Genomic DNA, 56,423 nt, shown 5'->3' with positions numbered 1-56,423 from the left:
CGCGGGGGCCGCACATTTCCCAGAGCCAAGAATCTGCGCGAGCAGGTAGGAACGCTCTGCGCGCAGCACCTCCAGCAGCTCGGTGCGGCGTGCATCCGATGCCACCGCCGCGTGCCGCAGGGCGGCGGCAACCATCAGCTCGGGAACGCCACCGGCGAGCATGCCCAGCGGCAGGGTGAACTCGCCCAGCCCGTACTGACGCAGGGCACCGCCTACGCGCATCTGCGTGAAGGCGTCCGGCACGAGGGCGAGCACGGGAATACCCGCCGCGGCAGAGAATACCGCCGGGTGGTAGCGGCTGGTCAGCGTGAACGCCGCGCCACAGTGCACGGTGATGCTCTGGTCCGCGTGCAGAATTGGCAGCAGGGCTGCCGGGGTGGAGGGGCTGAGCTGCTCAGCGATACGCTGGTGCACCTGAATATCGCCGCTTTCGGGGTTCTGCGGGTCGCCAAAATGGCTCAGGAATACGGGCGCGTAGCCGTGCTCACGCCACATGCCATCGAGTAGACGCGCAATCTGCTGTGCCTGCTGGTCGGTGCACCCGTTGACGGTCACGCACACGTAGCGTTCGGGCAGCTCATCCAGTGCCTGACCTGCGGAAACGCCTTCCGCATAGTGCAGGGTACGCGCGGGGGAAGCTGGCAGGTAGTCGGTGGCATCGTCCACGCTCAGGCGCGCGTCAATACCCCGCTCACGGCACCAGGCGAGGGAAGAATGTTCGCGCACCGTCACCGAACGGGCGGTGCGCAGCATACGCTCCAGAACCTGCGCGTCCTCGGGGTTGAGCACCGGGCCCAGGGACTGGCCGGTCACATACACGGGCACGCCCGCATGCTCGGCGGCACGCACCGCGGCGGCGCGTTCGTAGAGCAGCCAGCCGTAGCGGGAGTTGAGGTTGCCGCCGCCGGAGACCACAACTGCGTCCATGGTGGCGATAGCGTCCGCGAATTCCACCATGCGCTCAACGGTCTGCGCCAGGGGATGTAGCACATCCGGCAGCGCCTGCACCTGCGGCAACACCGACAGCTCAGAGGGGGAGGGGCGCTCCCGGTCGGCGTGCAGCTGCGCCAGGATGCACTCAAACGCCGCGAGGGTTAGCTCGCGTTCAGCCGGCGCCCAGGGGAAGAGGAAAAACGGCAGGTACTCGTAGGGCGTGCCCGCCTCATGGTTTACCGCCGCGCCAATATAGCGCGCCGAATGGCCCACATCGCGGGTCATGAGGGTGACCGCCGCGCCGCCTTCGGAAAGCGCCTGAGCGCTCGCAATGGTCATGGCTTCGTCGCCTACGTGGTAGGTGTGCTGGCCGATATCGCCAATGACGAGCACACGCGGTGCTTCAGTAACGGGCAGTGCTGTAGAAGAATGATTGTTTTCTGTCATGGCTACGCGCCCTTCTCGCCGGTAGAACCATCCTCAGCACCGCGACGAACCAGGGAACGCTTCGCCAAGGAACGCAGCGCGCGGCCCGGGGTGCGCAGGTGCTTGAGAACCCGCAGACGCTCCTCAATAGCCTGCTGGCGGTTCTCAATAGCCTGCTGACGGGCCTCGATACGTTCCAGGCGGCTCTCAATAGAGCGCAGAATGTCCAGGGATTCGCGGGTCAGATCGTGCCCGTCAATGACGCGGCGCTCCAGGTCAGCCGCCAAATGTGCCTGGTACAGGTACGCGCCCGGTCGGGCACCCGCCTGCAGATCCTCGCGGATAGCGCGGGCACGCACCATCGAATCGAAGCGGGCGTGATCAGCCTGGCGCTTCACGCTATTCGCCTCGGAGCCCTCCGCGTCGGGGCGTAGCGACCAGTACGCCAGCGGCTCATCCACCAGCAGAATATCGGCGACTGCGGCGGCACGCATGTTGAACTCCCAGTCGCCGACCACCGGCAGGGACTCGTCATAGAAACCGACCAGCTCGTGCAAGCTGCGGCGGTAGAGAATACCGATCGGCACGGCACGGTTCGTGCGGAACAGGAACTGCAAACCCATGCCGGGCAGGCCGTCGTGGAAAATACGTTCCTCGTACACCTCGAACTTGCCTTCGGCGTTCTCGCGTTCGTACCGCTCCACAATGCGGGTGGTGCACATGAGCGCGCCGCTCTCTTCCAGTGCCGCGACGGTGCGCTCCAGGAACTCGGGTGCCCACAGGTCGTCGTCATCGTGAATCGCCACGTATTCGGAGGTGGTCGCCGCCAAACCGGCGTTGGATGCCGCCTCCATGTTGCCGCCGGCGGTGGTCAGCAACTGTACGCGGCTGGAATCCTGCGCGTTAGAACCCAGCAAACCCAGCGGGGATGCCTCAATGACGGCGCGGGTTGCCTGTTCGTCGCCTCCGTCGTTAATCACGCAGACCGTGTAGTCGGTGAAGGTCTGCTGCGCAATATTCTCCAGGGCGCGGCTCAAGAAGCGGGGGCGGCCCTTCGTGCGGACCAGAATAGCTACGGTAGGAGAAGACATAACCACAATCAGTCGAGGGTGAATGGGCCCGTGCCAGCCCAGGAACTCAACCCATTATGAAGGTGTGCACTGTTCAGACTCAACCCGCCGCCCGGCTATCCCGCGGCAGTGAGCATGCAGGGGCATGCACCGCCCCTAAAATCTAGTGGATGGACTGTAGAGCCACCATCGCCAGCACACCGAGCACAAAGCACGCCGGAATGGTTACCAGCCACACCAGAAGAATCTGCAGAACAATCCTGGATTTCAACGCGTTAAAACGCTGGTTCACTCCCGCGCCGAGCGCCGATGCAGTCGCCAGGTGCGATGAGGAGAACGGCACTTGCAGCAGGAAGTAGCCGAGCACCTGCACCACCGCGGTCGTGCCCTGAGCGACCGCGCCACGGAACGGGTCCAGGCGCACCATCTTGTAGGCGAAGGTGTAGCCGATGCGGCGGCCACCGGTCAGCGTACCGGCACCCAGGCTGAGGGCAATGATGATGGTGCCCAGTAGCATTCCGCCCCAGGTGAGGGACTGAATCAGCGCCGGATCCATGATGCGTTCGCTCAGTAGCGCCCACAGCAGCAGGTACAGGTAGCCGGTCTGCAGGCCGTGTAGCAGCGAAATCGCGGAGGCAGACACCGCCAGCACCTCGCGGGCATGCTGATTCACCAGGCGCGGGTTGTGGCCGACCACCAGCCGGTAGAACGGCACCACCATCAGCCAGGACAGCAGAAAAATGAGCGGTGGCAGGTAGAAGAGCGGCAGCAGGGTCGCCCCAAAAATATGCGGTAGGAAGGCGAGAGAACCGAAGCCTTCAGCGGCGCTGTCACTCCTCGTCTGGGTCCACCAGCTCACGCCGGCAAGGGCACCGACCAGCGCGTGAGTTGAGGAGGAAGGCAACCGCAGGAACCAGGTGAGCACACCCCAAATAGCGCAGACGAGCAGCGCCGCAACAATGCCGTTCAGGCCGGTGGTACCCTCCGGGGCACTCACCCACGAGGCGGAATACTCACCGAGTAGCAGGAATGCACCAACCACACCGAGCACGTTGAAGAGCGCGGCAAGGTACAGGGCGGAGCGCTCGCCAAGGGCGCGGGTACGCACCGGAACAGCGACGGAGTTGGAGGCGTCGTGCACACCGGTAACGTAGACCGCGGCAATGAAGGCGCAGCAGGCTAGAAGACCCAGGAGCATTAGGATTCCTGAACGATAATGCGGCCGATCTCGGCGGACACATCACGCATAGCGTTGGAGGCGGCGGTCAGCTGCGCCAGGAAGGTGGCGTAGCGGCGGTACCGTTCGGGGGTGTAGCGTTCGGCAATGTACGCGTCGTATTCTTCGGCGGTGCGTAGCGCCTGGCGGGAGATGCGCAGCATGTCCATCCAATAGTTGTCGAGGCCGCGAATATCGGCGAGTTTGGGGATGACGGCGGCGGTCAGCACCGCCTGACGCTGAATGATGTCCAGGATTGAGGTGATGTGCGTGGCGAAGCCGTCAATGCTATGCAGGGACAGCACGTGCGCGGCGCTGGTAAGCTTCTCAACGGCGTTGGTGAGCTTGCGTGCCAGCGTGTACAGGTCTTCACGCGGAATCGGCGGGGAGAACGAGCTACGCACCTCGGTGAGGGTGCGGAACAGCAGGTTCGTGGAGTCCGCCTCGTGGGTGAGCATGCGTTCGAAGAGTTCGGGGTACTCCGCGACGGGGGAGCCGACCATTTCAGAGAGCAATGCCGCCGCCTCACCGACCTGCGCTGAAATTTCAGCGAGGGAGGCGAGGGATTCGTTGGCGTGGGGGAAAAGTCGGTGCAGCATAGTTCCCAGTCTAACCAGTATTGGGTGCTGCGGGTGCGCATAGCCCGCGCGTATCTCATGAGCGCTCGAGTTTCAGACGCAACCACATCGGGCTGACGGCGGCCTTCTAGACGGGGTTTTAAACAAAAAACGGTGGGGGTCAATTTCTCGACCCCCACCGGAACGTTTAGGGATGTCGGGTTGGGAGCGCCTCTCGGCGGAAGGCCGCTCGAAGCGGCTAAAGATTTGGAGCCCGGGGCTACCTATTAGCAACCCGACATCTTGTAATTATTATCCACCCGCACCCGGCGCAGAGTCAATCGGAAACAGGCTTTTCAGGCCTTTGCGGCCCAATGTGGAACCTGTGCCAATTCGCGGCACGAACCCGCATTTTTAGGCGCTCAAACGATGCAGAAGATTAGAATGCTTCGAGGCTGGTCTGCGATTTTTCCTGCGCAGAATCAGCCTCTGAACCCCTGTTAGCCTGCTGACCAGCCTCAACGGCGCGCAGCTGGGCGGCGACCGCCTCCAAATCGTGCGCGATCTGCTCCATCTGCTGAGCCTGACGCGGCAGGCGAGCACGACGCTCCACCGCCTCACGCTTCACCTCGTGGCTGCCCGGAACCGCACCATCCTGCCCGGCAGAGCGCGCATAATCGGTGCGAATACCCAACGCCACCACGTGCGCAAACGCGGCGCAACGTTCCATCGCAATGTCCATATCGCCGGTGTACAGGCCCGCCAGAATCTCATCAATCGTGCGGACCACCTCGTCGGCACTCGGCGGGTCGGGAACACCCGCCACCACGTGCGAACGGTAATCCTCCGCCATGCCCAGCTCAAAAGCACGGCTCACCCCGCGCGGCGAACGATGCACCACGTCCCGCAGCCAGTACATGCGCCACAGCGCCCCCGGCAGGGAGTGGGCGCTCGCGTGCGACCAGAGTTCGGCGAGCATCTCAATACCGTAGTCGTCGGTGAAGCTGACGAGCCGCTCGGTCATCTGCTCGTCGGTACCGCGTCCGCGCATCAGCAGGATTCGTGCGGAGGCGTGCGCCGCCTCTTCGCGTGCGGCGGGGTCCATGCCGCCTTCATGGCGTTCAAATTTCTCGGCGGAGTAGAGGACGGGGCGGTGGTGGGTGCGGTGTCGGGTACGCCCGGAGGCGCCGGTTGATGATGCGGGTGTAGACATAGGATTTCCCAGTGTACCGTTCATTGGCTGGGGGCCGGTAGTGTATAGTATTTCTATCTGCACACTTTCAGCTTTGTGTGGATAGGAGCGCCTTTAGCTCAGTCGGTAGAGCTACGGACTTTTAATCCGCAGGTCGTGGGTTCGAGCCCCACAGGGCGCACTAGCCGACCCGTCGCCTCCCGCTTTGCGGGGGTCGGCGGGTTTTTGCGTCTTCACCCTAGTGTGCGGGGTTTTACCCCGTGTTGATTCCGTGTGGTGGGGCGTGTCCTGCCGGGTTGGTCTGGCAGTTTTTGATTTGTGTACGTTGACCCGAAAAGATGAGGAAACCCGTGAGCGTCACCATTAAGAACCCTGAAGAAATCACGATTCTTGCCACTGGCGGCACGATCGATAAGTTCTATTCGGTGGCGGGCACCATGGATATTGGTGAGCCTGCCGCTAAGGACCTGCTGGACCGCGTCATCACTGACGTGCGCTTCGATATTCGTCCGCTGATTGGCAAGGACAGCCTGGACATGACCGATGAGGATCGTGCCGAGCTGACCGAGGCGCTGAACGCTGTCACTAACGACCAGGTACTCATCACCCACGGCACCGACACCATGCCGGAGACCGCCCGCTACCTGCTGGAGCACGCCGACCTGGGCAATAAGGTCGTGGTGCTGACCGGTGCGATGCAGCCCGCCGTGATGGCTCGTTCGGATGCAGGCTTCAACCTGGGTGCCGCTATTGCCGCCCTGAATCTGCTGGAGCCGGGTGTGTACATCAGCATGAGCGGTCGTATTTTCCCTGCTGAGAGCGTGCGTAAGGACCGTTCGCGCGGCATTTTTGAGGGCTAGGATGGCTGATTCCGCTCGTATGCGGCGGGGTGAACCGGTTTCTGCCGCTGAGCTTGCGCCGGTTGAGGGCTCCTCGGATCTTGTGCCGCAGGAGCATATGTCGCAGGCGCAGCTTATGCAGCTGCAGGCTATGGATGAGCTGGAGCAGCAGGCTGATGAGTTCTGGAATGTCACCAGTGATTACCCGCTGCCGGCTAAGAACCTGTACCTGGTGCGTGTGCTGCTGCTGGTCGTACCCTCGCTGATTACTGTTTATTACTTCATTCGCGTCACGCTTTTCCCGATTGGTGCGGTGCCGCTGGTCTATCTGGTGATGCACATGTGGCTTGCCATGATTTACCGGGCGAACCGTTCGGTGAAGCTGGTGTTGCTGGCGAATACGGCATCCGGGGTCGCGGCGGCGATTATGACGGCGTTCTTTGCCTATGCGCTTGTGACGGTGCACGGCCCGCAGACGCTGCTGGACCGTGTGGGCGTGTTCTATACGGTGAGCCTGCTGACGGTCATGGCGTCGTTTGCGTTGGAGGTCCTGTTCTCGCTGTTTTATAGTTTGGCGGTTCGTAGGAGCTTGCGTTTGACGCGGCAGAAGCAAAAGGAAGAGGAACCTAATGCGGAGGCTTCGCGTGTAGCGGAGCAGAACTAACGCGCCCCGACGGGCAGGGATTTCCCTGCGCATCCGCGCCTCTGCCTGGTGATGCCTGACGGGTGTTGACGGGGCGATAAGAGGCGGTGTGACACGCTCTCAGTGATGCCCCGCCACTGCTCAGATTCCCTTAAAGTACGCGTGATACGGTAGAGACAGAAACACGACCAGCACCTGCCAGGAGGTCACCCATGGGCGCTACACACCTGAACACAGATGCCGCTTCATCCGCAGAACACCCGGATGAAGATATCAGTATGCAGACCCGCTTTCAGGCGCCTATCCGTCACGTGACTCCTGCTACGCCGGAGGTGTCCGTTCCGCTGAACGTGCCGCCGGTGGTGACTGGTTCGCATCCGGTTATTTCGGCGACTTCTACCGTCATCATTCAGGACGGTACGAACCCGCCGATTGTGGTGCGTACGCATCCGACGGGTCCTCTACCGCCGTTCCCGGGGCAGGGTCAGTTGCCCGCTTTTCTGCGCACTTACACCGCTGATGAGGTGAAGGAGCGCAAGCAGAAGCTCAAGAAGAACCTCCTAGTCCGCGCCGTTATTTTGAGTATTTTGACCCTGGTCGAAGGGCTCATTATTTCTCAGTACACGCAGCCGTTGGCGATTTGCTTTGGTTTTGTGGCGGCGCTTTACCTGGTGGTTCAGATGTGGCCGCTGATGCGCCCTCCGAATGATTCGACGGACGCCTCCGTGTATAGCGTTTGGGCTATCTGCTCCCTGATCGGGTATGTTGCCGTGGGGCTGGTGCTTTCACCGATTACGTTCCTGCTGCTGATGCTCGACTGGGCTGGAGTTTCGATGGGGCTTGACCCCCTGCTGATACTTGTTGTCTTGGGCTTGGTCTGGTTGAGCGAGGTCGGTTTATCGTTGCTGACCATTTACCGCTTCAACAACTTGCGAATTGCGATGGCGAACCGGGCAGATTCTCCGTTGCTACCTGACAGTATTTCTGCGACGGTTGACCCGTCCACTTCTGCCTAAAGTTTTGAGGCGGCGCGGTAGACGAACGCCGCGCCGCCGCCCACACTCACATCACACACTCGCTCATACGTTTTCCGCACACTATCAGCCGATATCCGAAAGATTCAGCTATGTCCGCCGTCGAGTCCTCTCCGCCATCCGCTCCGAACACCACGCATCCTACGAAGCCCGCCACCCCCACTCTCGTGTCTGTGGCGGGTTGGGTTCTGCTTGTTATTGCTGTGGGCTGGCTGGCGCTGATTGCGTACACCGGCGTCTCCTATGCGACTACCCATTTGTCGCATTTTTCGACCTGGCGCGCCCAGTCGCTGGTGGAGGCGCAGGCGTACTACCCGGTGATGTTCTTGCTGGTCAGCGCGTTCGGTAACGTGACCCTGCATGCTTTCTGCACGGTGGCGTACCTGCGTGGCTACCGTTGGGCGGCGCTGGTGCTGTCGGTGGCGTTGGCGTTGGGCGTTTTGGCTTCTTTGCTGATTATGCTGACTGTGGCGGCTCTTCTGGGCACGTTGAATGGTGCGCCGAGCCAGGATGTTGAGTTGCTGCTCAGTAGCGCTTCGCCGCTGTACACTCCGGTGTATATTGCTGGCCCGTACATGCTGGTGTGCGTGGTAGCGTTGGCGTTGGTGTGGTCGCGTCAGTCGCGTTCGTACATGCAGGCGCGCCGTGATTGGCGTTTGCGCCGTAGCGAGGACTACCTGATTTAGCCTCGTAGATTCTAGCCGCGGGTCCCGGGTCTGCGGCTCACCGATAATTTTATTCACCCAACCACAGTTAGGATGACTCGTGCACCCTACTTCCGAACCTGCGCACGAATCCTCATCGCAGACTAGCCCCGGCGCCGCCAAGCGCACATATGATGAGCGGGCGGCGTTTGAAGAGGCGAAAAGAAACCTTGGCATAGTTGGCGATAGGGAACAGGAATTTAACCGGGGACTGGCGATTCTTGGTAAAGCCTATTCCATCGGTATGACGCTCATCCTGGTGTATTTCCTCCTGGATGCGTACCAGATTCTTGTTACTGCGGGTCGTAGTGTGAACATTGGCTCTTTCCTTAGCTATGCCCTGCCGAAGGTTCTGCCTGACGCCATCTTGGTGGTGCCGTTCCTCTGGATTGTTCTGGATTGGGTCAAGGACGGGTACATTAATCCGCGCCGTCTGATGATGCTGTACCTTCTGCTGTGCTCCTTGAGCGGTGTGCTTTCTTTCGCCGGTGTTTTTGGTATGGCGCAGGTACTTTTCCCTGCATTCACTGCTTTGGATCCGGCGTCGCATCCTGCCGCCGCTTCGTCTATCGTGACGCAGGCTCTGGTCGCGGTCATTACGGCGGGTAGCGCTGTTCTGATGTTTCTGCTGACCCGCCCGGCTGTGGGCGCGGTTCCGAGCTTTGCGGTGATTCGGAAACAGATGAGGGCTATCGAGGAAAGCACCTCGGGTGCTGAGGATGAAGAAGAGCTGACTCGTGAGGATGTTCTTCGTCAGCTTGAGAAGGAAGAAGGCCCGGTCAAGGACTCTACCGAGCAGCTGTTGCGTGAGCTTTCTGCCGATTATGCGCTCTCGAATGATCCGGCGGAGAAGAACCGCCTGCTGGATGAGATACAGCAGGTTCAGCGCGCCCAGAAGGCGGGTGTAAAGCCCAATCTTGGTGGCGCCTCCGCTGGTGAGTCGGGTAAGCCCCACGAGCAAGCACACGGGGGCGAGAAGGCTACTGCTGGCTCTACCGCGCCTGCCGTGCCTAAGGTGGTGCTCCCGCCGCGCCCGAAGGCGTTACGCGGCGTCATGTGGTGCGCTACAGCGATTATTATTCTGTCCGCAATCCAACGTATCTATGTATCTATCCATAACGAGGTGCCAGACCGCGTTATGGAAAATATGCCGGGCATCATCATTTCAGGCATATTTGCTACCTTCATTTTCTCTCTCATACCCATTTTTGTCCTCCGCCGATTGTGGAAGGGCCGTAGATGGGCGTACTTCCTCACCCTCTTCGGTAGCGCTTTTGCGGTTTTTGTTGGGGCGCTAAGTTTGCAATCTTTCATCTCGGCTGATTATTTCTCCAGACTGGCGGATGAATCGTTGACTTCAAGGCCCCGAGACTACGTAGTTTCCATCGTGGTGAGTGACATTATGGGAGCTTTTCTTACGGCCTTCTACCTGCTGATAGTTGTGCTGCTCATTAGCCGTCCCACCAGGTCGTTTATGGCTACCGCGAGGTTGGCATGGATAGAAGCACGTGAACAGGTGAACGCCGGTGACGGTTGGATTGTTGCGCATCAGGATGCAGAAACGCGTACTCACCTGGAAGAAGAACAGACACGCAGGGAAGAAAAGGAAGCTAACCGACGCGCTGAAGAAGCGGTCGCTCAACAGTACAAGAGGACCCGCCGCACGGATGCACGGAGGAACTCCCGCAGCGAACAGCGCGGCTACAAGGACACTTCCGTGTACACCGAAGAAGGCTACCGCCTCAACTAGGGCAAGATGCCCCTCCTCATGGGGAAACTCTCTTCTGCACCCGCCCTGCGCTATAGCGTGCGGGGCGGGGCGCGAAGAGTAGAAAGGAACAATGATGTCAGAACGCACCCCAAAGCAACCGTTGAATGACCCGGAGTACACGGTTCCCGAGTACAGCGTGCTGTTGCCCTCCGACGAGGCTGAAAATAGCACTGCAGGAGGCGATGCCGCCTTCAATAACGTAACTTCCGGTAGCGCCGCAGATAACAGCGCAGCGGAGGGCAACGCACCCGGCGGCAGCGCCTCCGAGCACGACGCTAGCACCCCCGAGCAAACCACTACCGGCTACACCGCGACTGTCTCCGCCGAGCAGGTAATTCCGAAGCGCCCGCAGGCTATGCGCAGCGTCATGTGGTGCGCTGCCGCCATTATCGTGCTGGGACCCCTGAGTAACTTTCTGCCGATTCTAAGCCGGTCGTATATCGATTTTGAGATGGTGGTGAGTGTTCTCTTCTCTGCCTTGGTGGTTACCCTCATCATCTCCGCCATCCCGATTTTTGTTCTCTGGAAGATCTGGGATGGCCGCGAGTGGGCGCGCATTCTTACCATCATCTACTGCGCTCTCGCGGCTGCTAGCGGTGTGCTTATTCTTGCGGATAATTTCTCGGGGTTAAGCTCTAGAGCGGCTGCGGCGTCCAGCCTGGTGCGTATCGCGAGCGGCGTTTTTACTCTCGTTCTTTACATCCTGATGATTGTCCTACTGACTCGTGCTCCTATTAGGATGTACACACAAATCGTTAGCGGGGCACGTGCACTAGAACATCAGCAGATGATGTCTGAGACGAGACAGGCTGCCGGTCAGGTACCGGCGGAACTTCGAGAGCTTTTCGCTGATGATGAGGACGGCGAACGCACATCATCAGGGGAGAACACCCCTCGACCCCCGCACCGTAGCGCGGGATGGGGAACATAGAAAGGAACAATGATGTCAGAATATGGATCTCCGGGGCTAGCCCCGCACTATCAGCAGAACCAGCCGTATCAGCCGCATTCTAACGGCCGCCCCGCTGCTCTGATATGGGTAACGGTGCTTACCGTGCTAGTTATTCTGATTGGGGCAACCCAGTCTACTGTGAGTGCTTTGGAGTCGAACCACACCTCCATGAATTCAGAGGCGCTGGTGCAAGTAACGATCCCTGCACTGGTCAAAATTATCCTGATGGATGCGGTGACCCTCATTGCCCTGTTGTTCCTCTGGCTGAGGCGTAACTGGGCGCGTATCGTCAGTATTATTTTGAGTGTTCTCGGTGCGCTGGGCGGTCTTTTTTCTATTTTTGGTTCCGTCATACTCTTCAACTCTGTTGATGTGCAGGCGCTGAGCGGCGCCGAGCTGGCGCACTTCATCTTTGTCCTTGTGTTGGTGAATATTCCTGCCGTCTGCCAGGCGGTGATAGCGGTATTGCTGTTCACTCCAGGTATGCGCCGGTACACGTACGCGGCTGGCCCATACTGAGGGGTTACCGGCGTGGGTAGGGCGTGATAGAGCCTGATGCATGAGCGTAAAGTAACCTCGCGGAGGTGTAGCTGGCTTCCGGGGTGTCACCTCCACCGGGTTTGAGAGAACGTAAAAAGGTGGGGATGCCAAACGGTATCCCCACCCTTTCGCGTTAAATATCGAAATCTTCTAGCTGGTAAAACCCTTTGAGTTACCTAAAAGGTTCGAGGCTTCGTATAAAAACTCTACAAGGCTCGAAGAGCTTACCCTATACTGAAAAAGTATTATTCTCTCAGCTAACTACATCAAATAACTCTTTTAGGTACGTTTAAGACAAATCTACCTATACGAGCACAACAATCACCGACTGACGCACCACAGTGCGAGCATACGAGAGAAAGAACAATGATGTTTAACAATACTTCCGGTGCCTCCGCGGGCACGCTGGCACCGCAGGCAGCTCAACCTAACGCCGCAGCAGCGAACTTTCCGGCACCGAACTTCGCGGCACCCGCCGCAACGGCATCCAATCTTCCGGTTCCTGCAGATGCCCGCCCCGTGTATGGTGTTCCGGGTGTCCAGCGCGCTATCAATCTTCCCCCGCGCCCTATTGCTATTTGGATGGTAAGCATTTGCGTGGTCTTGCTTCTGGCTACGTACCCCTTGCAGCCTCTTGTGGGTCTAGAGTTTATGTTTGCGTATGTACTGGCAGGCGCAACCATGGGGCTTACGATGATTCTCCCTATTGTGCTTGGAGTAGTCTCTGCCTGGTACCTCAATGAGGGTTATGAGTGGGCGCGAGTGGTGATTATTATCGAGGGCGCACTGCGTATGCTTCTGGATATTTTGGTTGTAGCTGGCTCTTCCCGATTCTTCCTGAGCAATGACTATAATTCGCAAGCGTTCAGGTTTATGTTTTTTGGTCCGTTTATGACCCTTGAGGGTATGTATGTGAAGCTCGCCTTTGATTTCATCATCCGTATCTTCTTTATTGTTCTTCTCTGCCAGCCGCAGGTGGGGCGGTACATCCATATACGTGGAGACCTGCGACGTATGGGCGTGCGTTAAACATAACTAACCGGGGCGCAACCCCGCCCGCCTCTTGAGGCAGGTTTCGCATGAGCCTGCCAAGTTTGAACAATCACCTGAACAATCACCGGCTTACGCATCAGCGTAGGGCACATACAAGAAAGAAAAACGATGTTAAACAATGCCCCCAACTCGTCGACTGTTGACCCGGCACCTCAGCCTAACGCCGCAGCACCGAACTTTCCGGTTCCGGGCGCACCCGCTCCTTCATACAGCATGCCGGGCTCCTACGGAGTCGTTTACGTCCCTTCGCAGCCTGTCGCCCTGCGTGCGGCGATGGGCTGCGCAATCGCTGTGATGGTATTGGGCGCCCTATCATCCCTGTACGTGATGGCCTGGCGTGGTGTGGAATTCGCCGGTCTTTCATGGATTGGCTTTACCGCTATCGGCGGGCTCGTCATCTGGCAGCTCTGGCAAGGAGCCCGTTGGGCGCACATACTGGTCATCGTTGACTGTGCGCTATACCTTGTCCTTAACCTATTGGGCTTGCTATTACTTCCTCTTTTGCGTCAGATTGGTGTACCCGTCCTAGAAGTGATTGGGCTAGCAGGCGCATACCACTATGGAGATCCTAATGTCTTCTTTGTGCTGGCTCTAGGCAGGACCGCACTTGATGTTGTCTTGCATATTGCCATCATTATTCTTCTGGCTCAACCGCAGGTATTGCAGTACTTCAAAGCTCACGAGGACCTTCGAAGCATGTGCGTAAAGTAACCTCGCGGAGGTGTAGCTGGCTTCCGGGGCATCACCTCCACCGGGCTTGAGAGAACGCAAAAAGGTGGGGATACCAAACGGTATCCCCACCTTTTCTCATCCCCGGCTCAGGAGCCGAGAAGGACTCACGTATTACTCAGCAGATTCCTGCTTCGCCTTCGAACGGCCACGCAGGTACTCGATAATAACCGGTACCACAGAAACCGCCACAATAATCACAGCAATGTACTCAATGTTGTTGTGCACGAACGGGATACCGCCCAGCAGCACACCCGCCAGACCAATCAAACCAATCCACGCAACCGCACCAACGATATTCCACAGGTGGAACTTCTTACGGTCGTACGAAGAAATACCAGCCGCAAGAGACACAAAAGTACGAACAATCGGCACGAAACGACCCAGAACCAGAGCCAAGCTACCGCGCTTCTGGAAGAACTCCTCAGTAGTGTGCAGGTTCTTGGTGCTCAGAATCTTCGCGTCATCCTTGAAGATCTTACGGCCGTAACGGGCACCAATCTGGTAGCCAACCTCAGCGCCAGCAATGGCAACCAGCACCAGGACCGGGAATGCAACCCACAGGGACAGGCCCATCTGCTCATGCAGCATACCCAGAGCAAAAATCAGGGAGTCACCCGGAAGAACCGGGAAAAGAACACCGGACTCAATAAATACGATAATTGCCGAAACAACCAGAACCCAGGGGCCGGTATCGAGCAGGAACTGCTCAAGGTCGAGGCCCAAGAGCGCAACCGGAAGATGCGCCAAAGCGGTGGCAAGAAAAGTCATGAAAAATCCTGAACTGTGAGTGGACCGCACACACGGATCGGCGGCGGAGTAACACCAGCATAGAAAGCGTACCTATGGTGAACATTGTGCAAAACTATGCGGAGGCTGTGTATTACTGGCACAATTCTACCGGCATTTACGCCGGATGCACGGGTGAGCGAGGCGTAAATCTCCTCGCCCGCATGGCGAAACAGCCGGAGGTGACGCGGCGCTCGCGTGCCTCTCCAAGAAATGACCATCCGCAGAGCCGGAGGATACGGGGTGTGACATGATGGAAAGAGAGCACGGCGCGTCGCGGCGTAGCGATTGCCCCAACCACCCACCGTTGGAGAGAACCATGAACCCCGAACAGCCAGCGTCCAGCCCCGCCGATCTCCTGCATGCTGAAGCCCGTGAAGTGTTGCGCCGCCTCACCGGCGTCGCTGATGCCGAGTTCCACGACGGCCAGTACGAGGCGATTAGCGCCCTCGTAGCCGACCGCGCCCGCACCCTCGTCGTGCAGCGTACCGGCTGGGGTAAGTCCGCAGTCTATTTCATTTCTTCCCTGCTGTTGCGTGCCCGCGGTATGGGCCCGGCTCTTATTGTCTCCCCGTTGCTTTCCCTCATGCGTGATCAGGTCAAGGCGGCATCCCGCGCGGGAGTGCGCGCCGCCATGGTGAACTCTGCGAACGTCACCGAATGGGATGAAATCCGCACCCGCCTCGAAGCTAACGAGCTCGACGTGCTCCTGGTGGGCCCCGAACGCCTCAATAACCCGGCGTTCCGTGAGCAGTGGCTGCCGTACCTGCTGCCGCGCCTGGGGCTACTCGTTATTGATGAGGCGCACTGTATTTCTGACTGGGGCCATGACTTCCGCCCCGACTACCGCCGTATTGGTCCGCTCATTAAGTCTCTGCCGGTGGGTGTGCCGGTGTTGGCGACTACCGCAACCGCGAATGACCGTGTTAGCCGCGATATCGCCGAACAGCTCAGCACTGATACCACCGCACCCGTGCATGTGCTACGCGGTCCGCTGTCCCGCGAGTCCCTGCGCCTGGGCGTTCTGACCCTGCCTCATGAGGCGCAGCGCATCGGCTGGTTGCTCACGCACCTGAATAGCCTGCCCGGTTCGGGCATTATCTACACGTTGACTGTCTCCGCGGCAGAAGATACCGCAAACGCTCTGCGTGCCAGCGGCTACGAGGTGCTCGCCTACACCGGTAAAACTGACTCGGATGAGCGGCTGGTTGCAGAGCAAGCACTCAAGGAAAACAGGGTGAAGGCTCTTGTTGCGACGAGTGCCCTCGGTATGGGTTTTGATAAGCCTGATTTAGGTTTTGTTGTGCACCTAGGTGCGCCGTCGTCTGCGGTGAGCTACTACCAGCAGATTGGCCGCGCCGGACGAGGCGCCGTTAATGCTGATGTTCTGCTCCTGCCCGGTCGTGAAGACCGCGCTATTTGGGAGTATTTTGCGACCGCCTCCATGCCCAATGAGGAGCAGGCGCTGGCGGTGCTGGATGCCCTCGCCCAGTCCCCGGATGGGTTGAGTATTACCGCGTTGGAGGCGCGCGTTCAGTTGCGCCGCTCCACCCGGGAGCTTCTGCTGAAGGTGCTGGACGTTGAGGGTGCCGCCGTGAAGGAAGGTAACTATTGGCGTCGCACCTCTTCGCCGTGGCAGTACGATAACGCCCGTTATGCGGCGGTGGCGCAGGCGCGTGTGATGGAGCAGAACGCCATGCTCGAGTATGAACGCACTAGTCAGTGCCGGATGCTTTTCCTGGCTCAGCAGCTTGATGATGCTTCCGCGACTGCTTGCGGCCGTTGCGATGTATGTGCGGGTCCCTGGTACCCGGTTGAAGTCTCCGCTGAGGCGCAACAGGCGGCACAGAGTAGCTTCAATACGGTGGGCGTGCCCCTGCAACCGCGCCGCATGTGGCCGAGCGGGCTGGACCAGCTGATGGGTGCGGATGCGCCGCGCGGTCGTTTGTCTAAGGACGAGCAGGCTGAATCCGGTTACGCTTTGGCGCGTCTGAGCGACATGGGGTACGGTACTCGTCTGCGTGAGCTTCTGGCGACGAATGAGCTGGGCGAGCCGGTTGATTCTGAGGTTCCTGCCGAGCTGGGTCGCGCTTGCGTGAAGGTGCTTGCTGCTTGGGAGTGGGCTGAGGCGGGTCGTCCGGTGGCGGTGTTGACTCTGCCTTCGCCGGTGCGTCCTCGTTTAGCTCAGTCCCTTGGTAGGGGGCTTGCGTCGGTGGGCCGTCTGGTGGATTTGGGTCAGGTGTCTCTGGTGGGGGAGCCGCGTTTCTTTGGTGGTAATAGCGCATTCCGTTGTGCGGATGTGCTGCGCTCGTACCGGGTGCCTGCAGAGGTTCTGGACTATGTGAGTGAGCATCGGTGCCCTGTTCTGCTGGTGTCTGATGTGGTTGATTCGCGGTGGGCATTTACGGTTGTGGCGCGTGAGCTGCGGCTGGCGGGTGCTTCTGCGGTGTATCCTTTCTCTTTGGCTACTACCCACTAGTTGCGCCTATTAACGTTTATTTATTCCCCTGACGAGGTTGTATGTCATATTCGGAATATTCAAAATTGACGGTCACAGACGGTTCTTCCGCTGTGCTCAGCGATATTCCCGCTCGCCCCGAACACAGCGAGTGGATGGTCCGCGCCCTCGCCGAGGGTGCCGCTGCAGGTGAGCGTGGCGAGATTCCTATCGGTGCTGTGGTGGTGGATGAGCAGGGTGCCATTATTGGTTCGGCAGGCAATACCCGCGAGCGGGAGCATGATCCCAGTGCCCATGCGGAGGTGAACGCGATTCGTCAGGCGGCGGCGCATCGTGGTCAGTGGCGCCTGGACGGGTGCACGCTCGTGGTGACGGTTGAGCCGTGCCTGATGTGTGCCGGCACAATCCTGGCGTCGCGCGTTTCGACGGTGGTTTTTGGTGCTTGGGAGGAGAAGACGGGGGCTGCTGGCAGTCGTTACGATGTACTGCGTGACGGTAGGGTTGCTCCCGCTCCCGAGGTGTATGCGGGGGTGCGTGCTGATGAGTGTGCGCAGCTGATGGTGGACTTCTTTAAGGAACGCCGCCTCTGACCTGCCCTAGGCCTCACCCCTAAAAGATAGTTTGTATAACGTGAAAAGCCGCGCAGGGAATGCGTGGCTTTTCGCGTTATTTGTACGAAAAACCCCATTTATTTGAAAAATACTTCAAAAATTTCAAAAATGGCCCATGTTTTTCAAGAAAAGCCCACCACATCACACATAACCGGGTCTACCATATATAGGCATTGGAGCCTCCGCCTGCCCGCGCCTGACGTTCAACACCCCGCGCGGTGCCCGCGGATGACTCCCAGAAACTCACCCGAACCATCCATTCTCTGAGGGGATCTAACCGTGTTAAGCGTTGACAATATTTGGGCAAAAGGGCGCCACACTCCGCTTTTTGACCGCACCACCTTCTCAGTGGGCGAGGGTGAAGTCATTATTGTTCAGGCGGATAGCCAGTTGGAGCGTACCTCTCTGGCGTTGGCGCTGACTGGCCGCCTTCCCCTGTCCGGCGGAACGATTAGATGGAGTGAGGGTGATGATGAGCCTCGCCGTATTTCGATGAAGCGTCTGCGTGCTCTCAGTAGCGTTGTGGACTCTCCTGATGTGACCGCTCCCGAGCAGCATATGCGCGTGCACGATTATGTGTCGGAGATGCTTTCCTATAACCTGCCGATTTTTGGTCGTTCCCGCGCGAGCCGCTGGTTGGCCGAGCGCGGTCTTGAGGAGCTGGACGGTCTGTGGATGGATGAGATTAGCGGCGAGATGAATATGGAGCTGATGGCTGCTTTGGCGCAGCATAGCCCCTCTGACCTGCTGGTTTTCGATACTCCCTCCCGCCACCTGAATCACACGTACATGTGGCTTCCGTACCTGGAGGAGCTTGCCGCCGATGAGGACCACCCGCGCACGGTGGTGGCTGTTGTTCCGCATATTTCTGAGTCCTGGCATGGTGCGCGTGCGGTGGTCGGTCGTGCCCCTGAGGAAAACGTGCCGGCTCCTGTTGAGGGCGAGATTGAACCCTCCAATGAATCCCCCGAACATGGCGAAAACGCTGAGAAGGAGTAAGAATGACTGTTCTGCGTGTTGCACTCGTTGAGCTGAAGCGCCTGACCAGCGGTGTTTTGCCGGTTCTGGTGCTCATCGCGATGTCCTGCATTCCGCTGCTGTACGGCGCCCTGTACCTGTACGGCAACTGGGATGCTTACGGCCATGTGAATGGCATTGTGGGTGCCTTGGTGGTTGAGGATGAAGGCGCGACGGATTCTGAGGGTCAGCAGGTGAATACCGGTGCGGACGTGAAGAAGAACCTTCTAGACGCTGGCACGTTTGATTGGCGTCAGGTGCAGACTCGCACTGAGGCTGTTGAGGGCGTGGAGAACGGCACCTATGACTTTGCGATGGTGATTCCGAAGGACTTCTCCCGTAATTTGCAGAGTGCCGGTTCGTTCAAGCCTGATGCTGACGGTAAGACGGGCACTATTGATGCGCGTTCGGCGGGCATTGAGGTCATTACGAATGACGCGAACAACTATGTGCTGACGAATATTGTCACGAAGGCGGGCACTGCGGTGCGTGATTCGGTGGCGGAGAAGGTCGGTAATTCTACGGCGAATTCGCTGTTGGCTAGCTTCACAACGATTCATTCGAAGATGGGTGAGGCTGCTGATGGTGCGTCGAAGGTGAATAACGGCACGGTGAAGCTGGCGGATGCTATCACTCAGCTGAAGGACGGCACTGCCACGGTGAATGATGGTGCCGTGAAGCTGAAGGACGGCACCTCCTCCTTGGCTGATGGTCAGTCCCAGTTGTTGGATGGTCAGAAGCAGTTGGCGGAGGGTGCCGCGAAGCTTGCTGATGGTGTGTCGACTTTGGATTCTGGCGCGGCGAAGCTGGATTCTGGTGCGTCGAAGCTTGCCGATGGTGCTTCGAGCTTGAAGGATGGTTCGTCGACGTTGGCTTCGGCGGCTGCTTCTGCTTCTGATGGTGCGTCGAAGCTGAAGGATGGTTCGGCGACTCTGGCTGAGGGTACTGCGAGCTTGAAGAGTGGTTCGGCGGCGGTTGCGAAGGGCGCTAATGATTTGGCGTCTGGTATCCATCAGTTGCGTGAAGGTATGGATCAGGCGGGTATTCGTGAGTTGCCGGCCGAGTTGAACGCGATGTGCAAGCGCCTGCATGAGACGGATACGTCTGCCGGTAGCGGTGATTTTGGTCGTGATCTGTCGAATACCGTGGTGTCTGCGAGTGCGCAGAAGGTGCGTGCTCAGGTGACTCCGCTGGTTGAGGCGGGTACGTTGACTCAGGAGCAGGCTGATCAGCTGGTGGCTGCTGTTGATTCTGAGGAGACGAAGAATGAGGTTGCTGAGCTGAATCAGAAGGCTCTGCAGTCGCACCTGGCTACTCGTGATGCTGCCGCTGCTGATGCCCTGTCGAAGCTGAGCGCATTGAAGTCGAGCCATTGTATTTCTGATGGTTCGTCGTCGACTGCGGTGAAGATTCAGACTTTGGTGACTGGCGTGGATTCGCTGGATTCTGGTGCTTCGTCGTTGGCGAAGGGCGCTTCGTCGGTAGCTGATGGCGCCGCTCGTGTGGATGCTGGCGCGTCCTCGTTGGCGTCAGGTTCGGCGACCCTGGCTGATGGTAATTCCAAGATTGCTTCGGGTGCTTCGAGCCTTGCGAGTGGTTCTGCGACTTTGTCTGGTGGTGCTTCTGAGCTGAAGGAGGGTACTGATTCTTTGAAGAGCGGTACTGCCGAGCTGAAGGATGGCAGCGGTACTTTGGCGGAGAAGGAGCAGTCTGCGGTTGAGGGTCAGCAGAAGCTGGCTGATGGCGCGAATGAGCTGAAGGATGGCGCGTCGCAGTTGTCTGATGGTACGGCGAAGCTGTCTGATGGTTCTACTCAGCTGAATGATGGTGCTTCCGAGTTGAAGGATGGTACTTCGTCGCTGGAGAGCGGCCTGGCTTCTGGTGTTAAGCAGGTTCCGAGCCTTGCTCCGACTGATCAGGCGAAGGTTGCGGATACGATGTCGAACCCGGTGACTTTGTCGCATGATTCCTTGGCGTCGGGCCGTAACTATGGTGAGGGCATGGGTCCGTTCTTCATGTGCTTGGCGTTGTGGATTGGCGGCTTGATGCTGGTTCAGACGTTGCGCGTGATGAACAACCGTGCGTTGGCTTCGCATGCTCCGTCGATTCGTGTGATGCTCGGTAGCTGGATGCCGTTCGGCCTGGTGGGTATTGCTCAGGCGACTTTGATGTTTGCCGCAATCAAGTTTGGTTTGGGCTTTGAGATGGCTCATCCGTGGCTGGTGTGGCTGTTCCTCTGCTATGTGGCTTTGGTCTTTACCGGTTTCATTCATGGTTTGACGGTGATTTTGGGTGCGCCGGGTAAGCTTGTTGCTTTGGTCATTCTGATTCTGCAGCTGATTACTGCGGGCGGCACGATGCCGTATGAGACTTTGCCTGAGTCGATTCGTTGGATGCATGATTTCTTCCCGATGGGTTATGCGGTGGCGGGTACGCGTCGTTTGGCGTATGGCATTAATGAGTCGAGCCTGTGGGGCATCATGCTGGTTTTGACTCTGTGGGGTCTGGCTGGTCTGATGTTGGGTTACATTGGCACGCGTCGTGATCGTACGTGGTCGCTGAAGAAGCTGGCTCCGGAGATTACGGTGTAACAAACCCTGTTTAGTCGCACCGGGGGAAAACTGTCTAATAAAATAGAGATATATCTGCAAAAAGGGAGGGAGGACTGCTGATGTTGCAGCGCCCAGTCGCTGAAGCTTCAAGTCGTCGTCCCGGCCGTACAGGTAGAACTCAGTTGAAGTTGTTCAACGCTGCTATGGAAATCATGACCGAAAAGGGGCTTGAGTACGCCACCGTTGAAGAGGTGGCTGCCCGGGCGGGTGTTTCTAAGGGAACCGTGTATTACAACTTCGGTTCTAAGAAGACCATGGTGGATCAGCTGGTTCAGTACGGCACGCAGTTGCTGCTGAGCGATGCGCGTCGCGCGGCGTCGGTTCATTCTGATCCGCGTGAGGCGTTGCGGAGTGCTGTTCGCGCCGCGTTCCAGTATCTTGAGGACCGTCCGGGTTTTACTCGGATGTGGCTTTCGGAGGCGTGGAAGGGTGCGGATGGTTGGACTGAGGCGATGAGCGATAACCGTCTGAATCTTCTGGATTTTTTGGAGGAGATGACGGAGGCTGTGGCTCGCCGCTATACGGTTGATACCGCTCAGAATCCTCGTGCGATTGCGATCTCTATGTTCGGCGCGATTTACATGTTTGCTATGGATCGTGAAGTGCATCAGGCGGAGCGCAATGCTGAGGATGCAACACGTGCTGTCATGCTGGTTGTAGATGGGTATATCCGTCATTAGGCGGACCTGTTGGGGTCTGTAGACGTAGCCGGGACTTCGGTGTCGGGTGTCGAAAAGGGCACGGTGAAAGGGGCCGTGAAAGGGGCGACACCCGGCTGCCGTACGCGCACGATATGTAGGCTCATTCTTGCCCTCCTGTTGGGGGTGTGCTATAGTTTTCCACTGTTGGTGGTGTGTCCGAGCGGCCGAAGGTGCATCACTCGAAATGATGTTTGGTGTAAAAGCCAACGGGGGTTCAAATCCCTCCACCACCGCACCAACGAAAACCCGTCGAGATTCGTCTCGGCGGGTTTTTGCATGCCCGGATTGTTCTGGGGTGGTGCTGGCGGGTGTGCTGGTGGGCGTTTGCGCGGGGGTGTTTCGCCTCGTTTTATAGGTTGTGTGCCACTTCCGGGGCTTTGCCGGTGCTTGCTGATTTGGGGGTGGGTAAAATCGTATTATGCGTATTAAGATTCTTGACCACCCGCTGGTCTCTCACAAGATTAGTGTTCTGCGTGATAAGAACACCCCGTCCCCGATTTTCCGTCAGCTGGTTGATGAGCTGGTGACCCTTCTTGCCTATGAGGCGACTCGCGAGATTCGTGTGGAAGAGGTTGAGGTTGTGACTCCGGTGGCGACTACTACCGGTGTTCGTATTGCTGATCCGAAGCCGCTGGTTGTTCCGATTCTGCGTGCTGGCCTGGGCATGCTGGAGGGTATGACTCGTCTGGTTCCGACCGCTGAGGTGGGCTTCCTGGGTATGGCTCGTAATGAGGAGACCCTGGATATTGTGACTTATGCTGAGCGTCTGCCGGAGGACCTGACTGGTCGTCAGGTGTACCTGCTGGATCCGATGCTGGCTACCGGTGGCACTCTGATTGAGGCCATTAAGTTCCTGCGTGAGCGTGGTGCTGAGTCTGTGACTTGCGTGTGCCTGATTGCTGCTCCTGAGGGCATTGCTGCTCTGGAGAAGGGTATTGAGGGTATGGAGAATGTTGACCTGTTCCTGGCTGCTCGTGATGAGCGTCTGAACGAGAAGGCGTACATTATTCCGGGTCTGGGCGATGCTGGTGACCGCCTGTACGGTCTGGCTGAGTAGTTTTTCAGTGTTATTCACGTGATGTGAGTGGGGCGCCTCTGCATATGTTTAAGCATGTGCGGGGGCGCTTTGTTGTGTCTGCTGGAGGCTGTGCGCAGGTTATATGGTGTGGTGTTGGGGGATGTGTGTCTAACGGTCTGCTGTCTTGGGTGTTTATGGTGTTGTTGGGCGCTTGTGTGGGTTTATGAAACACCCTCGATAGTATGTGATGAGGAACACTATAGTGTCTTGAGGGGTTCAAAATATATTGAGCATATTCACAGCTTCACATGAAAATACAGGGTGAAACCAGTAAATAAAAGAAGCTATGAATATTTATAAGGGAAAAAATGCTGAAAGCTTCAGGTGGTCCCTGAAACCCTAAAACATGAGAGGGGGCATTGTACTCCTCTCGCCCATAAAGATGAATCCACTATGCTGAATCCGCTTGATTTATCCGTCAAATAGGAGAAATATTAAGTAAGAGGATTGAAGCTCGAACAGGTATTGGGGACTGTTTTAGCTCCGCGTCACTTCCGGCGCACCCCACACTACGTACGACAGGGATCCCGTACACAGACTTTGAGAGAAGGTTGAATCATGTCAGGCGCTGTACCTGGATATGTGCACATCTCCCAGCGCGGCCGCGCCGCTAAGCGCCAGGTCGTGCAGCCTCAGCGTCCCGTTGCGCAGGCCGCAACGTTGCGTCCGATGACTTTCTCAGCCGGTGACCCTGCCCATAAGCAGGCTCAGGAAAATGAGGCACGCGGCTTTGTGCTCTATGTTGGTTTGAACGAGGAACTTGCTGCAGCGAACGGTACCTCCCTGGTGCGTATCGTTCAGGATCTGCGCACTTACGCACACCACCTGGCTCCCGAGTCGGAGTCGTACGCCGCTGTGGCGTTGGCTCCGGTGAACGCTGAGGGTAGCGACCTTGAGGTGGTACGTAATGCGCTCGGCGACCCAACCGCAATGTACATGCACCCGGAGGCGAATGTCGCCCGCGAAGCAGAGACCACGAATAGCCACTCTTCGGGTGTGCTGATTGATTTGGCACGCCGCGAGGTGTTCCTGGATGGTGAGCCGCTCATGCTGACCTTCAAGGAATTCGAACTGCTGGCACACCTGGTGGAGAATTCTTCCCGCACCGTGGGTCGTGAGGAGCTGCTGAAGGCGCTGTGGAGCTCCGGTGACGAGCATCCGCATGAGCGTACGATTGACGTGCATATTCGTCGTCTGCGTTCGAAGCTGGGTCGCCTGTCGGGTACCGTGCGTACGGTGCGCGGTCAGGGTTACCGCTTCTTTGAGCACCCCGAGGTTGTTGTCTGGGCTGCTCCGGAATACTCGATTTAGCGTGTACAGAATTTAGCTTCTGTAGAGTGCACCCCGGTGTGCTGGCGTGATGCCGGTGCGCCGGGGTTTACTTGTGCCCGCCTGGGGGTGTTAGTGTGCGTGCTGTGGCGGCGTGCGGCACGTTCCGGCGCCCTCTAGATAGAATGGGTGTATGGCTGAAAATTCTTCCAACACTGCAGCTGGCTCGCACCGCAGCGGGGTCAAGCGTCTGATTATTATGCGCCATGCGGAGGCTGATTGGGGTCTGAATGATTTTGATCGTCCGCTGACGAAGCGCGGCCATGAGCAGGCTGCCGCTGCTGGCGCCTGGCTGGCGGCTCGCGGTTATATTCCGGAGCAGATTATGTCGTCGTCGGCTTTGCGTACTCGTCAGACGACGACTTGGGTTTCGGATGGTTTGGGGGCGAAGGCGCCTACCGCTCATCTGGATGAGGGGCTGTACGAGGTGTCTGCGTCCCGCATTATTGCGCGCATCAACAGCGTTTCGGAGAATGTTCATTCTCTGATGGTGGTGTCGCATCTGCCCGGCGTGCAGGATGCCGCGCAGCGCCTGATGAGCCCGGATTCTGACCCGAACGCGTCCATGGATGTGTACTACGGTTTCCCGCCCTCTTCCATTGCGGTGTTTGAGGTGCTGGGGGAGTGGGCTCTGCTGGATGGTGCGGATGCGCGCCTCGTGGACTTCAAGAGCTTCTAGACCAGAAGTTTCTAAACCAGGAGTTTCTAGGCTTTGTGCCTGAATGAAATGGGTAAAGCAAAAGCCCCGTACCAACCGGTACGGGGCTTTTTGTGGCGGAGACGGGGGGATTTGAACCCCCGGTCGAGTTTAACCCCGACCCTTCATTAGCAGTGAAGTCCATTCGGCCGCTCTGGCACGTCTCCACGGTGCGCTCGTGAGCGCATCCCTATAAGAATATAGGCTGTTTTGCACTTGGTCAATTCGACCTGTGAGGCGCGAGAGATATATGCGGGTGGGGTGGTGTTAGTTTCTTCGCGATCGTGATTTCTTTACCTGCGAGAAACGTGTGAATAGAGCCGTTTAATCTTTAAATACCCTGAATTTATGTGTTTGAGGTATTTAGGTGATGTAGTTTTGAGGGTAGAAGCGACATTGCGGTCCAGATAGAAAGGCTCCCTCCCGTGACGACCACCGTTCCTCAGTTGCCCCAGGTTCCTCAGAAGACTCAGCCTCCTCAGGGTGCTCCCTCCTCTGTGAATAACCCGGCTTTCAACAACCAACAGCTTATGGTGCATCCTGCGCAGTTTGCGCAGCCGGTGTATGTTCTTCCCGAACAGGAGAACACACACACGCAGGGCTGGATTATTGCGATGGCCTCGGTCATTATCGGTGTTCTTGGACTGATTAGTGTTTTTGTGCTGAATTATTTGACGGGCGGAGGCGCTTCCCTTCTTCTGGGTCTTACGGGCTGGGTTCTAGCGATTGCTTCACGCCACCGCGGTCATATGCGTGTGGCTGGTGTTGCGTTGGGGGGTTATGAATATGTTGCTTGGTGTCCTGACTGTGCCTTTCGAGATGCTGCTATTGATTCTGGTTATGATGCATGTTTAGACAATATCGTTCATAGCTACTGGTCAGAGAAAGCCCGCGAGCGCCCCGTGTGTCCGCGGGCTTTTGCGTGTCCGCCTGCTTAGCTGTACCAGTTTTTATGGTCACCTGACGCGGGTTTTTCGTCGTGGACTATGGGGTTCAGGCTTTGAGGCTCATACGCATTTTCGATACACTGCATGTGTCCAACCGATAAATAGAGGGCATCTCTGACGTTTTATCTTCCGATACAGCACATCAGAGGCACCTCATCACTCAGCAAAGCGAGAAATCATGTCTGAAAACCCCAACAACCCCCAGCCCCAGTTCAACCAGGACCCCCAGTTCAGCCAGCAGGCATCCCAGTATGGTCAGCAGGCTCCGTACGGTCAGCCGGTCCCGACCCCCGAGCAGCAGGCTCAGATGAAGAGGGCGAAGATTCTGTCGATTCTCGCTATTGTATTTGGCGCTATTGGTCTGGTCCTTCTAAGCCCGCTTTTCAGCGCACTGGGCCTGGCTTTTGGTTTGGCGTCTCTGCGTGTCCCTGAGCTGCAGTCCCGTGGTCTGGCACTGACTGGTTCCATTATCGGTGGTACTGCTCTGGTCCTGAGCATTATTGTTGTCGCGCTGGGTGCTCTCAAGAACCTGGGCTAGGACCTTATAGCGTTTTAGCCAGCATCCTCCATGGAGATTGGCTACAGAAAGCCCGCGAGCGCCCTGTGTGTCCGCGGGCTTTTGCATATCCGTTAGAGCGGCTAGCTAATGCATTGCGGTGCATTGTGGGGGCTTGGATAGCGGATGTAGTTGTACCCGTTCCATTCATGGGTTAGGGTGAATTAGGTTTAACGCACACCAGCCGTACGAAAGTGAGATGCCGTGTCTCAGAATCCTCGGGGTTCAGACCCCTACGACTACAACCCGGACTACAACCGTCTGAACGAGCAGTACAACCAGAACACTCAGTACGGGCAGAACACTCAGTACGGTCAGTATGGCCAGTACGGGCAGAGCTCCTACGATCAGTATTCTTATGACCAGTACGGTCAGAATTCGTACGGTCAAGACTCGTATGGTCAGAATCAGTATGACCCGTACGGTCAGCAGTACCAGCAGCCCGACCAGTACGGTCAGCCCATGATGGTTCCTGTGGGCTTTTTGCAGAAGACCCCCGAGCAGCTTGCCGGTGAGAAGGCAGCTCAGACTTCCACGGTGCTGGGTATTATCAGCTTGGCGTGTATAGTGACTCTCAGCTGGTGGCTGTTTGGTCTGCCTTCCCTGATTCTGGGTGTTATCGGTATTCTCAAGGCTAATGAGGCAGAGCGTTATGGTGTGGCTGCTTCAGCTGGTCGTATCTTGAACTGGATTAGCGTAGCCATTGGTGGCATGTTCCTGGTGCTTTTCGGCGGAGGTCTTCTGCTGGCGATTATGCTGGCTCTTTCTGATTCTGCCGCAAATTCTAGTCTCGTGGAGACTGTGCAGATACTGGCATTCTTCTAAACACTTTCACCCTCATTGGAGGGTACGCAAAAGCCCCGCTCCTCAATTACGAGGAACGGGGCTTTGCTGTGTATATGCCGTATATCTCGTGGATTGGTCCTGACATGCTTGTTCCCGCGCGGGGGAAGGTCTAGGGTGGGTTTAGCATCTGTGTCGGTACGTGAAAGGTTGTGGATGCGATGTCGCAGCTACCCCAAAATAATGAAGTTTTTGATGACAATCCCGAATACGCCAAGCTCCACCCGGGAAATAACAATGGGCAATCCGCCCCGGGTAACCAACCACTACCTACACGTCAGTTTTACCCGAGCTACCCGAGGAATATTGTCGGACCTGTGGGCATCCTGGAAGAAGGGCGTAAGTTGGCTCAACGGTCATTGACCTTTGGCATCATCAGCGTGGTGCTTATCCTCTTGACGTTCTTGCTGCCCTACACCCTCCTCGGATCTTTTATTCTGGGCATCCTGGGAATCTTGTCTGCACGAGACGCGGAATGTCACGGCGTACCGGCAAAGGCGGGGCATATCCTCAGCTGGATTGGTGTGATTCTGCCCATCGCCCTATCAGTCCTGGCGGCTATTGCCCTGTTAATGCTTGTTTTCACCTTGAAAGGATAGTGTCGTAACCGGCTTAGGAAGTTTGGATAGCCGAGAGTCGAATTCATGGTCTTTCGTATGTGATATGTAAAGAGCCCTGTTCCTCAATGCGAGGAGCGGGGCTTTGCTGTGTGTATGCCGTATGTTTTGTGGAATCGGCTCGACATGCTTGTTCCCTCGGCGGGGAAAGCATAGGGTGGGCTTAACACCCGGTATTGAAAGGTTATGATGCAACGATGCAGGATCCAATCCTAGGCCCGTATTCCGACCCAGCAGCTGGTCTGCGCTCGAAACCTCATCGCCACAAACAGGGTGCTGATATTGAAGAGCCCCCTATGATGCAGGGCGGTGGGAAAACAGCGACTAATCTAGGGGAGCGAGCCTCCCAACTTTCACTCACTTTTGGTGTGCTCAGCCTCATCAACATCTTGGTGTTGGGTTCGTGGTTTTTCGGTATCCCCACTGTCATCTTGAGTGTCCTTGGTCTACAGAAAGCTAAGGAAGCGGATAGTTACGGCGTAGTTTCTCTTGCGGGTCGAATCCTGAGCTGGATAGCTATCGCTGTGCTTGTCCTTGGGTACGTACTGATTGTGTGGGCGTGGTTCAATGCCGAATAGGTTTTTGCGAAGCACCAGGCTGAGGTATTCAACTAACGCGTGTAGATTCTGAAAGGTTGTGGATGCGATGTCGCAGCTACCCCAAAACAATGAAGCCTTCGATTACAACCCCGAATACGCCAAGCTCTACCAGGAAGATAACAACGAGCTGCCTAGCCCGGATACATCTGACGAGCAGCTACTGCCCGCAAATGAGTCTCTGGATGAGTTCTCAGATCAAGCGGCGGGTAAAAGAGCAGCGAACCTCTCCCTACTTTTTGGCTTCCTCAGCCCGCTGTCTTTCTTTCTAGGGTTCTGGTGTCTTGTCCAAGGTCTTGAAGAAAGTGCTCTGCAGGTAGCTATCCTTGCCCCAATCCTGAACATCCTGGGTATCTGGCAGGGGTTCGCGGCGAGGCGGCGCGGTACGCGTGCCAGCGGTGGCCTGATTCTCAACGGGCTGGGGCTATGCATTTTCATCGGTATCGCCGCCCTCATCATGCTGATTGTAAACGCCTTGTCAGGCATCAACTAACGACGCCGGCTCGATAGTGAGCCCAGATGCTCTCTCGAGTCGCTAGACACTTAACACCCGGTATTGAAAGGTTGTGGATGCGATGTCGCAGCTACCCCAAAACAACGAAGATTTTGATAACAACCCCGAGTACGCCAAGCTCTACCAGGCGAACAACAGCGTGCAACCCAGTGCTGACGATACGGACGACTGGGAGCAACATGCGAGCGAGCAACCTCCTGACGTGCAAGGGGCACAAGACGGTAAAAGGGTAGCGACCTTCTCCCTGCTTTTCGGCGCTCTCGGCCCGCTGACGTTCTTTCTAGGGTGCTGGTTGATTTTCCATGATCTTGGAGAAAGCGGTCTGCGGGTAGTGTTCGTTGCGCCGGTGCTGAATGTCCTGGGTATCTGGCTGGGGTTCGCGGCAAGGCGGCGTGGTACGCGTGCCATCGGTGGTCTGATTCTTAACGGGCTGGAGCTATGCATCTTCATCGGTATCGTAGTCCTCGTCACGTCGCTTCTAAACGCCTTGTCAGGCATACACTAACGACGCCCCCGGTAACTCGAAACGGCATATGTGAAGAGCCCCGTTCCTCAATACGAGGAACGGGGCTCTTTGCGCTCCACACGTGGAGCAGAAGCTAAAACGCGGATGGTAAGGGATTTGAACCCTTGAGACGGGGTTACCGCCTACTGGTTTTCAAGACCAGCTCCTTCGGCCGCTCGGACAACCATCCATACGCACCAGAGACCGGCATTTTATGGCAATACCGTGCCGCAGGGCACTACGAGATTATCTCATGCGATAAGCTTTCTGTAAATCGCGCACCAACGATGGTGCTTCCGGCAATGAGGAGGACTCATGAGAGCAATTATTGAGAACAGTCACGGTGGACCTGAGGCTCTGACAATCAGCGAAGTCCCCGCCCCCGTACCCCGATCCCACGAAGTTCTCATCCGTGTTCACGCCGCCGGAATCAACCGCGCCGACGCCCTGCAGCGCCGCGGATTCTACCCGCCGCCCGCCGGCGCGAGCGCCATCTACGGCCTCGAAGTAGCCGGCATTATCGAAGCGGTCGGCGAAGGCGCCTCCGTAGAGAACCGCGGCACCCCCGTCATGGCGCTCCTGCCTGGAGGCGGCTACGCCGACTACGTGACCGTACCGGTCGACCACGTGCTACCCGTACCCGAACAGCTGAGCTTCGCCGAAGCCGCCGGTATTCCCGAAGTCGCGGCAACCGTCTACTCGAACCTGGTGCTCACCTGCGGCATGAGCATGAACCCCGCCGAAAACCTCAAGGAAGACGGCGAACCCGCGGTGGTGCTCATTCACGGTGGTACCGGCGGTATCGGTGTGCACGCCATCCAGCTGGCGCTCGCCGTAGGTACCCGCGTGTTTGCAACCGTGGGCACCGAGGAAAAAGCAGAATATGTGTGCTCACTAGGTGCGGAACCCATTATTTATACCGAACATTCGTTCCGTGAAGTTCTGCTGGCTGAAACTGGCGGACGCGGCGCCGACTACATCCTCGACGTTGTGGGCGGAAAGTACCTGGACGACAATCTGCACACCCTCGCCGATGGCGGGCACCTGTGCATTATCGGTCTGATGGGCGGCGCCAAAGCAGAAGTGAACCTGGGGTATATGCTCTCCCGCCGCCTGTCGGTGCACGCCACGAGCCTGCGCACCCGTTCGGATCAGCAGAAGGCTGAGATTTTGCGCGGTGTACGTGAACACGTGCTGCCGCTGATTGAATCCGGCAGGATTGGCGTGGGTCTGGACCGTATCTTCGACATGGAGGAGGCGGCTGCCGCCCACGAATACTTCGACTCCGGTCAGCATCGCGGCAAGATTGTGCTGCGCATGGTCTAGAAATCGCTGTGCCCTCGCGGTGCCTTTTTAGGCTGGCGTCGCGGGGAATGTTGCGTGAGCGGCGTAATGAGAATCTGGGCTTGAAATAAACAGCTGACTGCTGACATCTCGTCACTAAAAGAAATTTAGGGTAACCTAAGCATAGGGAGGTTTGCGGGTCGCCGCAGAGCCCATCACCGGCAGCCTCCACCGACCAACAAACACGGCACACACACCACGCAGAGGAGGGCATATGGGACTTAAAAGCTACCTGCAATCGCGCCGCGACGACGCCGAACTCGGCAAAGGCATCTGGCGCCGATCCCACGACCGGTTTATTCGCGGCATTGACCGCTTCCACCAGGTCCTCGAACGCCTAGCGGCAACCGATTCGTCCACCTCCATGATTGAGCTCATCGTGCCGGACGCAAACGCGCTCGCCGACCTGATTCCGCGCGTGCGTGCAGTCGCTATGGAAGCGCACCGCCTCGCCCCCAGCGACGGCGATATTCCCGCCTCCCCGTTCGGCACCTACTCCGACCTGAACCGCGCCCTCTCCAAAGCGGGTAACGCCGTGGCACTCTGCGCCGAAGCGCTCGCCATGGCACGCTGCTTCGGCAACTGTGCCACCGGATGCGACCGCCAGGTGAGCGTGCACCGTCGCGTGGAAACCGTTATCCAGCACATTGAAGACGCCGAACGTCTGATTCAGCGCGCCCAGAAGGAAGCCACCGGCGAGCTAACCTTCGACGACGGTATTCCGGTGGGTCGCACCCAACTGGTGGAAGCCTAATCGTAAACTTCTGAACTGCCCGCAGTATCCGCACCGGATGCTGCGGGCAGGTTCGTTGACAATGCAACCCAACCCGCACCCTGACCCGCGTCCGCCACGTGAGCAGGGCAAAGTCGAACGGTGACTAACAGGCGAGCTAGTTTGATGTGCACCTCAACAGGCGATACGCTTAAAGAAGAGGTGTAGGACACTTCTTATGCGGTTCCGTCACAATGGAGGTGACGACACAATGCGATGGTACGCGCGGAAGAACCGCAGGCTTTTTCCTGCCCCTCTACGGCACAACCCACTGCATATACAATTCACGGAAGAAGTCACACACCATGTTTGAATTCCACCGCAATGAGCGTGCGCGTCAGCTGCGCCCCAGCCTCTCACGCTCCTGGCTCCTCGTGCGCGCCAACTCCTCCGAAGAAGTTTTTGAAGAGGCCTTCGAATCCGAGGCTGACTCCATCATCATCGACCTCGAAGACGGCTGCCCCCCCGAAGAGAAGGACGCCGCCCGCGAACAGGTCGTCCGTATGCTCAACTCCGGCGTCGTCGCATGGGTGCGAATCAACGCCATCACCACCGAACACTGGTGGAAGGACGTCAAGGCCCTCAAGAACGTGAAGGGCCTGCGAGGCGTCATGCTCGCCACCGCAGAGCACGCCACCGACATTGACCGCACCGCAGCCGAGCTGCCCCCCGGAACCCCCATCATCGCGCTGATCGAGTCCGCACTCGGCGTGCACCACTCCATCGAAATTGCGCGCGCAATCGGCACTTTCCGCCTCGCATTCGGCGCAGGCGACTACCGCCGCGACACCGGCTCCTCCGCAACCCCCATGGCGCTCGCCTACGTGCGTTCGCAGCTGGTCATCGCCTCCACCCTGGGTGGTCTGCCCGGCCCCATCGACGGCCCGACTCTCGGCGCATACGGTGCTGACCTCTCCAAGGCATGCGGCTACGCGAACGACCACGGCATGACCGGTAAGATTACCCTCGACATCCGCCAGACCGAGACTATCAACGCGGCATTCTCCCCGAGCGAGATCGAAATCGAAGAAGCACACCAGATGCTCGACGTGCCCCTCGACGGCCCCCGCGACGGCTCCTACCTGCCGCGTTACCTGCGTGCAAAGAAGGTCAAGGAACTCGCCAAGGTTTACGGCCTGTGGGGCAAGACCGACAGCGACTTCCAGCGCGCCTCCAAGTAAGGTGCTCGCCTAAGGTACACGCGCAAAAAGCCGCGCATCCGACCCCTGAACGGGGGAACCGGATGCGCGGCTTTTATCTGCCTGAAACCTCTGGCGCGCTACAACTTAGCTACTAGTTGCGGGGCGATTTGCCGCCCGTCAACGCATGAGCGCACACGTACGAAGTCACCAAAGAAATCACAATCGGCACCAGGAACGAGGTGTCATCCTCATACACGGAACGGTAGAAGAACCACACCGCCAGGGAAACCACCAGCGCCAGCACGTACACCAGAGCAAAACGCATCGTGGGGCTCATCGGACGCGAAGAACCCGCGGAGGGGCGACCACCCTGCGAACGGTTCTGCAGACGCTGAGTATTTGAGGAATGAGAAGACACGAGAATCTCCTAAAAATCGATGGTGACATCCTGCGAGATACGTGACGTCTCTCAGATGCTAAAAACCGCCGCAACACACCGGAAACCGGCACGCGTTACGGCGGATGTGGAGCCCCCAGTGGGATTCGAACCCACGACCTTTTCTTTACGAGGGAAATGCTCTACCCCTGAGCTATAGAGGCGCATATACGTTTGTTCCCAGCCGCCCGAAAGCAGCCGACGAACAGTGCATACCCCGCAATAGTACCAAAAAGGCGGGGGAGAGGCTAATTACTTTCAGCACCGTGACCGCTACCGAGAGCAGACGGCAGAGAGCCTATGGTGTGCACTGCATTCACCCCGTAAACCCGCCCGAAGATAGGGAATGTTCAGGGCAGAGGCATACAATAAACCCTATATACCCACGGCGGCTAATCGCGCCTCACCGCGCCCAACAACCACTGACACATCAACCACAGACAGCCGCCCCCATAGAGAGGAACCACCATGACTTCACCCCTCAACCGCCGCACCCTGCTACTGGGCGTAGTGCCCGCCGCCGCCCTGGGACTGAGCGCATGCGGTTCCAGCTCCTCCCAGCCCTCCGCATCGGCATCTGCGAGCGGTTCGGCAAGCACCGCCGCAACCTCGGCAAGCGCATCCGCGAGCGCCACTGTGAGCGCTTCGGCATCCGCTAACTCCTTGGCTTCGGCAAGCGCGTCGGCAACCGCCGATGACGGCTACGTCGGCTACCGCCTCAACCGCGAAGTACCCGGTGCAGGCACCGCAACCCTGTACACCGACTACCAGTGCCCCTACTGCGCCAAGGCAGAACCCAAGTTCGAAGAAGCCGCCAAGAAGCTTGACGGCATCATGAACGTGACCGTGCGCCACATGCCGCTGAACATGCACGCCAATGCCGTACCCGCCGCACTCGCCGTAGAAGCCGCAACAGCTCAGGGTAAGCACCTCGAAATGGCGAACAAGCTCTTCAACACCCAGAACGACTGGAAGAACATCAAAGAGCGCGACAAGCTGCGTACCCTCTTCAACGACTACGCCAAGGAACTGGGCCTGAACGTCGAAGAGTTCGACAAGACCTTGGTTGCCTCCGACACCGTCAAGCCCATTCAGCGCGACTACGAGCACGCCGTGAAGATTGGCGTGAAGGGCACCCCCACTTTCGTCGTGAACGACAAGGTCGTTGAGGGCCTGGATTCCTCCTCCTCGGTGGATGACCTGGTCAGCACCTTCAAGCGTGAAGCTGGCGTGAAGTAGTGGCGCACATTCAGCTCTCCGGCGGGCAGCGCGCCGAAATTCACCCCGACGGGTTCAGCGACCACGGCTACGTTCTCGAAATCGGTGGCGCCGAGCAGTCCCACGTGGACGTGCAGAACCCCGACTACGTGTTCTACGAGTACCTGCGCCGCATCGCAAACGCGGTGGATGCGCTTGCACCCGCCGGCGAACCCATCACCGCAGCACACCTGGGCGCCGGTGCGCTCACCCTCGTGCGCTATATTCAGGCGACCCGCCCCGGCTCCCGCCAGGTTGCCGTGGATATTGAACCCGAGCTCATGGGCTTCGTAACGGACCGCCTGCCGCTACCCGCCGGAACCAACTGCCAGCTGGTGGTCGGTGACGCTCGCGAGCAGCTGGCGAACCTGCCCGAACTGCTGGGCGTGCCCGGCTTCGACGCAATCATTCTCGACATCTTCACCGGCATGGACGCGCCCGCCCACCTGGCGAACCGCGACTTCTACCGCGAACTCAAGGACGCCCTGAGCGAGCGCGGCATGGTCGCCATAAACGTGGGTGACGACGCGGGTCTGCCCTTCTTCCAGCTGCAGGCAACCGCCATGCTGGAAGTCTTCGACCACGTGTGGTGCCTGTGCGAAAGTTCCATGATTAGCGGGCAGAACGAGGGCAACCTCGTGCTGGTTGGTACCGCCCGTGAGCTGGACGAGGACACCCAGGACTGGCTGTACGCCCTGGGCCCGCATCCGGCGGATGTGCTCACCACCGATGAGCTGCGCGACCTGCTGGACGAGCTGGCTGAGAGCTAAACCTGACATACAAAACCGTTGAGGCGGGTACCAACCAGGTACCCGCCTCAACGGTTTTCTATAGGGGTTTTCTATACGCCGCGCGCCGTACACCGGCAGAATTTGGATTTTTACTCAGGACATTGGCTTTACTCGGGTAGCGGCATGGGAACGGGGTCCTCGCTGTCATCCTTCTGCTTGTGGGAACCACCCTTCGTGGTGGTCAGCGTAATGCCCACACTCGCGGTCATCAGCAGGAAAATCGCCACCCAACGAATCGGGCCGGTCTCCTGATTCAGCAGCGCCCAACCGGCAATCGCCGCAATAGCGGGCTCCATGCTCATCAGTACGCTAAACACCTGCTGCGGCAGGTTACGCAGAGCCATCAGCTCCGCGCTATAGGGAATCACCGAAGCGAACATGGCGGTACCAAAAATCATGAGGAGCAGCATCGGATCCTGCGCCACGTTCCAAATCGGCTGAGGCGCCGGAACAACCGCCGCCACCGGGGCAATAAACGCAGCACCAACAAGCATCGCCACCGCCAGGCCGCTCGCACCCGGAACCAGGGCACCCACCTTCGCGCTAGAGCGAATATACAGCGCCCAGAACACGCCAGCGATCAGCGCGAACGTCAGACCCAGGTAGTCGGTATCCTTGCCGACCGCCGCCTCGTAGCCGAGCACCAGCATGCCCGCCAGGGCGCAGAGCACCCACACCGCGTCGCGGAGCCTGCGCGTCAGCATGGACGCCAACGCCAGCGGGCCCAAGAACTCCACCGCAACCGCCAAACCAATCGGGATGCGGTCAATCGCGCAATAGAAGAAGCCGTTCATCAGACCGAAAGTCATACCGAAAATGATGACGGCACGCCACTGCTCCTTCGACCAGGACAGCGCACCCGGCGGCATTTTGCCGCCGCGGCGGGTACGCCAACGCGCCGCCAACCACACGGCGCTACCCACCACCATGGAAGCAATTGCCAGACGGCTGACGCTAATAGCCAGAGCACCAAACAACGGGAAGAGCGTCACCGCGAACGCGGCACCGAACTGCAACGACGAGCAGGATATCAGCACAAACATAATGCCCAGCGCGGGGCGTTGAGATGAAGTATGCGGCATGATTCTCCTTCCTGCGCCTCACAAGGAGGCGGTGCATCTCTCACGGTGTACAGGTGACGTATCGATTCGGGCGGGAGCAAGAACCTGACCAGCGCAGTTAAAGGCAGTTAAAGAGCGCACCCCCGGGCAACACGAGATACTATCCTACTCGTCACCCGGGGGTGCTAGAAACCGTTGATACGGCTACCGTTCAGCAGATTAGAGGCCCTTCGCCTCACGGTCAGCCTTGATCTGCGTAGCCGACGGAAGTGTAATGGAGCTGGTTGCCATCTGCGCAATATCAACCGCGTGGGCATCCACCGCGCCGGGCAGGTAGCGATCGGGATCCTCCAAAGTGCCGTCTTCCTGCGCCTTCTTCTGTGCGCGAGCGTGAGAAATTGAAATGCCGATACTCGCAGCCACCAGCAGAGCAATAGCAACCCAGCGGACCAGGCCGGTAGCCTCACCAAGCATCACAATACCCACAGCCGCCGCAATCGCAGGCTCCAGGGACAGCACCACGCTATAAATATGCGCGGGCAACAGACGCAGCGAAGAAACCTCACCCAGTGCCGGCAGAGCAGAAGCCAGCAGACCCATCAGGCAACCAATAGCCAGCAGGTTCACATCCTGAGTGACCTTCAGCAGATTATTGCCGCTAATAAGGAACGGGAACGGCAGAACCAGCAGGGTAGAGACAACGTTACCCATGACCATGCCGCCCATGCCCGGGATGAGTGCGCCCACCTTCTCAGTCGCCAGAATATAGGCGGCACGAGAAACAGCGGTCAGGACCGAGAAAATCACACCCATCAGGGCGAAATCTTCAGGCTTCGCCTGGGACTCAGCCGTCAGAATCGCCATACCAGTAAAGGACAGCGCAATCCACACCAGATCCAGCTTGCGGCGCGACATAACCGTCGCCAGCACCAGTGGACCCATAAACTCAATAGCCACCGCAATCGCTAGTGGAACCTGCTCAATCGCCACATAGAAGAACGCATTCGCACCGGTCAGGGCGATACCAAGGACAATGACCGTCATCCATTGTTGACGGGTCCACGAACGAATCTGCGGACGGAAGAACGCCCACAGCAGGACAGAAGAAGTCAACAGGCGCAGAGTCACCACGCCCCAAGGGCCCAAATCGCCCATCAGCTGCTTAGCAAGAGCCGCACCGAACTGCGCCGAAATAATCGCGCCGGTCGCGTACGCAACACCCAGCCCCTGAGTCGCCAGGGGAGAACGCGCAGCATTGGGCGTATGGGTGGAAGAAGTCATAGCAATCCTTATTAGTCCAGAAGAGGTGTCAGCCGCTATCTGTCATCAGGCGCAACCCGAATCGTCGTGAAACAGGTCACGCACTATGCAAACAATGAATAGTGTGTAATCTACGACAATTTTACGCGCTTTAAAATCCGGCGCAAATAGAGACCAAAACACCCTAACAACCCCTCAAAAACCTCCACGCCCTCGGTGAAATTTCACCCCCACACCCCACCACAACCCCTCATATCCAGGAAATATTCACCCAGCCGTGATTTACTGAGAGCATGCTTGACCCGAAGAAGTCTCTATTCGATGAAGACGGCAACCCCCGTCCCGCGCTAACCACCACCCTCGACAACGTACTGCGCATGCAACGACCGCTCGCGCTGTCCATCGTCAAAAAACTCCGTGAAGCGCACCCCGACGAAACCCCCGAACAAATCCACAAGCGCCTCGACCGCACCTACCTGCGCGACATCACCGCCATCGGCGGCGTCACCGGCGCATCCGCATTCGTGCCCGGCGTCGGTACCGTCACCTCCATGAGCCTGTCCGCGCTCGCAGTCGGCGGCTACCTCGAACGCACCGCACTCTACGCCCAGGCAGTCGCAGAACTGCACGGCGTGCACGTACACGACGCCGAAACCGCCCGCTCCATGGTCATGGCAATCATGCTCGGCGAAGAAGGCTCCCAGCTCATGAACACCGTGCTGCTGCAGACCGGCAAGGCAGGCGGCGTCTCTAACAAGTGGGGCATGCTGCTCGGCAACTCCTCCAGCGGCAAGATGTTCAGCGTCGAACGCACCATCCGCAACCTGTTTATCCGCCGATTCCTCACCCGCCAGACCGGCGCGCTGCTCGGCCGTGCACTGCCCTTCGGCGTAGGCGCAGTCGTTGGCGGCGGCGCAAACCTGACCCTCGGTAAGGACGTCGTGCGCAACACCCGCCGTGCCTTTGGCGACGCACCCGCATACTTCCCCGCAGAGCTCATGATCACCCCGCGTGCACCGCGCGTACAGGGCGGCGAAGGCTCGGAAGGCCCCTCCGGCGTGGCTGGTGCCCTCCTCAAGGGCGTCAAGGACGCAGGTAAGGCGGCAGGCAAGGTCTTCACCCGCGGCAAGGGCCACGACACCGAAACCGGCCACCGCCGCATGCTCGGCCGCTAAACCAGCTGGCTAACAGAACCTGGCTAACCGAACACAGCAAAGACCCAACACACTAAAGACCCCAGCTCCCTAAACACAGGGAACCGGGGTCTTTAGTTTTTAATCCTTTGCTACAGACTAAGCGTTCTTCGCGTGATCGAGCAGCTGAGCCGCAATACCGTTATAGGTGTGCGGAGTCAGAGCCGACAGACGCTTCTCAGCCTCGGGGGAGAGACCCAGAGTAGCCACGAACTCCTTCAGACGAGCAGCGTCCACGCGGTGACCGCGAGTCAGCTCCTTCAGACGCTCGTACGGGTTCTCCATGCCGGGAACACCCGCGATAGCCTCCGCACGCATCACCATCTGGATCGCCTCAGCCAGAACCTCCCAGTTGGAATCCAGATCAGCAGAAATAACGTCGGTCGCAATATCCAGACGCTGCAGACCCTTCACCACATTGGAGATAGCCAGCACCGAGTGACCAAACGCCACACCGATATTGCGCTGCGCCGACGAGTCAGTCAGGTCACGCTGCCAACGAGAAGTCACCAGGGTCGAACCCAGCGAATCCAGCAGAGCGTTGGACAGCTCCAGGTTAGCCTCCGCATTCTCAAAGCGAATCGGATTCACCTTGTGCGGCATGGTCGACGAACCGGTCGCACCAGCCACCGGAATCTGACGGAAGAAACCAATCGAAATGTAGCTCCACACATCGGTGCAGAGGTTGTGCAGCACGCGGTTGAAATGAGCGATATCCGAGTACAGCTCAGCCTGCCAGTCGTGCGACTCAATCTGAGTGGTCAGCGGGTTCCAAGTCAGGCCCAGGTGCTCCACAAAACCACGAGAAATCTTCTGCCAATCAGTGCTCGGCACCGAGGCGTAGTGCGCGGCGTAAGTACCGGTCGCACCATTAATCTTGCCGAGGAACTCGGTCGCCTTCACGTGCTTGACCTGGCGCTTCAGGCGGTAGGCGAGCACGCCCATCTCCTTGCCCAAAGTGGAGGGGGTCGCCGGCTGACCGTGAGTGCGGCACAGCATCGGCACGTCGCGGCCGTCCTCAGCCAGCTTCAGCAGAACATCAATCAGCTCCTCCGCGGCGGGGATCCACACGTTCTCAACGGCGTCCTTGATGCCCAGCGCGTAGGAGAGGTTGTTAATGTCCTCAGAAGTGCAGCCGAAGTGAACCAACGGCACCAGGTGACCCAGGCCCAGGCCCTCCAGGCGGCGACCAATGTAGTACTCGACCGCCTTCACATCGTGAACGGTGACAGCCTCAATCTCAGCCAGCTCCGCCACAGAATCAGCGTTGAAATCGGTAACGATGGCGCGCAGGCCCTTCTTCTGCTCCTCGCTCAGCGGGGACAGACCCGGCAGCACCTCGTGCTCGCACAGGTAAATGAACCACTCAACCTCAACATGGATGCGGTCGCGGTTCAGAGCCGCCTCAGAGAGGTAGTTGGTCAGGGGCGCGGTTACGGATGCGTAGCGTCCGTCGAGGGGGCCCAGCGCAAGTTCGCCGGTGCCCAGGTCAATACGGCCAGAAGGCAAGAAGGTGTTATTGGTGTGAGACATAGCTCTATTTTTGCATGAATTCGCTGAAAAAAAGAGGCGGGAAGAGCATATGGACGTGACGGGCGGCTTGGTTAGTTACAGAAATATGACAAAACGAGGGGACGCGGAGGGGGCATTTTTTGGGTTTTGAGGACGCAAAACGTGCGAATTTTTCGAAACAAGCCTGAGTTATCCACAGGTTGGCGCACTCCACCTGCACGGTCACCGAGGCAGATTTAGCCTAAAACAAACCCAAACACAGGACAGAAACAGGCGCACAAACAACCTGTCCAACCATCGAAAGGACGCCCCATGAACACGATCGTCGACACCGCACCACCTCCCGCACCCCAGATGCCCCACATCGAACCAACCGATATCCTCCGCGCAGCAGGACACATGGGCATCGGCACCGCGGCCGGCCACGCCCTCGCCGAGCAGCTCATGGCAGTCGCCGTGCTCGCCCGCGCCAAAGGCGCAGAACTCGCCCACAGGATGCGCACCGAAGCCCAAGAAATCCGCACCGCACACCAACGCGCCAACGAACTCAACGGCGACCGCTGGGCATCCGAAGCCGGACGCGCCTACCGGCGACAACTCGAAGAACACCGCGAAAAAATCCGCAACCAAGCCGAACAAGCCGAAGGCACGGCCGCCATGATCGCCGCCGCCGGTGAAGAACTCGCCAACGACCTCACCGGCAAAGCGCAGGCTATCAAAGCCGCCGCCTCCGCCGTAGATAACCTACTCGGCAAACTCGCCGACGGTGCCGCCGACGCCCTCGAAAAACTTAACCCCGGCGAAATCATCGCCCGCTCAGGCGTGCAAAAAGCCCAGTCAACGCTCGATTCACTCATGCACGTGAACCTACCCGACGGGCTGAGCTCGCTCATCCGAACCCACTAACCTCACCCCAGGAGACACCATGATTACCGGACCCACCGTTGCGCCCATCGGTGACCTCAGCAACTCCGCAAGGCCCACCGCAGGCACTATCAGCGTTGAGCTTGAAGAAATGCCCGCCATCGCCGACGGGCTCGACACCGTCAGCCGCACCTGCGCCGACCGCACCATGCCCATTCTCGGTATCGCCGCTGAAACTCGTCTCTTCCTCGGCATTAACGGACGTGCCCAGCAGGCTGCTGGCCTCTGTACCGGCCTCGCTGCAGACCTCGGTATGAGTGCCGCAAAGTTCGGCGCCACCGCAGCCGCCGTCCGCGCCGCCCACAGCTCCTACCTGCAGACCGAAAATATCGTCGCAGGCTGGTTCGACTCCATGGGCATCGCAAAGGACGGCAAGCTACCCGACGGACGCAGCACCCGAGACCACCTGCGCGGACTCATTGCTGGAGAACCCGGCGAAGCCGACTACCTCTTGAAGCTCACCATTCCCGAGCTCGGGTACTTCTCGGCCTATTGGGTATTGCCTCATTCACCTGTAGTGGCAGCCATTATCTTCGGCTTCACTGCCTACATGGATGCCAAATGGAATCCCGAAATTGCTCGTCAGCGTATTGCTGGGCGACTCTCCGCTGTAACAAAAATACCCCAGGGAATCATTGAAAAAGTCTTGGCCGTAGGCGGAGTTGGAATCGTTGGCCCCCTCCGTGATCCGGATTCTGATAAGAAAGCGCATAACATGCGCACTGCCTCAGCCGACGATTACGGGGTCAGCGCACATTCCGGTGAGAAGGACCGTCTCACGGTGGACGCTAGCGCTGAACGTCTGCAAGCGGCTGCCAAGGCACAGGATCAGGAGTTTGAACGCTCTCAACAGGACCCGACTAAGGGCGAACGCGGTGCCGTGCTCGTCACCGTCATGTACGAAGCAGGACACGAAGGTGACCCCACCCATGCCCTGTATGTGGTGAGCATTCCGGGTACTAACTTCTCTTCCTTTGGTGGGTCTCCTATGGATGTCCCTGGGGCTCTTCGCGAAGCACTGGGTAATGATACTCTGGAGAACCCCGCCTATCAGATGGTTCTGCAGGCTCTACGTGATGCCGGAGCACCTCAGGGTGCCCGAGTGTACTTGGAAGGCTTTAGCCAGGGAGGCATGATTGCCTACAACATGGCGAATAGTACTGAAGTCGCCAAAGAAATCAACATTGTGGGTGTCTACGCTCAAGCCTCCCCGCTACGAGGTCTACCGGCTAAACGCCGCGACTTTGGAGTGGACTACGTGGAAGGAGATGGAGACTGGGTTCCTGACTCTGCGTTGAGGCCTGAGGGAGGGTGGCGGCCCGATGAACGTGATACCGCAATTACGGTCTCAAATTTCAAACATGACGGCGGGGCATATAGGGAAACCCTGCAACGTGAAGGATACGGAAACCAGACTCTGGGTGCCCTCAGCGCGGCCATGGGCAACAAAGGTTATGTGCAAGGGGAACAAAAGGTTACCTCGGGCTCCGCTATGCCAGATGGTTACAAGCCTGAAGAACGTCTGAACGAGTATGGATTGCGTGGGGCTAGGTATGGTAAACAGGCTCTTGAAGCTGGGGTGCAGCTTGATCCTCGAGTTTTATATGAGGGTATAGACCAACTAACAGATGGAGAACTGCACCGAGTAGATAGTGCAGTGCGTGGCAACGTCGAAAATACTCGGCAGAAAATCGAAGCCACCGTCTCAGACATCCAGCAGGGCATGGAGATTGCCAAGCAGAAGGCCGAGGGTCTTCAGCGAGAAGCTGGAGAAACCGTACAGGCGGTTGCTGGGCAAATCCCCGCCGTTATCGAGGGCGTCCAAAAGACCATCCCTCACCCCGAGCCGACTCCGCAGGAATCTCAGAACCCGCAGCCTGCATGGCCCGAAATGCCTGTGCCGCAGATGCCCAAGGTGCCCCTCCTACAGGGATATAACCCGCAGAATATTCCGCCCGCCATCAAGATGCCGAGCGACCTGAGCCGCCCCGAGCCTGCCCCCATCAAGATGCCGGTGGACCTGAGCCGTCCGGAGCCTGCCCCCATCAAGATGCCCGCTCGAATCGAGGCAGAGGGGCAGCTACCCCCTGCAGGTCTGATCCCGCCGGACATTCTGCCCAAACCTGCAGATTTGCATACGCACATCGAAAAGGTTGTTACTCAGCCAATCATCGATCAGCTGCAACTCCCTAACGCGGGTTCTGCGCTCAAGAATCCTCCAATCTTCGGACCTCGGCAAGGCGGAGACTACGACGGCGTTGAGTCGCTCATTCCCATCCTGCCAGGCCAGAAGCCGGCGCCTATGCTCCCGCCCAAGAGCATTGACCCCGGGTTCTTCGCACCAACTCCACCCGAGAACATCGATCCCGGGTTCCGCGCACCAGGCCCTCCCGAGGACCTGACTCCCCTCGAGGAGAGTGAACCCCTGATGGTCTAAACACCGAGTCTAAAAGCACCAATCTCAAGGACTCGGTATCTCAAAGACTCGGTGGAGGGTGGAGGGGACGAGTAGAGTAGAGAAGAGAAAAGGAGGGGCGCCACCGGGAACAACCCCGGCGGCACCCCTCCATCTTTGCGTACAGCTTTTACACACAGCCTTTTGCGTACAGCGCTCGCGGCCAGTATCTGCTGCCTGCACAGCTACAGCTTGCTCGCGACCTGCTCTCCAGGTGAGAAGCGTTAGCCTCCGAGCCGCCCGCAGGCACATACTGGAACCATGAGCCAGTCAGCTGAACACGCCAACATCCCGGTCCGCCCCGTCTTCAACACCCTGCCCAGCTACGCGGCAGGCAAGCCGCCCGCACCCGTTGAAGGCCTCACCCAGTACAAGCTCTCCTCGAACGAGAACCCGCTGGGCCCCGTACCCGAGGTTACGCGCGTCCTCGCAGAATTTGCGACCGTGCACCGCTACCCCGACCCGCTCTCCACCGCCCTGCGCCACAAGCTTTCCGCACGACTCGGCGTGGACGCTGACGACATCGTTACCGGTGCTGGAAGCCTCGGCGCGCTCAACCAAATTCTCAAAACCTTCGCCGGCATAAACGCCGACGGCGTGCAGGACGAAGTCATCTACGCCTGGCGCTCCTTCGAGGCATACCCGATCCTCGTCGGCATTATGGGCGCTCGCAGCGTGCAGGTGCCGAACCTGCCCGACGGCTCACACGACCTGGACGCCATGGCGGCAGCTATCACCGACCGCACCCGCCTGATCCTGGTCTGCACCCCCAACAACCCGACCGGCCCCGCCGTCACCGAAAGTCAGATTCGTGCGTTCCTGGCGAAGGTGCCTGCCCACATCCCCGTGGTGATTGATGAGGCGTACTTCGAGTTCTGCGCTGCCTCCACCGTGCCGGAAGGTGAAGAAGCCCCGCTGAACGGTATGGACATCTACCGCGACTATGAGAACGTCATTATTCTGCGCACTTTCTCCAAGGCACAGGGCCTGGCGGGTCTGCGCGTGGGCTACTCAATTTCGCACCCGCAGATTACGCAGTACCTGCGGGTGGCGGCAACCCCGTTCGCCGTGACGGCGCTGGCTGAGGCGGCGGCTATCGCCTCCATCGAGCATGAGGATGCGGTCATAGAGCGTGTGAGCCACCTGGTCGCTGAGCGTGAGCGCGTGACCGCTCGACTGCGGGAGCTGGGCTACGATTTCCCGAGCACTTACGCGAACTTTGTGTGGCTGCCCCTGGGGGAGCGCACGGGTGAGTTTGTGCAGCTGATGTCTGAGCATGCGCTGTCGGTGCGTGCGTTCGGCACCGAGGGTGTTCGCGTGAGCATTGGCGAGGTGGAGGCGAATGACCGTTTCCTCTCGCTCTGTGAGGTCTTCGCGAAGGGGCTCTAGGGCGTCTTATGAAGGGGTGGGAGTACCTACTCGACCCTAATTGAACAATGTACTATTTTCCCTTGTCGAGGTTTGTTTGGGCTTTTCAGATGGTTCTCATGCGGGAAAAATGATGGCTCGAAAAGCTCTCAGTAGTTAAATTAAACCTCCCATATATTCTCAAAAAAGAATATATGGGAGGTTTAATTTAATGATGTTCAAATAGTGAATGACAGGGCATAATACACTGCGTTATCAGCGTAACTGCCGCGAGATAAAGCCGAAAAGAGTAGACTGGTAACTATATATGCCCAGACCCTCACAGGCTTACCGGAACACCTCAAACCCTGCACCATCAGGTGAAAGTTGAGACTAAAACCCAAGCCGCTGAGGGCCAAGCCCTCGTCACGTGTGGAGGTTAGATGCACGAGAACGACAAGTACCCCGGAGTGCCCGAACGCATCCAGCTCATGGATGAAAACGGCACCGTACACGAACACCCCACCTACAGCCGGTACATCGAAGACGTCAACGCAGACACCCTGCGCGAGGCATACCGCCTCATGTACACCACCCGCCGATTCGACGACGAGGCAACCGCCCTGCAGCGCCAGGGCCAGCTCGCCCTCTGGGTGCCCAGCCGAGGCCAGGAAGCCGCACAGGTCGGCTCCGCACTCGCCTACGCACCCAACGACTACATCTTCCCCTCCTACCGCGAGCACGCCGTCGCCCTGACGCGTGGCGTGGACTTCCGCGACCTGATCACCATCTTCCGCGGCTCCACCACCCACGGCTGGGACATGAAGGCACACAACTTCCACACCTACACCAAGGTGCTTGCCGCCCAGACCCTGCACGCAGTCGGCTACGCCATGGGTCTGAACTTCGACGCCGACATCGAGGCTGAAACCGGCGCCCGCCGCACCGGTCAGGGTCAGGCAACCGACCCCGCCGAGGACACCCAGAAGCCCGCCGTGGCGGTCTACTTCGGTGACGGCTCCTCCACCGAGGGTGACGCACACGAGTCCATGGTTTTCGCCGCCTCCTATAACGCGCCGGTGCTCTTCTTCGTGCAGAACAACCGCTGGGCTATCTCCGTGCCCTTCGAGGTGCAGTCCCGCGTGCCGGTGTCCACTCGCGCCGCAGGCTACGGCTTCGAGGGTATTCGCGTGGACGGCAACGACGTTCTCGCCGTGCTGGCTGCAACCCGCTACGCCATGGAAAAGATTCGCGCCGGCGAAGGCCCCGTGCTGATTGAGGCTGAAACCTACCGCCTCGGCCCGCACACCACCGCGGATGACCCCACCAAGTACCGCACCGATGCCGACCTGGAAGGCCCCCTGCGCCGTGACCCCATGTTGCGCCTTGAGAAGCACCTGCGTGAGCAGGGCTACGCCGACGATGCCTTCTTTGCTGAGGTTGCAGAAGCAGCCCAGCAGATTGCATCCGGTGTGCGTGAGGCTGTTCTCAACTCGGAACCTGCCGACTTTGAGCGTTTCTTCGACCGCGTCTACGTGCAGGAACACCAGCAGGTGGAAGACGACCGCGAGTTCTATCGTAACTACGTTGCAGGCTTTGAAGAGGAGTAAGCATGAGCGAGAAAATTGAACGTTTGACCCTCGCCAAGGCGATTACCCGCGGCCTGGAAGACGCCATGGAAGCCGACCGCACCGTCGTCATGCTCGGTGAGGATATCGGCAAGCTCGGCGGCGTGTACCGTGTGACCGAGGGCCTGCAGGCGTGCTTCGGCAACCGCCGCGTCATGGATGCGCCCCTGGGCGAGTCCGGCATTATCGGCACCTCTATTGGTATGGCGCTACGTGGCTACCGCCCCGTGCCGGAGATCCAGTTCGACGGCTTCGTGTTCCCCGCCTACAACCAGATCACGAGCCAGCTGGCGAAGATCCACAACCGCACCGATAAGCAATACACGGTGCCCGTGACCATCCGCATTCCGTACGGTGGCGTGATTGGTTCGGTGGAGCACCACTCCGAGTCCCCGGAGGCGCTGTTCGCTCACACCGCGGGTCTGCGTATTGTGACCCCCTCGACCCCGCACGAGGCGTACTGGATGACCCGCAAGGCGATTGAGTGCCCCGACCCGGTCATTATTTTTGAGCCGAAGCGCCGCTACTGGCTCAAGGGTGAAGTGGACTTTAGCGACACTTCCTTTGATCCGTTTAGCGCCCAGGTGGTGCGTGAGGGTACGGACGCGACCATCGTTGCGTACGGTCCGCTGGTGCCGGTTGCTCTGGCTGCGGCAGAGGCTGCGGTGGAGGATGGCCGTTCGATTGAGGTTATTGACCTGCGCTCGATTTCACCGCTGGACGTGCCGACCGTTGCTGCTTCGGTGGCGAAGACTGGCCGCCTGATTATTGCGCACGAGGCGCCGACCTTCGGTGGTATGGGCGGTGAGTTGGCTGCGGCGATTACGGAGCGTTGCTTCTACAGCCTGCAGGCGCCAGTGATTCGCGTTGGCGGCTACTACATGCCGTACCCGATTTCCCGTGTTGAGGAAGAGTACGTGCCCGATATTGACCGTATTCTTGAGGCGGTTGACCGCGCTTTTGACTACTAGGCATTCCCTGATCTGACGTATCAGCGTGTTGCGCTATGGCGGGTTGCGAACCCGCACAGAATATTCCATATAGGGTATATGCCCTAGTGAGAGGTAAAAATGTCCCAGATTTTCCCGCTCCCTGACGTGGGTGAAGGCCTGACCGAAGCAGAAATCCTCAGCTGGAAGGTGGCAGTCGGCACCGAGGTCGCCATCAACGACGTCCTCGTCGAAATTGAAACCGCGAAGAGTGTTGTTGAACTGCCCTCGCCCTTCGCCGGCACCGTCGAGGCGCTGCTCGTTGCCGAAGGCGAAACCGTTGAGGTGGGCACCCCGATTATCAGCATCTCCGGAGGCGACAACGCACCCGCAACCCCGGCGGCACCCGCCGCAGCAGAGGCTGAGTCCGGCACCGCACTGGTCGGTTCCGGCCCCAAGGCGGACGCTGTGAAGCGTCGCGCCCGCAAGCGCCCCGCCTCCGCAACCCAGCCCGCACAGGCTGCCGCGGCACCGGTAGCACCGGCTGTTCAGGCACCCGTGGCACACACCCCCGCCGACCCGGTGAACCGCAACCAAGGTCTGCTGAGCGAGCTGGCTGAGCGCGCCTCTCGCTTTGTGGAGAACACCCCGCTGAACTCGGTGGTGCAGCGTCTGGCACCCGAGCCCGCAGCGGCTCCCGCGCCGACTTTGGCTCCCGAGCAGGTTCCGCACCGCCCGACCCTCGCGCCGCCTCCGGTGCGTCTTGCCGCAAAGGAGCTGGGTGTTGATCTGGCGAATGTGACCGCTACCGGTGCGCGCGGCCAGGTGACCAAGCAGGACCTCATGAACTATGTGGCGCACCTGAGCGATGTGCAGCATAGTGGCGCCCGCCAGCCGTTCTGGCAGCCCGCAGCCACCCCCGGTGACCGCATTGAGCGCATCCCGGTGCGTGGCGTGCGTAAGGCAACCGCGAAGGCGATGGTTTCTTCGGCGTTTAGCGCCCCGCACGTATCCATCTTCGTGGACGTTGACGCCTCCCGCACCATGGAGTTCGTGAAGCGCTTGAAGAAGTCTCGCCACTTTGAGGGTGTGAAGGTCACCCCGTTGCTGGTTCTGGCCGCCGCGGTCATTTGGGCTGCTGAGCGTAACCCGCAGGTCAATGCGACCTGGACCGACAGCGAGATCCAGATTAAGCACTTCATGAACCTGGGTATCGCTGCGGCGACCCCGCGCGGCCTGATGGTTCCGAACATTAAGGACGCTCAGGAGCTGTCCCTGCGTGAGCTGGCTATCGCGCTGAACAACCTGACCACTCGCGCCCGTGAGGGTAAGACTCAGCCCGCTGAGATGGCGAACGGTACCCTGACCATTACGAACATCGGTTCGCTGGGTATTGATACGGGTACCCCGATTATTAACCCCGGTGAGGTGGCGATTGTTGCCTTCGGTACGATCAAGCAGAAGCCGTGGGTGGTTGATGGTGAGGTTATTCCTCGCTGGGTGACGACCCTGGGCGGCTCCTTCGATCACCGTGTGGTGGATGGCGACCTGTCGGCTCGCTTCATGGCTGATGTGGCTGCGATTCTTGAGGAGCCTGCATTGCTGCTGGACCACTAGGCGGCATATTTTGGCTAGTCAGTGTCGTATTGCTGGGTAGCTGAGGCCGTTTAGGATACAGATACTTAGATACAGAAAACCTCCGGTACCTTACGTAAGGTACCGGAGGTTTTCTGCACGTTTTATCCCTATCGCAACGAGGCGCAGATGCTTAGAAGCCTATGCGTCTTCGCGTGCCACCTGGTCGCTCGGGTACTTGTCTACGCGGCGGTGGTACAGGCGTCCCAATAGGCCGCCGAGGATAGCGCCGAGGAAGCTCAACGATAGAACCAGCAGAACCGCGAGCAGACCGTTCGCGAAATCGCCCGCAATCAGCTTCTGCAGGGACAGGGACGCGACACCGTTCTGGAACAGCTGAGGCGTGAGGAAGGTCGCCAGGGACCCGAGGATGAGCGCCATAATCTGCCAGAGCCACACGGCAATGCCCTGCTTAGCGCCGGCGAATCGTGCCATGCGTCCTGCCGCGTAGCCGCCCACCAGGTAGGCGAAGAAGATGAGCACACTCAGCGCGACCGCTACCGGTACGGCGTTCGACGCGCCGCTGAAGAGTCGGGAGACCACCGAGGCGTACTCGATGGACTCGCTCTGACCGGTCAGGGCCAGCCACGACTGGATAGCCCACAGGCCACCGTCCATGAGGGAGATGGTGATTAGCCAGCCGAGCAGGCCGGGCAACAGGTGCATGCGGGAGTAGCGGCTCTTCTGCATGGACAGCGCGGTTGCGGCGGTGAGGATGGGTTCCGAGCCAGCGGCATCACCTGCGGGGGTGGGGATGACGAAGTGGTCATCAGCCGCGGGGTCAGCCTGCGGGGCGTTCGATGCCGCATGTGCGTTGCCGGGTGCGGGTACTTCGTAGCTTGCCGCCGCAGTCGGCGCAGTAGCGGGGGCAGGTGGGGTAGCGGGGGCAGAGGTTGCGCCGCCGCGCACATTATCCGCGCTGGGGGTTGCGGGCTTGTCGAGCCAGCTGAGGTTATCGGTAGCGGGTTCGCCCAAGTCAGCACCGGAGTCTGTACTTTGAGCGGCGCTGTTTGCGGAGAGGAGCGGCTGGGTTGCGGTAGCCGCCTCGGTGAGGGGGCGGGTCGCATCCTGCGAGGACTGTGCCGAAGAGCTCGACTCGCGCGCCTTTTCGTGGGCGCGGCGTGCGGCGTTCAGGTCCTCATCGGTCAGAACCACGGTGGGGTCGTCGGAGGAGAATGCCGCCTCCCACAGGTCACTTTCGGTGGGGGTGGACGCCGCGTCGGCCGGATGCTGCTGCGGGTTGTTGTTCTGTGCGTTCATTAAATCCTTTGGATTCTAGTCCTGGGTGCTGATTTAGCGGTTGCGGTCAGCGTAGAAGGCGCGTGCTTCTTCCAGGGCTTCTGCGGAGTAGGTGTGCGGGTATGCCGGGCGTTCGTTCTCGTCCAGGGTACGGACCACACGGCCGGGGTTGCCGACCACGAGGGAGTTTTCGGGGACATCCTTGGTGACGACGGTGCCCGCGCCAATCACGGAGTTCTTGCCGATGGTCACACCGCCCAGGATAATAGCGCCGCCACCGATCCAGACGTTGTCTTCAACGGTGATGGGCTCGCCACCTTCCCAGTATGCGGCGCGGTCGACCGGGTTGAGCGGGTGGGTGGGGGTGAGGAACTGTACGTTGTTGCCAACAAGCACGGTGGAGCCGATGCGGATCGGGCAGACGTCCAGGAAGACGCAGCCAAAGTTGAAGAAGGAGCCGTCACCAATATAGGTGTTCACGCCGTAGTCGAAGCGTGCACCGGGGCGGATGTGCGAGTGCTCGCCCAGGTGGCCGAGGTGTTCACGGTAGACGTGCATTGCCTGGGCCTGCTCGCCGCGTGCGTAGTGTTCTTCGGCGAGGACGGTTGCAGCGTGGATGCGCTTAGTCTGCGCGGCGCATTCGGCGTCGGGCATGTAGGCGGCGCCGGAGATCATGCGGTTGAAGATGTCGCCGTTGGGGCGCTGCGGGGTGTGCATTAGTGGGCTCCTCCCAGAAGGTAAGCAAGTGCGATGATGGCCATTCCGAACAGGATGACGACTCCTCCGGCGATAGCGAATCGTTTGGAAATTTCGCGGAGGAGCTTCTTGAACTGTTCGTCAGTGATGTCTTGCTGTCGTTTACTCATGCTTTAAGTATCCCAGAGTTGCGGGGCTCTGCCTTAGTGTTTCGGTATTTATTGCGGTATCTGGGGCGGGTGTACCGTGTGATTTTCAGCGTGGAAAGAAGCGCTGCTGAGTTGAAGCGTGAGGGTGTGGGAAGGCACAATCAATGCATGACTGAGGCTCAGAAGAACACGAATCTGCAGGATGCGGCGGCACCTGCATCCCCCGCTGGCGTATCGGCTGGTGCGCATCCGTTGGCGCATCGCCCCTGGTTGAAGAATTATTCTTCGTGGACTGCCCGTGATATTGAGCTGCCCGAGACCTCGCTGAGCCACCTCATTGACGAGGCGGTCCGCACCGTACCCCACAAGGTGGCGCTGGAGTTCTTTGGCGCGACCACGACCTATGCCGAGTTGGGGGATCAGATTGAGCGTGCTGCGGAGGGTCTGCGTGTGGCGGGTGTGCAGGCGGGTGACCGTGTGGCGCTGATTTTGCCGAACTGCCCTCAGCATATTGCGGCGTTCTATGCGATTTTGCGCCTGGGCGCGATTGTGGTGGAGCATAACCCTCTGTACACGGGCGCGGAGTTGCGCCACATGTTTGAGGATCACGGCGCGAAGGTCGCGATTGTGTGGGATAAGATCGCCTCGCATATTACGGGTCTTCCGGCGGATATCCGTCCGAACCATATTTATTCGGTGAACATGATTTCTGCGATGCCCGCGCTGATGCGTACCGCGCTGAAGCTGCCGTTGAAGAGTGCGCGTGCTTCGCGTGAGAAGCTGACCGGTCCTGCGCCGGGTACGGTGTCGTGGGCTCAGCTGGTGAAGAGCGAGCGTATTGACCCATCGCATCGCCGCCCGACCGCGCATGATATTGCGCTGCTGCAGTACACCTCGGGCACGACCGGCCTGCCGAAGGGTGTGATGCTCACGCACCGCAACCTGGAGTCTAACGGCCGCATGGGTGAGGCATGGATTAACCCGGGCGATGACGAGGTGATTTACTCGGTTCTGCCGCTGTTCCACGCCTACGGTATGACCCTGGGCGTGACGATTGCGTCGTTGTGCCGTGCCCGCCTGGTGCTGTTCCCGACCGTGGACATGGACCTGATTTTGAAGGCGATGAAGAAGACCCGCCCGACCATTCTTCCTGCGGTTCCGCCGGTGTATCGCCGCCTGATGGATGAGGCGAAGAAGCGCGGCGTGTCCCTGGAGGGTATCCGTTACGCGGTTTCTGGTGCGATGAACCTGCCGCCTGAGCTGGTTGCCGAGTGGGAGGAAGCGTCCGGCGGTTTCATGGTGGAAGGCTACGGCCTGACCGAGTGCGCGCCGCTGGTGTCCTGCAACCCGCTCAATGACACTCGCCGTGCCGGTTTTATTGGTGTTCCGTTCCCCTCCACCGATATTCGTGTGGTGGACCCGGAAACTGGCGAGGACGTGCCTGATGGTGAAGAGGGCGAGCTGTGGGTGAAGGGCCCTCAGCGTTTTGCTGGTTACTGGAAGCGTGAGGACGAGACGGCGAAGACCATCACCCCCGAGGGTTGGCTGCGTACCGGCGATATTGTGCGCCTGGATGAGGACTACTTCATTCAGATTGTCGACCGTATTAAGGAAGTTATTATTACCGGCGGTTTCAACGTCTCCCCGACGGAGGTTGAGGTCGCCCTCAAGCAGCACGACATGGTCGCGGATGCGGCGGTAGTCGGTATTCCGCTGCCCGCCGGTGGCGAGATGGTGGTTGCCGCTGTGGTTCCCGCCCCGGGTCGAGTGGTGCAGGAACATACTCTGCGTGAGCACTGCTATTCGAAGGTGACTCGTTATAAGGTTCCGCGCCGCATCGTGGTGGTGGATGATCTGCCCCGTTCGATGCTGGGTAAGGTTCTGCGCCGTAAGGTGCGTGAGCAGCTGATTGCTTCGGGCGAGTTCGATCAGTAGGTTGATTCCCCGCCCGCCCGTAATGGGTGGACACTATGGACGCCGGCTTGGGTTTTCGTACCCGGGCCGGCGTTTTGTGTGCGCCTGAATACACCGTCAATGACGCTTTGTGACCTGGCAAATAATCACTGCATGACGAATTATGACAAAATATGACGACCTTGACGTTCTGTGTCTCATGAATAGCCATTAACTTCCACACCCGCCCTTGTGCGTGCTGTAATTGTCCCATCATCATTCCCATCGGATGTGCTAGTACCAACGTGAGCACCCGGTGGAACGCATCATCATTCAACAGAAAGATTCATAGCCGTGAAGAAGTTTGCTGCTGCACTCGCAGTTGTCCCCATGGTCTTTGGCCTGGCAGCCTGCGGTTCCACCAACTCCTCCTCTTCCTCCTCTTCCGCATCCAAGAAGGTCACCATCGGTGTGGTTGGCTCTGAGAAGTTCAACAAGACCCTGAAGGAAGAAGCTAAGAAGCAGGGTATCGACATTGAGTTCAAGGAGTTCAGCGCGTACACCGAGCCGAACCCCGCACTGGACGCCGGTGACATCGATATGAACCGCTTCCAGCACATCGCGTACCTGTCCAACTACAACGTGAGCGCTAAGAAGGACCTGCAGATTGTTGGCCCGACCGTCATCTACCCGATGGCTCTGTTCTCCAAGAAGCACTCCAAGTTGGCTGACATCCCCCAGGGCGGCGAGATCGTTATCCCGAACGACACCGTGAACGAAGCGCGCGCTCTGAAGCTGCTGAAGACCAACGGTCTGGTTACCTTCAAGAACGCTGATGTTGACGCACCCACCATCGACGATGTGGACACCGCTAACTCCAAGGTGAAGGTCACTCCCGTCGACGCAACCCAGACCGTGGTTGGCATGGAGTCCGCTGACGGCGCAGTCGTCAACAACGACTTCCTCAAGGATGCAGGCCTGAAGCCCGCAGACGCCCTGGCTCAGGACGACCCCAAGACCGACCCCTCGGCAATCAAGTACGTGAACCTCTTCGTTGCTCAGAAGGACAAGGCTGACGACGAGACCTACAAGAAGATTGTTGAAATCTTCCACACTAAGCCCGTCATGGATGTTGTTCAGGAAGAGACCCGCGGCACCGCTGTTGAGGTCAACGTGAGCACCGATGAGCTGCGTCAGTCCCTGGCTAACGAAGAAGCCAAGCTGCGCGCCAAGAAGTAATCTTCTAAATACACGCCTCCTCTAGGCATACGCAAAGGCGGTAAGTCTAAGCACCCGATGCGGGTCACGACAGGCTTACCGTCCTTTGCGTAACGGCGTTAATGCCCTTTAGCGCCCCAACCACGACATTTACGGATACATATTTATGAGTGAACTGGTACAGAGCTTCGGTGACAGCACCGAGCCCATGGTGGTTCTGGACGGAGTCTCCAAGGTCTTCGGCAACGGCCCCAAGGCAGTAGTTGCTGTGGACAACGTCTCCCTCAGCATTAACCGCGGCGAAATCTTTGCAATCATCGGCTACTCCGGCGCCGGTAAGTCTACCCTGGTCCGCCTCATCAACGGCCTGGAAACCACCACCAGCGGCACCCTGACCGTCGGTGGCTTCCAGATTTCCGGTAAGCGCGACTCCGAACTGCGTGAAGCACGCACCAACATCGGTATGATCTTCCAGCAGTTCAACCTGATGAACTCCCGCACCGTGCTCGGTAACGTCGAGTTCCCGCTGAAGATTGCCGGCTGGTCTAAGAAGGACCGCCGCGAACGCGCCCTGGAAATGCTGGAGTTCGTGGGTCTTGCCGACCGTGCAGGTCACTACCCGAACCAGCTTTCGGGTGGTCAGAAGCAGCGCGTGGGTATTGCTCGTGCGCTCGCGACCAACCCTGCCCTGCTGCTGGCTGATGAGTCCACCAGCGCGCTGGACCCGGAAACCACTCATGAAGTTCTTGCGCTTCTTAAGCGTGTGAACCGTGAACTGGGTGTGACCGTCGTGGTGATTACCCACGAGATGGACGTGGTCTCCAGCATCGCTGACCGTGTGGCTGTCATGGAGTCCGGCCGCGTGGTGGAGCAGGGCAACGTCTACGACGTCTTCTCCAACCCGCAGACCGATGTGGCAAAGCTGTTCGTGGCAACCACCGTCAAGCTCGCCCCCACCGGCAAGGAAGCAGCCGAGCTGCGCGCAAACCACAAGGGTTACCTCATCAACGTTGAAATCGTGGAGGGTAACCAGGAGCTTGGTAAGGTGCTGTCCTACCTGGGCGCCCGTAACGTCCGCTTCAACATTGTGGGCGGCGGTATTGAGACTCTGCAGGGTAAGGCGTACGGTACCCTCACCCTGGAACTTCTCGGCGAAATCACCAGCATTGATGCCGCCGTTGCCGAACTGAAGACCGTTGCCCGCGTGCAGGAGGTGCGCTAAATGTTTGCTACTACTCTTCCGCTGGCTGCGTCTAAGACGGACTGGTCCGAGTTCCTGCCCGAGAAGCTGCTCCCGGCTATCGGCGATACGTTCTACATGGTGTCTATCACCATGGTGTGCGCCGGTCTGGTTGGTCTGATTGTGGGTGCTCTGCTGTACACCACCCGTGAGGGCAACATCTTCCAGAACCGTTTCGTGTACACGATCCTGAACATTCTGGTGAACGTGATTCGCCCGATTCCGTTCATTATTTTGATTGCGGCTTTGGGCCCGCTGACGAGCGCCGTGGTGGGTACCCGCCTGGGCGTGAATGCGGCGGTCTTCGCGATGAGCTTCGGTGCTGCATTCGCTATTGCCCGTATCGTGGAGCAGAACATGGTCTCCATTGACCCGGGCGTGATTGAGGCGGCGCGTGCGATGGGCGCTTCAAAGCTGACCATCCTGTTCACCGTGATGATTCCGGAGGCGCTTGGCCCGCTGATCCTCGGTTACACCTTCCTCGTCATTGGCGTGGTGGATATGTCCGCTATGGCCGGTTACGTGGGTGCCGGTGGTCTGGGTAAGATCGCGATTGTGGACGGCTACCAGCGCTTCAACGATGAGATCACCTGGGCTGTTGTGGCGATTATTATCGTCCTGGTTCAGCTGGTTCAGTTCATCGGTAACTTCCTGGCGAAGAAGGTTATGCGCCGATAAGCTCGTGCCCCTTGTAGGCCTTGTAGGTACTGTAGGTACGGCTGATACAGCATAGAAGACCCCCGGTCTGCTCCTTGAGGAGCGGGCCGGGGGTC

Annotated in this window: 52 protein-coding genes and 5 tRNA genes (1 of these 57 running past the window's edge); 41 read left to right on the top strand and 16 right to left on the bottom strand. The window is 58.8% G+C overall.

Going from position 1 to position 56,423, the window contains the following annotated elements; genetic code table 11:
* The 5 genes from ROTMU0001_RS00905 to ROTMU0001_RS00885 form a co-directional block, all read right to left on the bottom strand.
* Positions 1-1,380, bottom strand: the 5' portion of a protein-coding gene (locus ROTMU0001_RS00905) for a polysaccharide pyruvyl transferase family protein (RefSeq protein WP_005507601.1). The gene continues 312 nt to the left of window position 1, outside the view; 1,380 of the gene's 1,692 nt are visible here — the first part of the coding sequence; its start codon is at positions 1,378-1,380; its stop codon lies beyond the left edge, outside the window.
* A gap of 2 nt (positions 1,381-1,382) precedes the next feature.
* Positions 1,383-2,450, bottom strand: coding sequence for a glycosyltransferase family 2 protein (locus ROTMU0001_RS00900; protein WP_005507599.1), 1,068 nt, complete (start codon positions 2,448-2,450; stop codon positions 1,383-1,385).
* A gap of 142 nt (positions 2,451-2,592) precedes the next feature.
* Positions 2,593-3,627 (bottom strand): inorganic phosphate transporter, encoded by a 1,035-nt coding sequence (locus ROTMU0001_RS00895; protein WP_005507597.1) that lies wholly within the window; start codon positions 3,625-3,627, stop codon positions 2,593-2,595.
* The gene (locus ROTMU0001_RS00890; protein WP_005504391.1) at positions 3,627-4,244 is read right to left on the bottom strand and encodes a hypothetical protein; all 618 of its coding nucleotides are present in this window, start codon (positions 4,242-4,244) and stop codon (positions 3,627-3,629) included. Before ROTMU0001_RS00890 ends, ROTMU0001_RS00895 begins: the two co-directional genes overlap by 1 nt.
* Before the next feature lie 397 nt (positions 4,245-4,641).
* Positions 4,642-5,415 carry a hypothetical protein gene (locus ROTMU0001_RS00885; RefSeq protein WP_044141791.1) on the bottom strand — a complete coding sequence of 258 codons (774 nt, stop codon included), beginning with the start codon at positions 5,413-5,415 and terminating at the stop codon, positions 4,642-4,644.
* An 87-nt stretch (positions 5,416-5,502) separates the two neighbouring features.
* Here ROTMU0001_RS00885 and ROTMU0001_RS00880 point away from each other — a divergent pair.
* The 10 genes from ROTMU0001_RS00880 to ROTMU0001_RS00835 all read left to right on the top strand — a co-directional run bounded on the left by ROTMU0001_RS00880 (position 5,503) and on the right by ROTMU0001_RS00835 (position 13,641).
* A tRNA-Lys gene (locus ROTMU0001_RS00880) sits at positions 5,503-5,575 on the top strand.
* Between the two features lie 169 nt (positions 5,576-5,744).
* The gene (locus ROTMU0001_RS00875) at positions 5,745-6,254 is read left to right on the top strand and encodes an asparaginase domain-containing protein (RefSeq protein WP_005504395.1); all 510 of its coding nucleotides are present in this window, start codon (positions 5,745-5,747) and stop codon (positions 6,252-6,254) included.
* Between the two features lies 1 nt (position 6,255).
* A complete protein-coding gene (locus tag ROTMU0001_RS00870; protein ID WP_005507594.1) occupies positions 6,256-6,897 on the top strand; it encodes a hypothetical protein in 642 nt (213 codons plus the stop codon).
* A 257-nt stretch (positions 6,898-7,154) separates the two neighbouring features.
* Positions 7,155-7,892 carry an organic solvent tolerance protein OstA gene (locus ROTMU0001_RS00865; protein ID WP_245534266.1) on the top strand — a complete coding sequence of 246 codons (738 nt, stop codon included), beginning with the start codon at positions 7,155-7,157 and terminating at the stop codon, positions 7,890-7,892.
* 110 nt (positions 7,893-8,002) lie between these two features.
* A complete protein-coding gene (locus ROTMU0001_RS00860) occupies positions 8,003-8,596 on the top strand; it encodes a flagellar type III secretion system protein FlhB (protein ID WP_044141787.1) in 594 nt (197 codons plus the stop codon).
* A gap of 262 nt (positions 8,597-8,858) precedes the next feature.
* Positions 8,859-10,364, top strand: a complete 1,506-nt coding sequence (locus ROTMU0001_RS00855) for a hypothetical protein (RefSeq protein WP_005507592.1) — start codon at positions 8,859-8,861, stop codon at positions 10,362-10,364.
* Between the two features lie 91 nt (positions 10,365-10,455).
* Entirely contained in the window at positions 10,456-11,316 is an 861-nt protein-coding gene (locus tag ROTMU0001_RS00850; RefSeq protein WP_155115023.1) for a multidrug ABC transporter permease, read from the top strand.
* A 9-nt stretch (positions 11,317-11,325) separates the two neighbouring features.
* Positions 11,326-11,856, top strand: a complete 531-nt coding sequence (locus ROTMU0001_RS00845; RefSeq protein ID WP_155115022.1) for a hypothetical protein — start codon at positions 11,326-11,328, stop codon at positions 11,854-11,856.
* A gap of 387 nt (positions 11,857-12,243) precedes the next feature.
* Positions 12,244-12,906: a hypothetical protein gene (locus ROTMU0001_RS00840; protein ID WP_141753490.1), complete on the top strand. Its 663-nt coding sequence runs from the start codon at positions 12,244-12,246 to the stop codon at positions 12,904-12,906.
* A 132-nt stretch (positions 12,907-13,038) separates the two neighbouring features.
* Positions 13,039-13,641 carry a hypothetical protein gene (locus ROTMU0001_RS00835; protein ID WP_044141783.1) on the top strand — a complete coding sequence of 201 codons (603 nt, stop codon included), beginning with the start codon at positions 13,039-13,041 and terminating at the stop codon, positions 13,639-13,641.
* A gap of 132 nt (positions 13,642-13,773) precedes the next feature.
* Here the strand turns inward: ROTMU0001_RS00835 and ROTMU0001_RS00830 are convergent, their stop codons facing one another.
* Positions 13,774-14,430 carry a DedA family protein gene (locus ROTMU0001_RS00830; RefSeq protein WP_005507588.1) on the bottom strand — a complete coding sequence of 219 codons (657 nt, stop codon included), beginning with the start codon at positions 14,428-14,430 and terminating at the stop codon, positions 13,774-13,776.
* A 337-nt stretch (positions 14,431-14,767) separates the two neighbouring features.
* On the opposite strand from ROTMU0001_RS00830, the gene ROTMU0001_RS00825 reads away from it, so the two are divergent.
* From ROTMU0001_RS00825 to ROTMU0001_RS00785, 9 genes are all read left to right on the top strand, one after another.
* Positions 14,768-16,927: a RecQ family ATP-dependent DNA helicase gene (locus tag ROTMU0001_RS00825; RefSeq protein WP_005507587.1), complete on the top strand. Its 2,160-nt coding sequence runs from the start codon at positions 14,768-14,770 to the stop codon at positions 16,925-16,927.
* Between the two features lie 41 nt (positions 16,928-16,968).
* Entirely contained in the window at positions 16,969-17,496 is a 528-nt protein-coding gene (locus tag ROTMU0001_RS00820; RefSeq protein WP_044141780.1) for a nucleoside deaminase, read from the top strand.
* A gap of 300 nt (positions 17,497-17,796) precedes the next feature.
* Positions 17,797-18,516, top strand: a complete 720-nt coding sequence (locus ROTMU0001_RS00815; protein WP_005507585.1) for an ABC transporter ATP-binding protein — start codon at positions 17,797-17,799, stop codon at positions 18,514-18,516.
* Positions 18,517-18,518: 2 nt separating this feature from the next.
* A complete protein-coding gene (locus tag ROTMU0001_RS00810; RefSeq protein ID WP_005507584.1) occupies positions 18,519-21,125 on the top strand; it encodes a YhgE/Pip domain-containing protein in 2,607 nt (868 codons plus the stop codon).
* A gap of 80 nt (positions 21,126-21,205) precedes the next feature.
* The gene (locus tag ROTMU0001_RS00805; protein ID WP_005504416.1) at positions 21,206-21,826 is read left to right on the top strand and encodes a TetR/AcrR family transcriptional regulator; all 621 of its coding nucleotides are present in this window, start codon (positions 21,206-21,208) and stop codon (positions 21,824-21,826) included.
* Between the two features lie 167 nt (positions 21,827-21,993).
* A tRNA-Ser gene (locus ROTMU0001_RS00800) sits at positions 21,994-22,080 on the top strand.
* A 185-nt stretch (positions 22,081-22,265) separates the two neighbouring features.
* Complete coding sequence (gene upp, locus ROTMU0001_RS00795) at positions 22,266-22,904, top strand: uracil phosphoribosyltransferase (RefSeq protein WP_005507583.1); 639 nt, start codon at positions 22,266-22,268, stop codon at positions 22,902-22,904.
* A 579-nt stretch (positions 22,905-23,483) separates the two neighbouring features.
* Positions 23,484-24,236: a winged helix-turn-helix domain-containing protein gene (locus tag ROTMU0001_RS00790; RefSeq protein ID WP_005507582.1), complete on the top strand. Its 753-nt coding sequence runs from the start codon at positions 23,484-23,486 to the stop codon at positions 24,234-24,236.
* Positions 24,237-24,387: 151 nt separating this feature from the next.
* Positions 24,388-24,933: a SixA phosphatase family protein gene (locus tag ROTMU0001_RS00785; RefSeq protein WP_005507581.1), complete on the top strand. Its 546-nt coding sequence runs from the start codon at positions 24,388-24,390 to the stop codon at positions 24,931-24,933.
* Between the two features lie 93 nt (positions 24,934-25,026).
* Here the strand turns inward: ROTMU0001_RS00785 and ROTMU0001_RS00780 are convergent.
* Positions 25,027-25,118: transfer RNA gene (locus tag ROTMU0001_RS00780), tRNA-Ser, on the bottom strand.
* Between the two features lie 258 nt (positions 25,119-25,376).
* Here ROTMU0001_RS00780 and ROTMU0001_RS09065 point away from each other — a divergent pair.
* The 6 genes from ROTMU0001_RS09065 to ROTMU0001_RS00750 all read left to right on the top strand — a co-directional run bounded on the left by ROTMU0001_RS09065 (position 25,377) and on the right by ROTMU0001_RS00750 (position 29,529).
* Positions 25,377-25,889 (top strand): hypothetical protein, encoded by a 513-nt coding sequence (locus ROTMU0001_RS09065; protein WP_155115021.1) that lies wholly within the window; start codon positions 25,377-25,379, stop codon positions 25,887-25,889.
* A 187-nt stretch (positions 25,890-26,076) separates the two neighbouring features.
* Positions 26,077-26,436, top strand: a complete 360-nt coding sequence (locus tag ROTMU0001_RS00775; protein WP_005507580.1) for a DUF4190 domain-containing protein — start codon at positions 26,077-26,079, stop codon at positions 26,434-26,436.
* A 222-nt stretch (positions 26,437-26,658) separates the two neighbouring features.
* Positions 26,659-27,279, top strand: a complete 621-nt coding sequence (locus ROTMU0001_RS00770) for a DUF4190 domain-containing protein (protein ID WP_005507579.1) — start codon at positions 26,659-26,661, stop codon at positions 27,277-27,279.
* A 179-nt stretch (positions 27,280-27,458) separates the two neighbouring features.
* The gene (locus ROTMU0001_RS09060) at positions 27,459-27,896 is read left to right on the top strand and encodes a hypothetical protein (protein WP_070674494.1); all 438 of its coding nucleotides are present in this window, start codon (positions 27,459-27,461) and stop codon (positions 27,894-27,896) included.
* A 663-nt stretch (positions 27,897-28,559) separates the two neighbouring features.
* Positions 28,560-29,003, top strand: a complete 444-nt coding sequence (locus ROTMU0001_RS00755) for a hypothetical protein (protein WP_044141755.1) — start codon at positions 28,560-28,562, stop codon at positions 29,001-29,003.
* 82 nt (positions 29,004-29,085) lie between these two features.
* Entirely contained in the window at positions 29,086-29,529 is a 444-nt protein-coding gene (locus tag ROTMU0001_RS00750) for a hypothetical protein (protein ID WP_044141753.1), read from the top strand.
* 102 nt (positions 29,530-29,631) lie between these two features.
* Here the strand turns inward: ROTMU0001_RS00750 and ROTMU0001_RS00745 are convergent.
* Positions 29,632-29,719 (bottom strand) — tRNA-Ser (locus tag ROTMU0001_RS00745).
* 125 nt (positions 29,720-29,844) lie between these two features.
* On the opposite strand from ROTMU0001_RS00745, the gene ROTMU0001_RS00740 reads away from it, so the two are divergent.
* The 3 genes from ROTMU0001_RS00740 (at position 29,845) to ROTMU0001_RS00730 (ending at position 32,826) form a co-directional block, all read left to right on the top strand.
* Positions 29,845-30,855, top strand: a complete 1,011-nt coding sequence (locus tag ROTMU0001_RS00740) for an NAD(P)H-quinone oxidoreductase (RefSeq protein ID WP_005507576.1) — start codon at positions 29,845-29,847, stop codon at positions 30,853-30,855.
* A 232-nt stretch (positions 30,856-31,087) separates the two neighbouring features.
* Entirely contained in the window at positions 31,088-31,627 is a 540-nt protein-coding gene (locus ROTMU0001_RS00735) for a hypothetical protein (protein ID WP_005507575.1), read from the top strand.
* A gap of 323 nt (positions 31,628-31,950) precedes the next feature.
* A complete protein-coding gene (locus ROTMU0001_RS00730) occupies positions 31,951-32,826 on the top strand; it encodes an HpcH/HpaI aldolase/citrate lyase family protein (protein ID WP_005507573.1) in 876 nt (291 codons plus the stop codon).
* 112 nt (positions 32,827-32,938) lie between these two features.
* On the opposite strand, the gene ROTMU0001_RS00725 is transcribed toward ROTMU0001_RS00730, so the two are convergent.
* Positions 32,939-33,205: a hypothetical protein gene (locus ROTMU0001_RS00725; protein WP_005507572.1), complete on the bottom strand. Its 267-nt coding sequence runs from the start codon at positions 33,203-33,205 to the stop codon at positions 32,939-32,941.
* Between the two features lie 107 nt (positions 33,206-33,312).
* A tRNA-Thr gene (locus tag ROTMU0001_RS00720) sits at positions 33,313-33,387 on the bottom strand.
* 304 nt (positions 33,388-33,691) lie between these two features.
* Between ROTMU0001_RS00720 and ROTMU0001_RS00715 the strand changes: the two genes are divergently transcribed.
* On the top strand, positions 33,692-34,462 hold the full coding sequence (locus ROTMU0001_RS00715; RefSeq protein ID WP_005507570.1) for a DsbA family protein: 771 nt from the start codon (positions 33,692-33,694) through the stop codon (positions 34,460-34,462).
* Entirely contained in the window at positions 34,462-35,250 is a 789-nt protein-coding gene (locus tag ROTMU0001_RS00710; RefSeq protein WP_005507568.1) for a spermidine synthase, read from the top strand. The genes ROTMU0001_RS00715 and ROTMU0001_RS00710 overlap by 1 nt, the downstream gene beginning before the upstream one ends.
* Positions 35,251-35,378: 128 nt before the next feature.
* Here ROTMU0001_RS00710 and ROTMU0001_RS00705 read toward each other — a convergent pair whose 3' ends face one another.
* Together ROTMU0001_RS00705 and ROTMU0001_RS00700 are read right to left on the bottom strand one after the other, a co-directional pair.
* Positions 35,379-36,353 carry an EamA family transporter gene (locus ROTMU0001_RS00705; RefSeq protein ID WP_005507566.1) on the bottom strand — a complete coding sequence of 325 codons (975 nt, stop codon included), beginning with the start codon at positions 36,351-36,353 and terminating at the stop codon, positions 35,379-35,381.
* A gap of 198 nt (positions 36,354-36,551) precedes the next feature.
* Positions 36,552-37,613 (bottom strand): EamA family transporter, encoded by a 1,062-nt coding sequence (locus ROTMU0001_RS00700; protein WP_005507565.1) that lies wholly within the window; start codon positions 37,611-37,613, stop codon positions 36,552-36,554.
* A gap of 272 nt (positions 37,614-37,885) precedes the next feature.
* Here ROTMU0001_RS00700 and ROTMU0001_RS00695 point away from each other — a divergent pair, with 272 nt between their 5' ends.
* A complete protein-coding gene (locus ROTMU0001_RS00695) occupies positions 37,886-38,767 on the top strand; it encodes a hypothetical protein (RefSeq protein WP_005507564.1) in 882 nt (293 codons plus the stop codon).
* 117 nt (positions 38,768-38,884) lie between these two features.
* Here the strand turns inward: ROTMU0001_RS00695 and purB are convergent, their stop codons facing one another.
* Positions 38,885-40,318 carry an adenylosuccinate lyase gene (gene purB / locus ROTMU0001_RS00690; protein ID WP_005507563.1) on the bottom strand — a complete coding sequence of 478 codons (1,434 nt, stop codon included), beginning with the start codon at positions 40,316-40,318 and terminating at the stop codon, positions 38,885-38,887.
* A gap of 291 nt (positions 40,319-40,609) precedes the next feature.
* Here purB and ROTMU0001_RS00685 point away from each other — a divergent pair, with 291 nt between their 5' ends.
* From ROTMU0001_RS00685 to ROTMU0001_RS00660, 6 genes are all read left to right on the top strand, one after another.
* On the top strand, positions 40,610-41,203 hold the full coding sequence (locus tag ROTMU0001_RS00685; protein ID WP_005507562.1) for a hypothetical protein: 594 nt from the start codon (positions 40,610-40,612) through the stop codon (positions 41,201-41,203).
* 19 nt (positions 41,204-41,222) lie between these two features.
* The gene (locus ROTMU0001_RS00680) at positions 41,223-43,658 is read left to right on the top strand and encodes an atrophin-1 family protein (RefSeq protein ID WP_005507560.1); all 2,436 of its coding nucleotides are present in this window, start codon (positions 41,223-41,225) and stop codon (positions 43,656-43,658) included.
* 279 nt (positions 43,659-43,937) lie between these two features.
* On the top strand, positions 43,938-45,065 hold the full coding sequence (locus tag ROTMU0001_RS00675) for a histidinol-phosphate transaminase (protein ID WP_005507558.1): 1,128 nt from the start codon (positions 43,938-43,940) through the stop codon (positions 45,063-45,065).
* A gap of 401 nt (positions 45,066-45,466) precedes the next feature.
* Entirely contained in the window at positions 45,467-46,633 is a 1,167-nt protein-coding gene (locus ROTMU0001_RS00670) for a thiamine pyrophosphate-dependent enzyme (RefSeq protein WP_005507557.1), read from the top strand.
* Positions 46,634-46,635: 2 nt separating this feature from the next.
* Positions 46,636-47,622: an alpha-ketoacid dehydrogenase subunit beta gene (locus tag ROTMU0001_RS00665; protein WP_005507556.1), complete on the top strand. Its 987-nt coding sequence runs from the start codon at positions 46,636-46,638 to the stop codon at positions 47,620-47,622.
* A 99-nt stretch (positions 47,623-47,721) separates the two neighbouring features.
* Positions 47,722-49,197, top strand: a complete 1,476-nt coding sequence (locus tag ROTMU0001_RS00660) for a dihydrolipoamide acetyltransferase family protein (RefSeq protein WP_005507554.1) — start codon at positions 47,722-47,724, stop codon at positions 49,195-49,197.
* A gap of 159 nt (positions 49,198-49,356) precedes the next feature.
* Here ROTMU0001_RS00660 and ROTMU0001_RS00655 read toward each other — a convergent pair whose 3' ends face one another.
* The 3 genes from ROTMU0001_RS00655 to ROTMU0001_RS09145 are packed head-to-tail and all read right to left on the bottom strand — an operon-like array spanning position 49,357 to position 51,320.
* A complete protein-coding gene (locus ROTMU0001_RS00655; RefSeq protein ID WP_005507553.1) occupies positions 49,357-50,475 on the bottom strand; it encodes a hypothetical protein in 1,119 nt (372 codons plus the stop codon).
* 33 nt (positions 50,476-50,508) lie between these two features.
* Positions 50,509-51,171 (bottom strand): sugar O-acetyltransferase, encoded by a 663-nt coding sequence (locus ROTMU0001_RS00650; RefSeq protein WP_005507552.1) that lies wholly within the window; start codon positions 51,169-51,171, stop codon positions 50,509-50,511.
* A complete protein-coding gene (locus ROTMU0001_RS09145) occupies positions 51,171-51,320 on the bottom strand; it encodes a hypothetical protein (RefSeq protein ID WP_005504480.1) in 150 nt (49 codons plus the stop codon). The genes ROTMU0001_RS00650 and ROTMU0001_RS09145 overlap by 1 nt, the downstream gene beginning before the upstream one ends.
* A 147-nt stretch (positions 51,321-51,467) precedes the next feature.
* Between ROTMU0001_RS09145 and ROTMU0001_RS00645 the strand changes: the two genes are divergently transcribed.
* The 4 genes from ROTMU0001_RS00645 (at position 51,468) to ROTMU0001_RS00630 (ending at position 56,328) form a co-directional block, all read left to right on the top strand.
* The gene (locus ROTMU0001_RS00645; RefSeq protein ID WP_005507551.1) at positions 51,468-53,234 is read left to right on the top strand and encodes a long-chain-fatty-acid--CoA ligase; all 1,767 of its coding nucleotides are present in this window, start codon (positions 51,468-51,470) and stop codon (positions 53,232-53,234) included.
* Positions 53,235-53,546: 312 nt separating this feature from the next.
* Positions 53,547-54,431: a MetQ/NlpA family ABC transporter substrate-binding protein gene (locus ROTMU0001_RS00640; RefSeq protein ID WP_005507550.1), complete on the top strand. Its 885-nt coding sequence runs from the start codon at positions 53,547-53,549 to the stop codon at positions 54,429-54,431.
* A 145-nt stretch (positions 54,432-54,576) separates the two neighbouring features.
* On the top strand, positions 54,577-55,632 hold the full coding sequence (locus tag ROTMU0001_RS00635) for a methionine ABC transporter ATP-binding protein (protein WP_005507549.1): 1,056 nt from the start codon (positions 54,577-54,579) through the stop codon (positions 55,630-55,632).
* Positions 55,633-56,328, top strand: a complete 696-nt coding sequence (locus ROTMU0001_RS00630) for a methionine ABC transporter permease (RefSeq protein ID WP_005507548.1) — start codon at positions 55,633-55,635, stop codon at positions 56,326-56,328.
* Positions 56,329-56,423: the final 95 nt, after the last annotated feature.

This window comes from Rothia mucilaginosa ATCC 25296, assembly GCF_000175615.1.
Classification (GTDB): Bacteria; Actinomycetota; Actinomycetes; order Actinomycetales; family Micrococcaceae; genus Rothia; species Rothia mucilaginosa.
Note: the sequence above shows the minus strand (reverse complement) of the source record. Positions and strands in the feature narration are given on the sequence as shown.

Excerpts from the sequence above, each read along its gene's own strand:
- ROTMU0001_RS00670 (WP_005507557.1), top strand. The coding sequence starts at position 45,467 with ATGCACGAGAACGACAAGTACCCCGGAGTGCCCGAACGCATCCAGCTC.
- ROTMU0001_RS00715 (WP_005507570.1), top strand. The coding sequence starts at position 33,692 with ATGACTTCACCCCTCAACCGCCGCACCCTGCTACTGGGCGTAGTGCCC.
- ROTMU0001_RS00895 (WP_005507597.1), bottom strand. The coding sequence starts at position 3,627 with ATGCTCCTGGGTCTTCTAGCCTGCTGCGCCTTCATTGCCGCGGTCTAC.
- ROTMU0001_RS00890 (WP_005504391.1), bottom strand. The coding sequence starts at position 4,244 with ATGCTGCACCGACTTTTCCCCCACGCCAACGAATCCCTCGCCTCCCTC.
- ROTMU0001_RS00705 (WP_005507566.1), bottom strand. The coding sequence starts at position 36,353 with ATGCCGCATACTTCATCTCAACGCCCCGCGCTGGGCATTATGTTTGTG.
- ROTMU0001_RS00885 (WP_044141791.1), bottom strand. The coding sequence starts at position 5,415 with ATGTCTACACCCGCATCATCAACCGGCGCCTCCGGGCGTACCCGACAC.
- ROTMU0001_RS00845 (WP_155115022.1), top strand. The coding sequence starts at position 11,326 with ATGATGTCAGAATATGGATCTCCGGGGCTAGCCCCGCACTATCAGCAG.
- ROTMU0001_RS00825 (WP_005507587.1), top strand. The coding sequence starts at position 14,768 with ATGAACCCCGAACAGCCAGCGTCCAGCCCCGCCGATCTCCTGCATGCT.
- ROTMU0001_RS00695 (WP_005507564.1), top strand. The coding sequence starts at position 37,886 with ATGCTTGACCCGAAGAAGTCTCTATTCGATGAAGACGGCAACCCCCGT.
- ROTMU0001_RS00835 (WP_044141783.1), top strand. The coding sequence starts at position 13,039 with ATGTTAAACAATGCCCCCAACTCGTCGACTGTTGACCCGGCACCTCAG.
- ROTMU0001_RS09060 (WP_070674494.1), top strand. The coding sequence starts at position 27,459 with ATGTCGCAGCTACCCCAAAATAATGAAGTTTTTGATGACAATCCCGAA.
- ROTMU0001_RS00680 (WP_005507560.1), top strand. The coding sequence starts at position 41,223 with ATGATTACCGGACCCACCGTTGCGCCCATCGGTGACCTCAGCAACTCC.
- ROTMU0001_RS00700 (WP_005507565.1), bottom strand. The coding sequence starts at position 37,613 with ATGACTTCTTCCACCCATACGCCCAATGCTGCGCGTTCTCCCCTGGCG.
- ROTMU0001_RS00810 (WP_005507584.1), top strand. The coding sequence starts at position 18,519 with ATGACTGTTCTGCGTGTTGCACTCGTTGAGCTGAAGCGCCTGACCAGC.
- ROTMU0001_RS00675 (WP_005507558.1), top strand. The coding sequence starts at position 43,938 with ATGAGCCAGTCAGCTGAACACGCCAACATCCCGGTCCGCCCCGTCTTC.
- ROTMU0001_RS00660 (WP_005507554.1), top strand. The coding sequence starts at position 47,722 with ATGTCCCAGATTTTCCCGCTCCCTGACGTGGGTGAAGGCCTGACCGAA.
- ROTMU0001_RS00750 (WP_044141753.1), top strand. The coding sequence starts at position 29,086 with ATGTCGCAGCTACCCCAAAACAACGAAGATTTTGATAACAACCCCGAG.
- ROTMU0001_RS00900 (WP_005507599.1), bottom strand. The coding sequence starts at position 2,450 with ATGTCTTCTCCTACCGTAGCTATTCTGGTCCGCACGAAGGGCCGCCCC.
- ROTMU0001_RS00685 (WP_005507562.1), top strand. The coding sequence starts at position 40,610 with ATGAACACGATCGTCGACACCGCACCACCTCCCGCACCCCAGATGCCC.
- ROTMU0001_RS00860 (WP_044141787.1), top strand. The coding sequence starts at position 8,003 with ATGTCCGCCGTCGAGTCCTCTCCGCCATCCGCTCCGAACACCACGCAT.
- ROTMU0001_RS00645 (WP_005507551.1), top strand. The coding sequence starts at position 51,468 with ATGACTGAGGCTCAGAAGAACACGAATCTGCAGGATGCGGCGGCACCT.
- ROTMU0001_RS00830 (WP_005507588.1), bottom strand. The coding sequence starts at position 14,430 with ATGACTTTTCTTGCCACCGCTTTGGCGCATCTTCCGGTTGCGCTCTTG.
- ROTMU0001_RS09145 (WP_005504480.1), bottom strand. The coding sequence starts at position 51,320 with ATGAGTAAACGACAGCAAGACATCACTGACGAACAGTTCAAGAAGCTC.
- ROTMU0001_RS00740 (WP_005507576.1), top strand. The coding sequence starts at position 29,845 with ATGAGAGCAATTATTGAGAACAGTCACGGTGGACCTGAGGCTCTGACA.
- ROTMU0001_RS00735 (WP_005507575.1), top strand. The coding sequence starts at position 31,088 with ATGGGACTTAAAAGCTACCTGCAATCGCGCCGCGACGACGCCGAACTC.
- ROTMU0001_RS00730 (WP_005507573.1), top strand. The coding sequence starts at position 31,951 with ATGTTTGAATTCCACCGCAATGAGCGTGCGCGTCAGCTGCGCCCCAGC.
- purB (WP_005507563.1), bottom strand. The coding sequence starts at position 40,318 with ATGTCTCACACCAATAACACCTTCTTGCCTTCTGGCCGTATTGACCTG.
- ROTMU0001_RS00855 (WP_005507592.1), top strand. The coding sequence starts at position 8,859 with ATGACGCTCATCCTGGTGTATTTCCTCCTGGATGCGTACCAGATTCTT.
- ROTMU0001_RS00840 (WP_141753490.1), top strand. The coding sequence starts at position 12,244 with ATGATGTTTAACAATACTTCCGGTGCCTCCGCGGGCACGCTGGCACCG.
- ROTMU0001_RS00755 (WP_044141755.1), top strand. The coding sequence starts at position 28,560 with ATGTCGCAGCTACCCCAAAACAATGAAGCCTTCGATTACAACCCCGAA.
- ROTMU0001_RS00635 (WP_005507549.1), top strand. The coding sequence starts at position 54,577 with ATGAGTGAACTGGTACAGAGCTTCGGTGACAGCACCGAGCCCATGGTG.
- ROTMU0001_RS00865 (WP_245534266.1), top strand. The coding sequence starts at position 7,155 with ATGCAGACCCGCTTTCAGGCGCCTATCCGTCACGTGACTCCTGCTACG.
- ROTMU0001_RS00665 (WP_005507556.1), top strand. The coding sequence starts at position 46,636 with ATGAGCGAGAAAATTGAACGTTTGACCCTCGCCAAGGCGATTACCCGC.
- upp (WP_005507583.1), top strand. The coding sequence starts at position 22,266 with ATGCGTATTAAGATTCTTGACCACCCGCTGGTCTCTCACAAGATTAGT.
- ROTMU0001_RS00785 (WP_005507581.1), top strand. The coding sequence starts at position 24,388 with ATGGCTGAAAATTCTTCCAACACTGCAGCTGGCTCGCACCGCAGCGGG.
- ROTMU0001_RS00870 (WP_005507594.1), top strand. The coding sequence starts at position 6,256 with ATGGCTGATTCCGCTCGTATGCGGCGGGGTGAACCGGTTTCTGCCGCT.
- ROTMU0001_RS00650 (WP_005507552.1), bottom strand. The coding sequence starts at position 51,171 with ATGCACACCCCGCAGCGCCCCAACGGCGACATCTTCAACCGCATGATC.
- ROTMU0001_RS00805 (WP_005504416.1), top strand. The coding sequence starts at position 21,206 with ATGTTGCAGCGCCCAGTCGCTGAAGCTTCAAGTCGTCGTCCCGGCCGT.
- ROTMU0001_RS00655 (WP_005507553.1), bottom strand. The coding sequence starts at position 50,475 with ATGAACGCACAGAACAACAACCCGCAGCAGCATCCGGCCGACGCGGCG.
- ROTMU0001_RS00790 (WP_005507582.1), top strand. The coding sequence starts at position 23,484 with ATGTCAGGCGCTGTACCTGGATATGTGCACATCTCCCAGCGCGGCCGC.
- ROTMU0001_RS00850 (WP_155115023.1), top strand. The coding sequence starts at position 10,456 with ATGATGTCAGAACGCACCCCAAAGCAACCGTTGAATGACCCGGAGTAC.
- ROTMU0001_RS00630 (WP_005507548.1), top strand. The coding sequence starts at position 55,633 with ATGTTTGCTACTACTCTTCCGCTGGCTGCGTCTAAGACGGACTGGTCC.
- ROTMU0001_RS00775 (WP_005507580.1), top strand. The coding sequence starts at position 26,077 with ATGTCTGAAAACCCCAACAACCCCCAGCCCCAGTTCAACCAGGACCCC.
- ROTMU0001_RS00820 (WP_044141780.1), top strand. The coding sequence starts at position 16,969 with ATGTCATATTCGGAATATTCAAAATTGACGGTCACAGACGGTTCTTCC.